This is a genomic window from Oryzicola mucosus (assembly GCF_014534685.1).
Taxonomy (GTDB): domain Bacteria; phylum Pseudomonadota; class Alphaproteobacteria; order Rhizobiales; family Rhizobiaceae; genus Oryzicola; species Oryzicola mucosus.
Map to the genome: position 1 here is coordinate 172,133 of NZ_JACVVX010000003.1, position 57,671 is coordinate 229,803.

Annotated in this window: 49 protein-coding genes (2 of these 49 running past the window's edge); 29 read left to right on the forward strand and 20 right to left on the reverse strand. The window is 58.9% G+C overall.

From position 1 onward, the window contains the following. On the reverse strand, nucleotides 1-209 hold the 5' portion of the coding sequence (locus ICI42_RS11100; protein WP_188164642.1) for a polysaccharide pyruvyl transferase family protein. Its footprint begins 1,045 nt before the window's first position; 209 of the gene's 1,254 nt are visible here — the first part of the coding sequence; its start codon is at nucleotides 207-209; its stop codon lies off the left edge, out of view. A gap of 416 nt (nucleotides 210-625) precedes the next feature. Between ICI42_RS11100 and ICI42_RS11105 the strand changes: the two genes are divergently transcribed. From ICI42_RS11105 to ICI42_RS11120, 4 genes are all read left to right on the forward strand, one after another. Next, a complete protein-coding gene (locus tag ICI42_RS11105) occupies nucleotides 626-3,055 on the forward strand; it encodes a glycosyltransferase family A protein (RefSeq protein ID WP_188164643.1) in 2,430 nt (809 codons plus the stop codon). A gap of 49 nt (nucleotides 3,056-3,104) precedes the next feature. Further along, nucleotides 3,105-3,776, forward strand: coding sequence for a class I SAM-dependent methyltransferase (locus ICI42_RS11110; RefSeq protein WP_188164644.1), 672 nt, complete (start codon nucleotides 3,105-3,107; stop codon nucleotides 3,774-3,776). Nucleotides 3,777-3,784: 8 nt separating this feature from the next. After that, nucleotides 3,785-4,402 carry a class I SAM-dependent methyltransferase gene (locus ICI42_RS11115; RefSeq protein WP_188164645.1) on the forward strand — a complete coding sequence of 206 codons (618 nt, stop codon included), beginning with the start codon at nucleotides 3,785-3,787 and terminating at the stop codon, nucleotides 4,400-4,402. A gap of 113 nt (nucleotides 4,403-4,515) precedes the next feature. Beyond that, nucleotides 4,516-6,645, forward strand: a complete 2,130-nt coding sequence (locus ICI42_RS11120) for a tetratricopeptide repeat protein (protein ID WP_188164646.1) — start codon at nucleotides 4,516-4,518, stop codon at nucleotides 6,643-6,645. Between the two features lie 71 nt (nucleotides 6,646-6,716). Here ICI42_RS11120 and ICI42_RS11125 read toward each other — a convergent pair whose 3' ends face one another. The 3 genes from ICI42_RS11125 to ICI42_RS11135 form a co-directional block, all read right to left on the reverse strand. Beyond that, nucleotides 6,717-7,232 carry a DUF6622 family protein gene (locus ICI42_RS11125; protein WP_188164647.1) on the reverse strand — a complete coding sequence of 172 codons (516 nt, stop codon included), beginning with the start codon at nucleotides 7,230-7,232 and terminating at the stop codon, nucleotides 6,717-6,719. A gap of 127 nt (nucleotides 7,233-7,359) precedes the next feature. Next, nucleotides 7,360-8,451: a hybrid-cluster NAD(P)-dependent oxidoreductase gene (locus tag ICI42_RS11130; protein WP_230980279.1), complete on the reverse strand. Its 1,092-nt coding sequence runs from the start codon at nucleotides 8,449-8,451 to the stop codon at nucleotides 7,360-7,362. Further along, nucleotides 8,441-9,694: an aromatic ring-hydroxylating oxygenase subunit alpha gene (locus ICI42_RS11135; protein ID WP_188165049.1), complete on the reverse strand. Its 1,254-nt coding sequence runs from the start codon at nucleotides 9,692-9,694 to the stop codon at nucleotides 8,441-8,443. Before ICI42_RS11135 ends, ICI42_RS11130 begins: the two co-directional genes overlap by 11 nt. Nucleotides 9,695-9,884: 190 nt before the next feature. On the opposite strand from ICI42_RS11135, the gene ICI42_RS11140 reads away from it, so the two are divergent. The 7 genes from ICI42_RS11140 to ICI42_RS11160 all read left to right on the forward strand — a co-directional run bounded on the left by ICI42_RS11140 (nucleotide 9,885) and on the right by ICI42_RS11160 (nucleotide 20,259). Next, nucleotides 9,885-10,775 (forward strand): LysR substrate-binding domain-containing protein, encoded by an 891-nt coding sequence (locus ICI42_RS11140; protein WP_269140770.1) that lies wholly within the window; start codon nucleotides 9,885-9,887, stop codon nucleotides 10,773-10,775. A gap of 450 nt (nucleotides 10,776-11,225) precedes the next feature. Continuing rightward, a complete protein-coding gene (gene glf, locus ICI42_RS11145; RefSeq protein ID WP_407945150.1) occupies nucleotides 11,226-13,580 on the forward strand; it encodes a UDP-galactopyranose mutase in 2,355 nt (784 codons plus the stop codon). A 1-nt stretch (nucleotide 13,581) separates the two neighbouring features. Continuing rightward, nucleotides 13,582-14,691, forward strand: a complete 1,110-nt coding sequence (locus tag ICI42_RS23635; protein WP_269140766.1) for a glycosyltransferase family 4 protein — start codon at nucleotides 13,582-13,584, stop codon at nucleotides 14,689-14,691. Next, complete coding sequence (locus ICI42_RS23640; protein WP_230980281.1) at nucleotides 14,688-15,692, forward strand: Gfo/Idh/MocA family protein; 1,005 nt, start codon at nucleotides 14,688-14,690, stop codon at nucleotides 15,690-15,692. Before ICI42_RS23635 ends, ICI42_RS23640 begins: the two co-directional genes overlap by 4 nt. Then, nucleotides 15,685-16,782 carry a zinc-dependent alcohol dehydrogenase gene (locus tag ICI42_RS23645; RefSeq protein ID WP_230980282.1) on the forward strand — a complete coding sequence of 366 codons (1,098 nt, stop codon included), beginning with the start codon at nucleotides 15,685-15,687 and terminating at the stop codon, nucleotides 16,780-16,782. Before ICI42_RS23640 ends, ICI42_RS23645 begins: the two co-directional genes overlap by 8 nt. Further along, nucleotides 16,779-19,055 carry a glycosyltransferase family 4 protein gene (locus ICI42_RS11155; protein ID WP_188164650.1) on the forward strand — a complete coding sequence of 759 codons (2,277 nt, stop codon included), beginning with the start codon at nucleotides 16,779-16,781 and terminating at the stop codon, nucleotides 19,053-19,055. Before ICI42_RS23645 ends, ICI42_RS11155 begins: the two co-directional genes overlap by 4 nt. Then, entirely contained in the window at nucleotides 19,042-20,259 is a 1,218-nt protein-coding gene (locus tag ICI42_RS11160; RefSeq protein WP_330999151.1) for a glycosyltransferase, read from the forward strand. The genes ICI42_RS11155 and ICI42_RS11160 overlap by 14 nt, the downstream gene beginning before the upstream one ends. Nucleotides 20,260-20,516: 257 nt before the next feature. On the opposite strand, the gene ICI42_RS11165 is transcribed toward ICI42_RS11160, so the two are convergent. Both ICI42_RS11165 and ICI42_RS11170 read right to left on the reverse strand, forming a co-directional pair. Next, nucleotides 20,517-20,837: a DUF6894 family protein gene (locus tag ICI42_RS11165; RefSeq protein ID WP_188164652.1), complete on the reverse strand. Its 321-nt coding sequence runs from the start codon at nucleotides 20,835-20,837 to the stop codon at nucleotides 20,517-20,519. Between the two features lie 63 nt (nucleotides 20,838-20,900). Beyond that, a complete protein-coding gene (locus tag ICI42_RS11170) occupies nucleotides 20,901-21,407 on the reverse strand; it encodes a YciE/YciF ferroxidase family protein (protein WP_188164653.1) in 507 nt (168 codons plus the stop codon). Nucleotides 21,408-21,562: 155 nt separating this feature from the next. Between ICI42_RS11170 and ICI42_RS11175 the strand changes: the two genes are divergently transcribed. Next, a complete protein-coding gene (locus ICI42_RS11175) occupies nucleotides 21,563-22,291 on the forward strand; it encodes a Crp/Fnr family transcriptional regulator (protein ID WP_188164654.1) in 729 nt (242 codons plus the stop codon). Between the two features lie 39 nt (nucleotides 22,292-22,330). Here the strand turns inward: ICI42_RS11175 and ICI42_RS11180 are convergent, their stop codons facing one another. From ICI42_RS11180 to ICI42_RS11205, 6 genes are read right to left on the reverse strand one after another with little or no spacing between them, the layout of a single operon-like run. Then, complete coding sequence (locus ICI42_RS11180; protein WP_188164655.1) at nucleotides 22,331-22,753, reverse strand: GlcG/HbpS family heme-binding protein; 423 nt, start codon at nucleotides 22,751-22,753, stop codon at nucleotides 22,331-22,333. Nucleotides 22,754-22,773: 20 nt separating this feature from the next. Continuing rightward, nucleotides 22,774-23,550, reverse strand: a complete 777-nt coding sequence (locus ICI42_RS11185) for a hydroxypyruvate isomerase family protein (protein WP_188164656.1) — start codon at nucleotides 23,548-23,550, stop codon at nucleotides 22,774-22,776. Nucleotides 23,551-23,554: 4 nt separating this feature from the next. Next, nucleotides 23,555-24,190, reverse strand: a complete 636-nt coding sequence (gene otnC / locus ICI42_RS11190) for a 3-oxo-tetronate 4-phosphate decarboxylase (RefSeq protein WP_188164657.1) — start codon at nucleotides 24,188-24,190, stop codon at nucleotides 23,555-23,557. Further along, nucleotides 24,187-25,437, reverse strand: coding sequence for a 3-oxo-tetronate kinase (gene otnK, locus ICI42_RS11195; RefSeq protein WP_188164658.1), 1,251 nt, complete (start codon nucleotides 25,435-25,437; stop codon nucleotides 24,187-24,189). The genes otnC and otnK overlap by 4 nt, the downstream gene beginning before the upstream one ends. 1 nt (nucleotide 25,438) lies before the next feature. Then, nucleotides 25,439-26,431, reverse strand: coding sequence for a D-erythronate dehydrogenase (gene denD / locus ICI42_RS11200; protein WP_188164659.1), 993 nt, complete (start codon nucleotides 26,429-26,431; stop codon nucleotides 25,439-25,441). 1 nt (nucleotide 26,432) lies between these two features. Further along, nucleotides 26,433-27,224: a FadR/GntR family transcriptional regulator gene (locus ICI42_RS11205; protein ID WP_188164660.1), complete on the reverse strand. Its 792-nt coding sequence runs from the start codon at nucleotides 27,222-27,224 to the stop codon at nucleotides 26,433-26,435. Nucleotides 27,225-27,701: 477 nt separating this feature from the next. Between ICI42_RS11205 and ICI42_RS11210 the strand changes: the two genes are divergently transcribed. The 6 genes from ICI42_RS11210 to ICI42_RS11235 all read left to right on the forward strand — a co-directional run bounded on the left by ICI42_RS11210 (nucleotide 27,702) and on the right by ICI42_RS11235 (nucleotide 37,669). After that, on the forward strand, nucleotides 27,702-29,213 hold the full coding sequence (locus tag ICI42_RS11210) for a sugar ABC transporter ATP-binding protein (protein WP_188164661.1): 1,512 nt from the start codon (nucleotides 27,702-27,704) through the stop codon (nucleotides 29,211-29,213). 92 nt (nucleotides 29,214-29,305) lie between these two features. Then, nucleotides 29,306-30,352 (forward strand): ABC transporter permease, encoded by a 1,047-nt coding sequence (locus ICI42_RS11215; RefSeq protein WP_188164662.1) that lies wholly within the window; start codon nucleotides 29,306-29,308, stop codon nucleotides 30,350-30,352. Between the two features lie 205 nt (nucleotides 30,353-30,557). Further along, nucleotides 30,558-31,550, forward strand: coding sequence for a sugar ABC transporter substrate-binding protein (locus ICI42_RS11220; protein ID WP_188164663.1), 993 nt, complete (start codon nucleotides 30,558-30,560; stop codon nucleotides 31,548-31,550). 89 nt (nucleotides 31,551-31,639) lie between these two features. Next, nucleotides 31,640-32,887: an LVIVD repeat-containing protein gene (locus tag ICI42_RS11225; protein ID WP_230980283.1), complete on the forward strand. Its 1,248-nt coding sequence runs from the start codon at nucleotides 31,640-31,642 to the stop codon at nucleotides 32,885-32,887. 24 nt (nucleotides 32,888-32,911) lie between these two features. Beyond that, complete coding sequence (locus tag ICI42_RS11230; RefSeq protein WP_230980284.1) at nucleotides 32,912-34,309, forward strand: FAD-dependent oxidoreductase; 1,398 nt, start codon at nucleotides 32,912-32,914, stop codon at nucleotides 34,307-34,309. Between the two features lie 489 nt (nucleotides 34,310-34,798). After that, complete coding sequence (locus tag ICI42_RS11235) at nucleotides 34,799-37,669, forward strand: calcium-binding protein (RefSeq protein ID WP_188164664.1); 2,871 nt, start codon at nucleotides 34,799-34,801, stop codon at nucleotides 37,667-37,669. Between the two features lie 176 nt (nucleotides 37,670-37,845). On the opposite strand, the gene ICI42_RS24255 is transcribed toward ICI42_RS11235, so the two are convergent. Next, the gene (locus ICI42_RS24255) at nucleotides 37,846-37,932 is read right to left on the reverse strand and encodes a hypothetical protein (RefSeq protein ID WP_407945157.1); all 87 of its coding nucleotides are present in this window, start codon (nucleotides 37,930-37,932) and stop codon (nucleotides 37,846-37,848) included. Between ICI42_RS24255 and ICI42_RS11245 the strand changes: the two genes are divergently transcribed. Beyond that, nucleotides 37,931-38,155 (forward strand): hypothetical protein, encoded by a 225-nt coding sequence (locus ICI42_RS11245; RefSeq protein ID WP_188165090.1) that lies wholly within the window; start codon nucleotides 37,931-37,933, stop codon nucleotides 38,153-38,155. The two genes, ICI42_RS24255 and ICI42_RS11245, sit on opposite strands and share 2 nt — an antisense overlap. Here ICI42_RS11245 and ICI42_RS11250 read toward each other — a convergent pair. Then, on the reverse strand, nucleotides 38,152-39,219 hold the full coding sequence (locus ICI42_RS11250) for a LacI family DNA-binding transcriptional regulator (protein ID WP_188165053.1): 1,068 nt from the start codon (nucleotides 39,217-39,219) through the stop codon (nucleotides 38,152-38,154). The two genes, ICI42_RS11245 and ICI42_RS11250, sit on opposite strands and share 4 nt — an antisense overlap. Before the next feature lie 202 nt (nucleotides 39,220-39,421). Here ICI42_RS11250 and ICI42_RS11255 point away from each other — a divergent pair, with 202 nt between their 5' ends. The 5 genes from ICI42_RS11255 to ICI42_RS11275 all read left to right on the forward strand — a co-directional run bounded on the left by ICI42_RS11255 (nucleotide 39,422) and on the right by ICI42_RS11275 (nucleotide 43,733). Further along, the gene (locus ICI42_RS11255; protein ID WP_407945158.1) at nucleotides 39,422-40,570 is read left to right on the forward strand and encodes an NAD(P)/FAD-dependent oxidoreductase; all 1,149 of its coding nucleotides are present in this window, start codon (nucleotides 39,422-39,424) and stop codon (nucleotides 40,568-40,570) included. Between the two features lie 27 nt (nucleotides 40,571-40,597). After that, nucleotides 40,598-41,341, forward strand: a complete 744-nt coding sequence (locus ICI42_RS11260; RefSeq protein WP_188164667.1) for an amino acid ABC transporter ATP-binding protein — start codon at nucleotides 40,598-40,600, stop codon at nucleotides 41,339-41,341. Between the two features lie 95 nt (nucleotides 41,342-41,436). Continuing rightward, nucleotides 41,437-42,273 carry a transporter substrate-binding domain-containing protein gene (locus tag ICI42_RS11265; RefSeq protein ID WP_188164668.1) on the forward strand — a complete coding sequence of 279 codons (837 nt, stop codon included), beginning with the start codon at nucleotides 41,437-41,439 and terminating at the stop codon, nucleotides 42,271-42,273. A gap of 74 nt (nucleotides 42,274-42,347) precedes the next feature. After that, on the forward strand, nucleotides 42,348-43,007 hold the full coding sequence (locus ICI42_RS11270; RefSeq protein ID WP_210317151.1) for an amino acid ABC transporter permease: 660 nt from the start codon (nucleotides 42,348-42,350) through the stop codon (nucleotides 43,005-43,007). A gap of 3 nt (nucleotides 43,008-43,010) precedes the next feature. Further along, nucleotides 43,011-43,733, forward strand: a complete 723-nt coding sequence (locus ICI42_RS11275) for an amino acid ABC transporter permease (protein ID WP_188164670.1) — start codon at nucleotides 43,011-43,013, stop codon at nucleotides 43,731-43,733. Between the two features lie 488 nt (nucleotides 43,734-44,221). Here ICI42_RS11275 and ICI42_RS11280 read toward each other — a convergent pair whose 3' ends face one another. From ICI42_RS11280 to ICI42_RS11305, 6 genes are all read right to left on the reverse strand, one after another. Next, nucleotides 44,222-45,004, reverse strand: coding sequence for an ABC transporter permease (locus ICI42_RS11280; protein WP_188164671.1), 783 nt, complete (start codon nucleotides 45,002-45,004; stop codon nucleotides 44,222-44,224). A 2-nt stretch (nucleotides 45,005-45,006) separates the two neighbouring features. Next, nucleotides 45,007-46,185, reverse strand: coding sequence for an ABC transporter permease (locus ICI42_RS11285; RefSeq protein ID WP_188164672.1), 1,179 nt, complete (start codon nucleotides 46,183-46,185; stop codon nucleotides 45,007-45,009). Next, nucleotides 46,182-47,249 carry an ABC transporter ATP-binding protein gene (locus ICI42_RS11290; protein WP_188164673.1) on the reverse strand — a complete coding sequence of 356 codons (1,068 nt, stop codon included), beginning with the start codon at nucleotides 47,247-47,249 and terminating at the stop codon, nucleotides 46,182-46,184. Before ICI42_RS11290 ends, ICI42_RS11285 begins: the two co-directional genes overlap by 4 nt. 103 nt (nucleotides 47,250-47,352) lie before the next feature. After that, a complete protein-coding gene (locus ICI42_RS11295; protein ID WP_188164674.1) occupies nucleotides 47,353-48,405 on the reverse strand; it encodes an ABC transporter substrate-binding protein in 1,053 nt (350 codons plus the stop codon). Between the two features lie 200 nt (nucleotides 48,406-48,605). Continuing rightward, a complete protein-coding gene (locus tag ICI42_RS11300) occupies nucleotides 48,606-49,346 on the reverse strand; it encodes an SDR family NAD(P)-dependent oxidoreductase (RefSeq protein WP_188164675.1) in 741 nt (246 codons plus the stop codon). A 69-nt stretch (nucleotides 49,347-49,415) separates the two neighbouring features. After that, entirely contained in the window at nucleotides 49,416-50,096 is a 681-nt protein-coding gene (locus tag ICI42_RS11305; RefSeq protein WP_188164676.1) for a GntR family transcriptional regulator, read from the reverse strand. Nucleotides 50,097-50,253: 157 nt separating this feature from the next. Here ICI42_RS11305 and ICI42_RS11310 point away from each other — a divergent pair, with 157 nt between their 5' ends. The 5 genes from ICI42_RS11310 to ICI42_RS11330 form a co-directional block, all read left to right on the forward strand. After that, nucleotides 50,254-51,303: a phosphotransferase gene (locus ICI42_RS11310; RefSeq protein ID WP_188164677.1), complete on the forward strand. Its 1,050-nt coding sequence runs from the start codon at nucleotides 50,254-50,256 to the stop codon at nucleotides 51,301-51,303. A 2-nt stretch (nucleotides 51,304-51,305) separates the two neighbouring features. Next, nucleotides 51,306-52,616, forward strand: a complete 1,311-nt coding sequence (locus ICI42_RS11315; protein ID WP_188164678.1) for an aspartate aminotransferase family protein — start codon at nucleotides 51,306-51,308, stop codon at nucleotides 52,614-52,616. A 136-nt stretch (nucleotides 52,617-52,752) separates the two neighbouring features. Further along, nucleotides 52,753-54,174 (forward strand): amidase, encoded by a 1,422-nt coding sequence (locus ICI42_RS11320; protein ID WP_188164679.1) that lies wholly within the window; start codon nucleotides 52,753-52,755, stop codon nucleotides 54,172-54,174. A 189-nt stretch (nucleotides 54,175-54,363) separates the two neighbouring features. Beyond that, entirely contained in the window at nucleotides 54,364-57,504 is a 3,141-nt protein-coding gene (locus ICI42_RS11325; RefSeq protein WP_188164680.1) for a CHAT domain-containing tetratricopeptide repeat protein, read from the forward strand. A gap of 118 nt (nucleotides 57,505-57,622) precedes the next feature. Beyond that, nucleotides 57,623-57,671, forward strand: partial view of an aldehyde dehydrogenase gene (locus tag ICI42_RS11330; RefSeq protein WP_188164681.1) — the 5' end (the start) only. The gene runs 1,394 nt beyond the window's last position; only the first 49 of its 1,443 coding nucleotides appear in the window; it begins with the start codon at nucleotides 57,623-57,625; the stop codon falls past the right edge of the window.

Sequence of the window (57,671 nt, forward strand, 5' to 3'; positions counted from 1 at the left end):
GCTTCGTCTGTCGTCATAAGCCAGGTAAGATCATGCGGCTGCACGGCATCCGAGCGCAAGGTGTGTTGGGAAACAGGAGATATCGCCACAACCTCGATCCCGTACTTTGCAAGGCGGTAGGCTGCCACGAGCGGAAATAGCTGATCGCCATAATTGGCGATATCGAAAACTCCGGCAATTGCAACGCGGGAACTGAGTGGATTCGTCATGTGCCGGATGTCTAATGTATACTTGTCACTTCGCCGCCGCGACCATGCGGCGGAGTCTGTCGTCCCTCTCGAAAGCCGTGAAACCCATGACTAGCCCATCTTCTCCCCGTTCGGACAGTCCTCGACCGGGGACACCTCCGCCTTGCCCAGTGCACCACTGTAGACGCCACCGCATTGATTCTACAACCGTCTGCACTTGAAAATGCGGTCTGGATAATTCGGCACATGACTTGTCGTGGCCGGTTGCCTGGTTAAGATTGACCATAGGAATGCCTGGAGGCTTGACGGTTAAGCGCGAAGATCTGCCTCAGAAAATCTAAATTTCCATCTGTTGGTGTCGACATGGGAAAGAAAAACGTTGATGGATTCTATCCAGAATCTTGTATGTCCAGGTTGCGAAAAATAGAGACTTGTTGATGAACTTGCTATCTCGATCCTTCAGCGTTTCGTACCCTTTGGATGATGATTCCAGCTCTGAAGATCATGAAGCGCAGGATCGCGGATCGCTAAGGCTTTCCAACTCGCTGAGGGTTGTCGCGAAGAACTGGAAGGACCTTTCGGCGATCCGCGTGGCTCCGAGCGCTGCTCCATCTCAAGGCTCCTCGTTGCAATGGCGGGGACTGGCAAGCTATGTGCGGCTCTATCTCGATATCTCCTCGCTGGGAAAATTGTCCGGTTGCAACTACACACTCGCCTGTGAGTTGGTGCTGTCCCTCGTGCCGTCGGGCGAGCCCGTCCAATGCGACTGGATCGCCCTCCTTCGTCGCGACGCCAGTGGCGCGTTTCTGTTCCATCGCAAGATAGAGGATAGGGTCCGCTTCGCGCCAGGAGATACCCAAAGACGCTGGGCAGTGCAGTTGACGAGCGAGGAGATGCAGAAGGCCGGCAGTCTGTTCATTGCCATTCATTGCTCTGCTGCCGAAGCTCAGTTCAGTCTTGAGCATTTCGGGATACGCGCGCAATCGCTTGAAACACAGCAAGCCGCGTTCACGACATGGGTTAGCGGCATTGTCGAAGGATGGACGCGGTCCGACGAAGCGACATTGTACTTCTCACCGGCCACAGGCGGCGTGGACCCGGATGTCAGCCCACCCCTCAACTTCGGCAGATTCAGTCGGATGTCACCCGCTGTCCCTGATGTGCAGGGCGCGGTGGCCGCCTATGTCGTTTCTCGTGGTGATCTCGTTGCCTATCTCGATCTCACCTGTCTGCCCGCAGGACTGCGCCCGCCTGAGGCGATTGCGCTTGCGGACCCGCAAGGAAGCGTCTCGCCGCTGATGGCTGAGTGGCTCCATGAGCGAGGCAAGGTCGAGCTTTTGTGGATGCTGGGCGACGGCGTCGGCGGGCCTCAGCTCTCGGAACCTGCACGGCACGCCTTCGCGCTCTATGGGGCGAGGGCGCTTCTCGATATAAACGCTGTCGAAAGCGCCTATCAGGGCCTTCTTGAGACGACGGGCGACAATATTCATTTCCAGGCAATGCCTCCCGCTGTTCGGCGCAAGATGCGCCTCAGCTTCGTTCGGGCCTGTGTGCGCAGCGGTCGGCCACGGGAAGCCGAGCAGATCCTGCGAGAGATGCTGCTTGCCGATCCCCTCGATTGGGAATGCTACTTCCAACTTGCGACCATTGCAGTCGACGTCGGTTCCGCGTCGCGGCAGACGAATTTGCAGATTGCCGACGCCCTCAATCAGAAACTGTCTACTGCCATGTTGGTGGTGATCCTCGAAGATCTGCTCGCGCGTGGCCGCTTCGATGAAGCCTGGGTTCGCGCACTGCGCGAGCTCAAGCTCCGTGGCGAACGCGGGCGAGAACTATGGCTTACGCTCGGCAATATCCATCTCGCGCGCGGAGATCTGCGAAGCTGGAGTGCCAGCGTCCGCCGCCTGTTCGCCGAGATGGAACTGGCCGAGCCGGAATTCCACATCTTCCGCGATCCGGCTGAAGACGTCTTCCACCGCCTCGAGGTGTCTGCGAATCTGCCGGAGCCGGTGCAAACGCAGGATGACCTGATCAGCGTCGTGATGACGACGTATAATGCCGAACATACCGTCAAACGAGCTGTTCGATCGGTCTTGGCGCAGAGTTACAAGAATCTCCGGCTGATCATCGTCGACGATTGCAGCACGGACGACACCATGGCCCTCCTTCGGCATCTGCAGACACAGGACAGCCGGATCGAAATCCTCCAGACGCCCTTCAATGTTGGCACGTACTGCGCAAAGAACATGGCGCTCGAACGGTTCGAATCCGACTACTTCACCTTCCATGATTCCGACGACTGGATGCACCCCGAGCGTCTCGCCATCCACCATCGGTACATGAAGGAGGCGCCGCATGTGCTGTGCACCACTTCGCGCTGGTACAGGATGGACACGCGCGGCATCGCGATACCGCGGCAGGGCGGCGGCTATCTGCACGACAACCCCGGGTCTGCCTTCTTTCACAAGTCGGTCATAGAGCGTATTGGATACTTCGATTCCGTGCGCGTCGGTGCGGATACCGAATTGGCCGGTCGAATTCGCCGCTGCTTTGGGTCTGCCAGCGTGCAGATCATTGCCAAGCCGCTTGCGATCGGCTTGCACCATTCCGCGTCTCTCACCAGATCGGGAGCCACCGCTTTCGACGAGTATCGATATTCGGCGCTTCGTGTCGCCTACTGGGAATCGTGGATAGAATGGCAGCGTCGCACGGCGTCGAAGGGTGGGGGAGCAGATGACTTCTATATTCCTTTCCCGCACCATATTCGGTCGTTTCCGGCGCCTGCGGGTATCGTTCCGGAAAGGGTTGCAGAGCTCGAGCCGGCAGGAAAACCTAAAGAAATAGGTCGCTTACGCGCGGTCAGCTGAACCCGCACCAAGAACGGGGATGGCTGGCGTATCAATAATGGAGAATTCGATGACCGAGCTGGAGCAAACAGAGGCTCAACTGAAAAAGAAGGCTGCAATCGACGCCTTGATGGCCGAGGTTGAGGTATGGTTCCGCGACAAGGAATTCACCACGGACTGGATGTCGAAAAAGGTGCCTCGTTGGCATCGCTTCCTGCAATCGCTTCGTGAAAAACCCGTCGACGTGCTTGAAGTTGGATCGTTTGAAGGCCGCAGCGCCGTTTTCCTGCTCAACTACCTGCCGTTGGCCCAAGTCACATGCATCGATTTTTTCAAGGGGGTGTTGGAAGCACGGTTCGATGCAAACGTGGCTCCGTTCGGCTCGCGCCTGACGAAGCTCAAGGGCAGCGCGATCTCCCATATCGATGCCCTGGTGCAGAACGGGGCCAAGTTCGACCTTATCTACCTCGATGCAGGCAAACATCGCGACCACGTTCTAGCGCTGTCGCTGCTGTCGTGGCCCTTGCTGAAGAGGCGCGGCATTCTGATTTGGGACGATTACGACTGGGGTCTGGACCGGCCGGTGGCGGAGCGGCCCCACGACGGCATCGATATCTTCCTGAAGCTTCATGAGGGGGAATACAAGATGATGTGGCAGCAAGGGCAAGTGTTTGTCCAGAAGACTGGACTGCCAACGCCCCCTCCCGGTGTCAGCCCGCTGAACCCGAATCTGTCGTACTGAGGCTCAGGATGGAACAACCGCCGGAAGTCGAACAGGACAAGTGGGTAGACTACTGGGATGACCGGTTCGATCTCCTCTACTATCAGGCTGTTGACTACATCGTCAGGACGGTCGGCACGGACGCGCGGTCGATCGTTGACGTTGGCACAGGCGGGTGCCCCTATCTTGAGTGGTTTCCTTGGATCGAGCGGCGCTTGTCGATCGATATCGACAAGCCTTATTCGTCGCCGACTGTCCAGGCATTGAACGCCAACATTCTGCACGATAAAGTTCCCGATGGCTTTGACTTGTGTACCTGCCTGCAGGTGCTGGAGCATGTGCCGGAAGCTGGCCGTTTCGCACGGCGGCTGACGGAGTTGGCGCGCACCGTCATCGTTTCCGTTCCCTATAAGTGGCCAGACGGCAAGACGCAGGGCCACCTTCACGATCCTGTGGATATGGAGAAGCTGACGAATTGGTTCGGCCGTGCGCCAAACTATCACGTCATTGTCGAAGAACCTCTTCGAAGGATCAAGAACAAGCGCCTCATCGCCATATTCGATGAGGACCCCAAGCGGATTTTCGGTGCGACGATGCTTCGCGAGCGTCGACGGAAAGGCTCTTTAATGTCGCGCAAATCCGCTTAGTCGGCTACCGCGCGGTTGGAGGGCGTGTCTTAATTGACCACGCATCCGATCATATCGCGCAAGCGTTTATAAAAACCGGCGTTGCAACGAAGCTTCCTCGAAGGAGATTGGACATGAGCGCGAAGACAGAGCACGCTCCAGGCTATCTGTCCGGCGGCTTCGATGACCGTATTGGGAGACTTCGTGCTCTCGAAGCCTCGGATAAGCGAGAATCCTTGCGCGCAGAATTGAAAGCAGCGTTGGACCAATTCCCCGAAAGCCCGGACATTGCCCTGATAGCATTCCGCGTCGCTGTCGAGGACGATGAGCTCGATGTGGCCGCCGATCTGCTTTGCGATGTGCTTTGGCCTTCCCTTCCCGACGCCAGTATACGCCGGCGGTGCCTGGACGAATTGCTGGCATCTTCTGTCGATGACGAATTTTCTCAACAGACGCTGCTTCGACTGCTGAAGGTGGAGCCCGGCAGTGCGGAGATCCTGATCTATCTCGCCGCGTTTGCTGTAGAGCGCGAAAACTATGCGGGGGCTCTCGAATGGCTTGAGCAGGCCGAGGCCCTCGCGTCGCTTCCGAGCGCGGCAAATGCCCTGCGCATCAAGGCGCTGCTTAATGCGGTGGAATGGGACGATGTGTTCGGCCGTGCCCTCGAAAGGGCTCTGAGCGCGGCCCCGGAAGTGCGCCGCCTCTATGCGCTGAAGCATGATTTTCACGAAAAGCGCGGGGAGCGGGAGTTGGCGCGCGCCATCCTCGACCTGGCGCGGGACCAGTTTCCCGATGATCCATGGTTTGCTCTGCGCGCGTTCCGTTTTCGTTTGTCCGACAGGGATATCCAAGGCGCCGCGCTGCTGTTCCGCGAACAAATATGGCACTCCTCTCTCCCGGAAGCGACCCGGCGGGGGGCGCTCGCTACCATGGTGAGGGAGTGGAAAGATCCAGAGGAGCTTAAACCGTTTCTCCTAGGACTTTTGCAGGACAAGCCGGATGACCGCTTCGTGTTGGTCAAGCTTGCCACCCTGGTGACGCGCCAAAGACAACATGTCGAAGCCGCGAGATATCTCGAGAAGGCGCTGGAGCATGGCTCCTTGCCGCCCGAAGCCGAGTCGATGCAGGTCAACATGCTGATCCTCGGTGGCGATGCGAAGGGCTCGCTGGCGCTGGCCAAGCGTCAACTCGCGGCGAATCCCGACCGGAAGGATCTTGTTCGCCGCGCAAACATCGTCGCGTCAATCTGCGGCAATCAGGACGATGTAACGGAGACGATGCGGCAAGCAATCCTGCAGTGGCCCACCGATGCCACGATCGTTCAACGCTACAATCGGGCGGTCATTCCCGAAGCCGAGGATCAGAGCCTGTTCGACCACCTCACTGGCTTCACGCGTGCAAACTCGGTCGACGGACGATGGCACTATCAGTTCGCGTTGGCTTGCCTGCGCCGGAACGATACCCCGCGTGCGCGGGCTACGCTGCGCAACCTTCACGACGACCCGCTGGTGGGTTTCGAGGCGCAGCGACTTTTAGGCGTGCTCGAAGCGATGCCGGCCGAGGAATGGGACGCCCGGGCACGTTTCTCTAACGATCCCACCAGGGATGTCCACGTCATCGAGACGCCTTCGGCCAAGGCGACCGTGGTCGTGATGGCCGGGCTGCATGGTGGCCTTGGCAATATTCCCTTGACCCATCTCGACGTGCTGCTTCAGGAACATCCGATCAATGTCGTCTATCTGCGGGACAACCGGTGGAGCGCCTTCACCGCCGGGGTGCCTAGCCTTGGGCCTGACGAGGCGTCCACCATATCCGCGCTGACGGCTTTGTGCTCGGGTCTAGGCCCTATGCCGATGATAACCTTTGGCGGGTCGCTCGGGGGCTGGTCAGCGATGCGCTACGGAGCGTTGGCCGGTGCGCGAATGGCCGTCTCGCTCTCTGGTCCAACCAGACTGGCGGTGCAAGGCGACCAAGCCAAGCGTTTCACTCAATACTATCTTTCCCGTATGTTGCCGGAAGAAACAAGTGATCTACTCGATCTGCTAAGCAGGAGCGCTTCCCTTCGTATTATGCACGTATACGGTGCGGAAAATGCAAAGGATCGTGCGAATGCGGCGCGACTGCGGCAGTTCGCCAGCGTCACCCTGGTGCCAGTCGACGGGTGTGAGGATCATTTCGTGGCTGCCCATCTGGTGGCACGCGGCGCCTTTCATCCGCTCATCGAGCAGGCCATCGCAGCCGCCCAGACAGCGGCAACTTCTTAAAGCGTTGGTCGAGGCCTGAAAATAGGCCTCGGACGCATTGGTTGAAGCCGACCTCGCAGGTCGGACGCAGATTAGCGTGAACCTGGCACGGGCGAGGCGAGCTTATAGCGCTGATAGAGGCCGGCAAAGCGACCAATGAAAATGCCGATGGCCACGCCGGTCACCCCGGCATCGATAAGCAAAAACTCGAATGTCTGGTTGGCCCCGGGGACAGTAGCAATCCAATAGCCGAGGGCGTATTTCAAGACGAAGAGTGTCAATACGACGATCAGCGTAATGGGATTTCCCGATATTTCAACTTGGCCTGCCCCAACCGGCCGGAGTTCGCCAGTGCGTGAAATGAACCATCCCACGCCAAAACCCGCCAAAACCGCAACTGCAAATATGACCATCCACAGCGGTTCTAGTCCGAAATAGTGGAACAAGGTGTAGATGCCCCAGATAGCGAAAATAGTGGGTGCAATAGCCAGTTGATAGAACGCCACGACGCGCGTTCTAAGCGTTTTGATGCCAATTGTAACGATGTAGACAAGGATCACAAACACCCACCAAGGCGTGTGTTCCAACGTTGCCCGAACAGTTTCCATAGTGTTCACCCCAATCTGCCTTCCTCATCGAATATTGGCTCATTCGAGGAAACGATTGGTAAATGTCCGACGAGACGTTGTCAGGAGGATGGACCCAGTCCTCCAGGGGGCACTCATCGAACGTCTTCTAACGGTCGATGACAAGATCGCTGATCGGCTTTGAGCAACAGGGAAGGAAGAAACCCGCGTCGATTTCCCGTTGCCGGATTCCTCCGTTGTGCTTCATGTCGACCGCGCCGGACACCAGTTTGGATTTGCAGGTGCCGCAAACGCCATTTGCGCAGGATGATGGAATCCTGATGCCTGCTTTTTTGGCTGACGACAACACCGTCTGCTCGCTCGATACGTCGATCCTGCGCGCTTGTTTTGCAAACTCAATTGCGAATACCGTCGTCTTCGCAGCCTCCGCTTCAACCTTCGGAGCAATGTCCAGTATCGCTGCTTCGAAGCTCTCCTCGATATAATGCGAAGGCGGAACCCCGGCGTCGGCTGCTATTGTGCGGGCGGCCGACATGAAAGGCATCGGCCCGCAGCACATGACGATGCGCTCGCTCAAGTCTGGCACCGCCAGCTTGAAAAACTCAGGTGAGATCCTTCCAGCCAAGCCGGGCCACGCCGGCTCTCCTGTTATGTGCTCCGGCAAAAAATGGAGGCGCAGATGCTTGAGCCTGCCCGCCAGGCTGGCAAGTTCGTCCCGAAAGATCAGGTCCTTTGGCGTGCGCGCGGCATGGACAAAGATCACATCGGCCTGTTCGCAAGTGTCCGCCAACTCCCTGACCATGGACATGACAGGCGTGATCCCAGAGCCGCCCGAAAGCAGCAGGAATTTTTTGTTACCGGCAGTCGGACGGATGAAAGTGCCCAGAGGGCCCTGCGCCTTGATCTGAGAGCCTTGCACAAAATTGTCGTGCATCCAGTTCGAGATACGGCCACCGGCGACGCGCTTGACCGTTATCGAGAAAGTGGTGTTGCGCTGGGGTGACGAGGAGATGCTGTAGCACCGGCTTTCCTCTTCAAAGCCAAAGTTGAAATCGAACAGAAAGTACTGTCCGGCTTTGAAATTGAACAGCTTGCCATCGGCCGATGCAAAGGTGAACGTTTTTACGTCGTGGGTCTCCTGGTGGACATCCAGGCACACCAAAGTATCGTCACGTTCTGAGTCCCAGAAGCGCGTTGCCCATACGTCTTCGAGTGTCGGCGACAGTGTTCTAGTATCCATTCGCCCGCATCCGATCGACATACCATGTCGCAAACTTTTCGAGGTTCGTTTCGGAGAAGGGAGAGTATGGACCCGGCACATATGCCGGATCGGCAACGCCAGCCTGTGATCGTGAGACCAGATCAGCGTCCTGTTCGGTTGTCGCCAGCCAAACGCTCGTCAGCTTGTCCAGATCGTAGTCGATGCCTTCCACGGCATCCTTGTGAACCAGCCACTTTGTCCGCACCAGCGTCTTTCCGGCGGACAGCGGAATGACGATCGACACAACTGCATGGTCGCCCATGAAGTGTTTCCAACTGTTGTGCCCCCACAAATGGGTGTCGCCGAGATCTTTCCGGGTCATGGTTCCAAGCAGCTTCGAGCACGCCGCTGTGGCGTCGGGAGTCTGAGACTCTCCAGCGCCTGAAATAATCAGGCGCTGCGTGCGGAAGTTTGTGGCACAATCCACCAACTGTTCGACGGCCTCGGACGGATATCCCTCTCTCTCCCATGAGGCGGTTCGCTCGGCATAAAGAGCGAGATGCTCTTCCGCCTGTGCCTTGTCTTCCGGACTCAGGCTCTCCGGGTCGAACCCGAAATCGAGATCGACGAACGACACGCAGAGTTCCGGATGGTTTGCCGAGCAATGGTAGCATTCACGGTTGTTTTCCAGCGTGAGTTTCCAGTTGCCGTGTTCGATGACGTCGCATTGATGGGCAACTTTTGCGTTGCCGACCTCATAGGGCGCCAAGCGCTTCGACATGACCTCCTCAAGCCGGTTTATGTCCGCTGGCGGTTCGTCTGACAAACAGACATAGATAAGTCCGCCAATCGACCGGAACGCGATCTGCTTGAGCGAACGGCATTCCTTGTCGAAGTCGAGCCCCATATGCGGCGCGTAAACGAGTTCTCCCGAAAGTTCGTAAGTCCACTGATGATAGGGGCAAACAAGCCTGGACACGATTGTCGTACCTGCGTCGAGCAGCCGCGAGCCGCGATGACGGCAGACATTGTGCATGACCCGAATTGCCCCGTCGTCGTCGCGCAGCAGAATCAAACTGCTGGCGCCGATGTCTATGACCGTCGCATCACCGGGTTCCGGAACGTCGCACTCAAGTCCGACGCAAATCCAGTGTTTGCGGAAGAACACATCGATATCCGCCTCGAAGACATCTTCGCGCGTGTAGAGCCCGGCGGGCAGCGAGTGCCCTTGTAAACGAGCGTTGAGAAGCGAGGTGATAGTTGGCGACACTCTGTCCAGCATGACATTCCCTGAGGTCATTTCAAGATCATGCTTACATCAGAGACTGTAGGGCTCAACGGCATAAATGAGCCTGTTTCGCATAAAGAAAAGTAATGTTAAGAAGCGAAATCCCGTAGTGCGAGCGGCTGCGATTGGCGTCGATATCCTGGAGCTTTGAACGATGGCTGCACTGAAGACGCGACTTCCTCCAATGACCGGGCTTACCGTCTTCGAGGCGGCGGCGCGTCTTGCAAGCTTCACCAAGGCAGCGGCGGAATTGGGTGTCACTCAGGCGGCTGTCAGTCGGCAGATTCATCTGCTGGAAGGGTCGCTGGGATTTCCGTTGTTCCACAGGCTTCACCGCCGGATAGAGCTTACCGAGAAAGGCCTTTTGCTGTCGTCTTCCACAACGAATGCGCTCAATGCTATTGCCGAAACAATTTCCAGCCTGACCAGAGACTCTGACGAAGAGCTCGCCATATCGGCGACAGTGTCGTTTTCGCAATTCTGGCTTTTGCCAAAAGTATCCGGCTTCTCGCGGCAGTATCCCGAGGTCAGAATGAGGATCATATCGCAGGATAAAACCCCGGGCATGGAAGGCGATGTCGATATCGCCATTCGCTATGGCAACGGCATGTGGCCCGATGGAAAGGCCGATTTCCTGTTCGACGATGAAATATTTCCAGTATGCAGTCCGGAATACGCAGATCGGCTGGGCGAGTACGTGGATTTGACTGATCTGGTGCGTCACCCCCTCATTTCCTACGACACGAACGATCCTAGCTGGACCGGCTGGAACGAATGGCTCGCAGCGTTCTCGGTTCAAGCTCCGAAGCGCTCATCGGGAATGCGCTGCAGCTTCTATGCCGAAACCATTCATGCTGCGTTGAATGGGCAAGGTATTGCCCTTGGTTGGCGGCGGCTTGTTCAGGATTTGCTGGACCAGAACAGACTTGTCCGCATAACGTCTCACGCCATGGCAACCCGCAACGGCTATTTCATCGTCGTTCCAGCGCGCCGGGAAAGGACCGAACCGGTCAAGAAATTCGCGGAATGGCTAAAGCTCGAGGCAGCACTCTCTGCGCTCGGCGGTAGGCCATAAAACCCACCGATTTGCATCGGGAATCCTATTTTCGCCTTGCGCGACCTCTCTCTGCGGTTTCTGTCTGGCCACTTCTCCTATGTCAAATCTTATAGGGAACAGGGCTCTTATTCGAGCGTTCCTCTCTCACAATCCCCATCTGGTGCGAGACGAGGCAGTCATGGTCGAAAATATACACGAATATGTTTTGCGCCCCACACTCACAAACTTGGATTTTTATCCAAGTCTCGCTTCTTCATAACCTGTCGGGCTGTGCCCGCTGGTAGGGTTGAGAGACGAATGGTTTAGGCCCGCTCTGCGGCATGCTGAGACAATCTTAGCCGCCGCAACTACAGCGGTTTGATCGACAACATTCCAATACAGCCGGTACGTGCAATTCGCGGCTCTTGGGTTCATCTCCCTGGAGCGGTCGTGGTTTCGTGCTTTCCAAAACAGCGTGGTGGGCCCGAGATGACTTTGAAGGAATCTGTTTTGAACGCCGCTACATCCTCAAGCCTCGAGACGTCGACCCCTCCCATCATCTGCTTTTCCCATCTGCGGTGGGACTTCGTTCTTCAGCGTCCACAGCATTTGATGCGGCGCTTTGGCAAATCCGGGCGCGTATTCTTTTTCGAGGAGTACATTCCCACCAACCATCATCTGCCCTATCTCGAATTCCACGCGTTCGATGACACGTCCGTGATCGCAGTCAGGCCACGCGTCCCGCAGGATTGGCATGGCGAGCGCCTGCAGAAGGCAATGTCCGGCTTGCTCGACCAACTTCTCGCGCTTCAGGGCGCGAGGAAACCGATTCTGTGGTTCTACACGCCAATGATGTTCCCCTTCGCAGCGCATGTCGATGCGGCGGCAGTCGTCTACGATTGCATGGACGAGCTTTCCAATTTTCGCTACGCGCCGCCGGAACTGCGCCAGAACGAGCAACAATTGATGCGCCGCGCCGATGTCGTCTTCACGGGCGGCTATAGCATCTATGAGGCTAAGCGGGCCCAGCACGACAATATCCACCCCTTCCCCTCGAGTGTAGATGTGGCGCACTTCGCCGCAGCACGCACTTCAAGCATCAAGCCAGATGACCAGCGTAAGATCGGTGGTCCGATACTTGGCTATTACGGCGTTATCGACGAGCGGATCGACTTGAGTTTGCTCGCTGAAGTTGCCGCGGCCCGGCCCCACTGGTCGCTTGTCATGGTAGGGCCTCTGGCAAAGATCGACGAGACTCAGTTGCCTCGTGCAGCCAATATCTATTACCTCGGCCGTAAGGACTATGCCGAGCTTCCGGCTTATGTGGCGGGATGGGACATTGCGCTCATGCCCTTCGCCCTTAATGAGGCGACACGCTTTATCAGCCCCACCAAAACCCCGGAATATCTGGCTGCTGGTCGACCGGTCGTCTCGACTGCTATAACCGATGTCATCCGGCACTACGGCGACCTCGGCAGCGTACTTATCGCGGGCGACAACAGGCAGTTTATTCAAGCTTGTGAAGAGGCGCTCGCTTTGGCGAAGCAGCCAGCGCAATGGCTGGGCGCGGCGGATGAAAAGCTCGCGACCATATCTTGGGACGATACATTCCTGCAAATGTCGGCGCTGGTCGAAGAAGCCCTGCATCGCCGGGCCGGTAAGCCTATCAGCATTCAAGCTCCCGTCATCAAACGTTCCGCCGGCGCAAATCCATATGATTTTCTGATCGTTGGCGCGGGTTTTGCTGGTTCGGTGCTTGCGGAGCGTCTTGCCTCTTCGGGCAAGCGGGTGCTGATCTGCGACCGCCGCCCACATATCGGGGGGAATGCCTATGACTGCCAAGACGCCGCGGGCGTGCTTGTTCATAAATATGGCCCGCACATCTTCCACACGAACAGTGAGGAAATCTTCGCTTACCTCTCTCGCTTCACCGCCTGGCGTCCTTATGAGCACCGTGTGCTCGCAAGCGTGGCGGACAAGCTCCTGCCCATGCCGATCAATCGCACGACCCTGAAGGGTCTCTACGGCATCGATCTGGCGGATGAGCAGGCAGCGGCCGAGTATCTCAAGACCAAAGCGGAGCCGACACCTGAGATTCGGACCTCACGCGATGTTGTGATCTCGCAGGTCGGGAGTCATCTCTATCGAACGTTCTTTGAAGGCTATACGCGAAAGCAGTGGGGGCTTGATCCGTCCGAGTTGGACAAGTCGGTGACGGCTCGCGTTCCAACGCGGACTTCGACAGACGACCGATATTTTCTGGATACCTACCAGGCGATGCCCGCCGATGGCTTTACACGCATGTTCGAAAATATGCTCGACCATCCGAACATTCAAATCGAGGCGGGGGTCGACTACAATGAACTTGATCGCAAGAACCTCGCACCGCGCACAATCTTCACCGGTCCGATCGATGCCTATTTCGATCACCGGTTTGGTCCGCTGCCTTACCGTAGCTTGGAATTCAAGCACGAGACTCATGATCGCGAGCAGTTCCAGCCGGTGGCAGTCGTCAACTATCCGTCGCTAGATGTGCCTTACACACGGATTACCGAATACAAGCACCTGACCGGGCAGCAGCATCGCCAAACCAGCATTTCCTATGAATTCGCCCGCGCCGAAGGCGATCCGTACTACCCTATTCCCCGGCCGGAAAATCAGGCTCTCTACAAGCAGTATGAGGCGCTGGCCCGCGAACAGAACGACGTCATCTTCGTGGGTAGGCTGGGTACCTATAAATACTACAATATGGACCAGGTAGTTGGGCAGGCCCTGGCAACCTTCCGCCGGTTTTCAGCTACTGAGCAAAAATTGAACGGCGCATTTTCGACGGCGGCCGAGTAGCATGGACGCGCATACCAGCCCTACTATCGTGTTGGCGACCGATAGCTTGGCTCCTTCGGGCGTCGGCGAGCACATGCTTACCCTCGCCGATACACTTAAGGACCATTATCGAATCGTGCTAGCTTTTCCCGATGCCGATAGCACAAAAAGTTTCATGGCGCGGGCAAGAAATGCTGGATGTGAGACGCTCCCATTGGCCGATGACGGTCCGCCGATAGCATCTTTGCTACATGAGGTGTCGGCGGCGGTGTTGCATGTTCATGCCGGCGTGGCGTGGGAAGGGCATGCGCTGGTGGCCGCCGGCCGGCAGGCCGGCGTACCCACGATCCGGACCGAGCATCTTCCCTATGTATTGACCGACGAGGAACAGAAGGCAGCACACCTGCTCGGCATCGAACAGGCCGATCAGACGATCTTCGTATCCGAAGCGACGCATGAGACCTACCGCAGCGCAGGCGCGGCGGGGCGACGGTCGGTGACGATCCGCAACGGTATAGCGAGGCCTCGGCCGTTGCGGGCCCGCTCCGAGACGCGATCGACGCTCGGAATTCCGCGCGAGGCGCCCGTCGTCGCCACAATCGCGCGCTTCACCGCACAAAAGGGCTACAAGCATCTGCTCTCCGCCGCCGTTCATGTGCTGGCGGAGGTCCCCGAAGCGCAATTCGTTTTGATCGGCGACGGTTCGGAAAGACCTGCGATGGAGATGGCTGCAGCGGAACTTGGCATCGCCAATTCAGTCCGTTTTCTTGGCACACGCGACGATGCCCCGGACCTGTTGGCGGCAGCCGATGTTTTCGTCCTTGCCTCGCTGTTCGAAGGGCTGCCGCTGGTTGTCCTTGAGGCGATGGCTCTTGACCTGCCAGTGGTGGCGACCCGCATCGGGGGCACTTTGGAGGCGTTGGGTGCCGACTATCCGTGGCTCGTTCAGCCAAGCGAACCGGTCGCCTTGGCTGAGACGATCAGCACCGCATTGCGCGATGGCGCAATGCGGGAGCTGCTCGGCCACCGCAACAGACGCCGATACGAAAATGAATTCACTGCCATGAGGATGGCATCGGAGACGGCAGCACTTTATCGCGCCGTCTTCGCAGAGGGAGCGTACAGCGCATGAGTGTGGATGGAGCGCCGACGCGTGTCGGCTTCGTAGGTGCGGGCGGCATTGCCGACCGGCATATCGGCACACTTCAGCACATGCCGGACGTCGAAATCGTTGGCTTCGCCGATCCGGATTTTACCCGGGCCCAGGCCTTGGCTTCGAAGGTCGGTGCGCGGGCCTACACAACCTACCAAGACCTTATGGATCGGGAAAAATTGGATGCGGTCTATATTTGCGTGCCACCTTTTGCGCATGGCGATCCTGAAAAGGCGGCAATCGAAGCCGGGCTGCCCTTCTTCGTGGAAAAGCCGCTGTCGTTGATGATCGACACCGCAGAGGAGATTGCTCGCGCTGTCGAAGAGAGCGGCCTGATCACCGCTGCTGGCTATCATTGGCGCTATCTCGATACGGTCGAAGAGGCACGCGATCTGCTGCGTCATAACCCGCCCCAGCTTGTCACCGGCTATTGGCTCGACCAGACACCCCCACCGCAATGGTGGTGGCGCGAGAATAAATCCGGGGGGCAAATCGTCGAGCAAGCCACGCATGTCATCGATGTGGCGCGCTTCCTCGTCGGCGAAATCGACGAGGTCTACGCCGCAGCCTCGCACGCCCAGCCGCGCGAGGATTTCCCCGGCTTGGATGTCGCCACCGGAATGGCCGTCAGCCTGAAATTTGCAAACGGTACCGTCGGAACGCTCGCGGCGACCTGTATGTTGCGGTGGAACCATCGGGTTGGCCTGCATATTTTTGGAAACGGCATGGCGATCGAGCTTTCCGATCATGAGATCATGGTCGACGTCGGGCAGGGAAGGCCCACGCGCCGCGCCGGCGAGGACCCCGTTCATCGTGAAGATCGCGATTTCATTGATGCCGTTCGCGGCCTGCCGAACCGAATCCGCAGTCCATATTCCGAAGCGCTGATGTCCCATCGCGTCGCCCTCGCTATCGCCCACTCGGCGCGCACCGGGCTTCCGGTCCGCATTCAGCACGAACCCAAGGCTGCCAATGTCTGAACACCGCTCCATCCGTTCTCTTGGCGTGGAATCGCCGCGCAACGCTTACATCACCAGCTATGAGGAAGGACCTCCTTCAGAAGGGCAGGTGAGGCTCGATGCGCTCTACAGCGGCTTTTCCGCCGGAACCGAGCTAACCTTCTTCAAGGACACCAACCCTTATCTCAGGTCGCGGTGGGATGAGGGCCGCGGCCTCTTCATCGAAGGTGAGCCCAGCGCTCGTTTTCCGGTGCCTTTCCTCGGCTACATGGAAGTCGCGCGCGTCTCGGAAAGTCGCAACGCGGCCTTTTCTACAGGCGAGGTCGTCTGCAGCACTTACGGACACAAATCCGGACACACGGCCGACCCCTTCCATGAATCGCTGATCCCTTTGCCAGATGGCATCGATCCCATCCTCGGCATCTTCGTCGCGCAGATGGGCCCGATTGCGGCCAACGGTATTCTGCACGCCGATGCAGAAATGCTGGGCAGGGATGTCCGCAACCTTGGCGAGGGCATTGCAGGACGGGCGGTGGTTGTCGTCGGCGGCGGCACTGTCGGCATGCTGACGGCGCTGTTTGCGAAGCAGGCTGGTGCAACCGTGATACTTGCCGATCCGTCCGCCTTTCGCCGCGAGAAGGCCGAGGCACTTGGCATAACGGCGCTCGACGAAGAGCAGGCGTGGCAGCACGCGAAAGCGGTTTGGCGTCATAGCCCTACAGAACGCGGGGCGGATATCGTGTTCCAGACCCGTGCTCATTCCGGTAGCTTGCATAATGCTCTACGCGCATTGCGCCCGCAAGGCACGGTCATCGATCTGGCCTTTTACCAGGGCGGTGCGGAACACACGCGACTTGGTGAAGAATTTCACCACAATGGGCTTAGCATTCGCTGCGCACAAATCGGTCGGGTCCCACGCGGCCTTAACCATCTCTGGGACCGTCGGCGGCTTTCCGCCGAGACGATTAGCTTGCTGTCACGTCACGGCGACGCGATCCGCCAGGAGATGATCACCCACGTCGTGCCCATTGATGACGCGCCGCGCTTTCTTCAAACGCTTGTCAGCGAGCGCCCAGACTTCCTCCAGATCGTGTTCAGTTTCGACCAATGACCTCAGATAAATCGGACCAGATTCGCGTCCTGTTCGTCTTCGCGTGGCTGGTCGTCGGCGGCGAGGAAACGGAAGTGCGCCTGTTGGCACGGACGCTGGACCCGAAAAAGTTTCGGATCGACGTGGTCGCCTGCTTCAGCAAGCCAGGCATGCCGGATCAGACCCATCGGCAATTGGAGGCATTGGGCATCAATGTCGACACTGCGCCCTACCAATTGTCATTCGAGGACACGGTCGACTATTTGTCGAGCAAACTCGCGTCTTACGACGTGATCGTGTCATGCCAGAACGTTGCCGACATCTATCCCGCGCTTGAGCGGCTGCAATGGCGACCTCCTCTCATCGAGCATGGCGGGCTGGTGTCGGAAGCGCTCGCCGGGCCTAAGCACTTCACAAGTCGCTATGTTGGCGTTTGCCAGTCGATCCGGGATGCAGCCGCGTCGAAAATGCCAGGACGCGAGGCTCACGCGCTCGAAATCCCGTCAATGGTCGATCTGTCGGAGTTTCATGAGGATCGCCGCTCCCTCAAACGCGCCGAGTTGGGGATTGCCAGCACTTCGATCCTTGTGGGTTGGGTAGGCCGGCTCGACCCTAAAAAGCGCGTCGAGGACTTCATAGAAGCAGCTGCCCTGGTCCATGCGGACCTGCCGGATGTGCGCTTCGTCATCGTTGGCGGGCCGGATGCGTTCATGCCTGACTATGCGGAGACGCTAAAGCGTCAGGCGGAGCAAGCGGGCCTTTCCGATGTGCTGACATTCCTAGGCGATCGGACAGATGTGCCAGCGCTTTTGCAAGCGATGGACATCTTCGTCTGGCTGTCGCGAGGCGAGGGCATGCCGCACGTCATCTCCGAAGCGGGGGCCGCAAGTTTGCCGGTCATCGCTACCGCCGACAACGGCTCAATGCAGCAAATCGAAGACGGAGTCTCCGGCCTGTTCGTGCCGCATGAAGCCCCGAAAGCGGTAGCGGCTGCGATCAGGCTGCTTGCGCGGGATGCCGGGTTGCGGACCCAACTGGGCAGCGCGTTGTGGCATAAGGTGCGAAACAGCTACAGCGCGGCGGTCGTCGTTCCGAAATGGGAAGATTTGTTCCGCACGGTACTGGCGGAGCGCAGGAGTGCCCCTGAACCATCGCTGTTTTCGAGCTTCGTCCAAGGCGGTTTCGAGTGTTCCACGCATAAGCTGCGAAATGGGAGGAGGCTCGATTTGCTAGCGGCAACCCATCACGCCTCCCACACGGCAGCGGACTATGGCCAGTTGAGTGGCCACAACATCCGAACTGTACGAGACGGCCTTCGATGGCACCTGATCGAGACGGCGCCTGGGCGGTACGACTGGTCCAGCTTCCTGCCAATGCTCCGCGCGGCGCAGAGCACGAGAACGCAGGTCGTCTGGGATCTTATGCACTATGGTTGGCCGGACGATCTCGACATTTGGTCGCCAGCTTTCGTGGATCGCTTCGCCGCTTACGCAGCGGCTGCTGCGCAGGTGGTCAAATCCGCCTCAGACGAAGTGCCCTTCTATTGTCCAATCAACGAAATCTCGTTTCATTCCTGGGGCGGTGGCGACGGCAACTATCTCAATCCGTTTTCGCGGCATCGCGGTTTTGAGCTGAAGGTCCAGCTTGCGCGCGCCTCTATTGCCGCGATGCGCGCGATCCTTGCCGTCGATCCGCGTGCGCGCTTCGTCCATTGCGAGCCCCTCATCAGCATCGTTGCCGACCCGCACCGGCCATATGACCGGCTACATGCGGAAGGCGCTCGACTTGCCCAGTTTCAAGCGTGCGATATGATCGCCGGGCGGATGTGGCCGCAGATTGGCGGTTCTCCCGAACTGCTGGATATCGTTGGCGTCAATTATTACTTCGACAACCAATGGGTTCACGGCGGCCCACCGATGACGCCGGACCATCCGCTTCACAAGCCGTTCCGTGTCCTTTTGGCAGAGACCTATGCGCGCTACGGTCGGCCCATCCTGATTGCCGAAACCGGCACCGAAGGAAACGGACGCGCCGCCTGGTTCGACGCGGTGTCTTCGGATGCCATGGCTGCGCGCCGAGCCGGAATCCCCGTCGAAGGCCTTTGCCTCTATCCGATCATCGACCATGTCGGATGGGACGACGAACGGGATTGTCCGAGTGGGCTTATGGAAAACCGGGTGTTTGGAGGCGCGCGCCCTGTGCATCGTCCTCTGGCCAATGCAATCGACCGGTTCTGCCGCATCCACGGCTTGGCGACCTCGACCGGTGAGGAGAGCATTCGTGCCGCAGAATGAGGATGTGTCTGGCCGCATCAAACGGATTGTCGTCATCAGTGACTTCTGCTTTGGTCATTCGCCGCTGAGCGACGATTATTCGACCGACGAATACAAGCAAGCCTGGCTTTCCGGCGCACGCGGCCCCGAACCCACTCGCGTTCTCGAACGGCCGGCGGTCGTTGGTGGCTATCTGGAGCGGCTTCCCCTATCGATTGCCAACCAGGGTTTCTGCGACGCCTGCGAGATCTGGTCATTTTATGCCGGCGACGAACCGCCGCAAATACCTCACCCGCAGGCCGGGCTTATCCGGCGATCGTTCAAGACGGATACGCGCCTGCGGCCCTTTGCTTCCAACGATATGCTTGGCCACATCGCGGCTTTTGGTGCGCCCGATATCCTGTGCGTCTGGGGCCTCGGTGTCGATGAAGAGATCCTGCATGCGTGCGAAAGCAGCGTCAAAATCTACAACTCGATCGATGCCCCGGCCCTACGTATTCCGACGGAGGTCAGCCGTCATTTCGATCTGGTTCTGACCGGGGCCGAATGGCAGTCGCTCGTGGTCAAATCGCGTCATCCGGATATGGCGACTGCCGTGATGCCGATTGGGCCTGAATTTGCATCACCAGAGACGTTCTATCCGCTTGGACTGGAAAAGATCTACGATGTCGTCTACGTGGCCGCGGCGCAAGCCTACAAACGGCATGACATCCTGTTCGAGGCGCTGGCTAGACTGCCGCGCTCGACCCGCGCACTCTGCGTCTGCGGCTATGGCGAGCTCGGCCACGCGTTACGGTCCGAGGCCGCCAATCTCGGGATTTCCGTCGACTTTGTTGGACCTCCCGGCGTCGATTTCGTCGAGGTCAACAGGTTGATGAATCTGGCGAAGATCGGCGTGGTGTGCGGCGTCGATGACGGCGCGCCCGCGATCCTGACCGAGTATATGCTGGCCGGCCTGCCGGTGCTCGCCAATGAGGCGCTGACATGTGGTCTGCAATATATAACGCCAGTGACAGGCAGAACCTCGTCTGCCGCAAATTTCCATCTGGCTCTGTCCGACATGCTTTGCGAGTTGCATACCTTTCGCCCGCGGGATGAGGCCGTCGCGCGCTGGAGTTGGCAAACGACAGTTGCCCGGTTCATTCAGTTGGTTGAAGGCGCGAAAAGCGGCAAAAATTCACCCGCATCTCATGGTGATGCGGGCTTGTCTATTGAAGTAGCCTGAGCGGACAACCGAAAGATAGCAGTGCTCGCTATATCAACAACCCGCCGGTTGGAGCTACCGTCGCGTCTTAAGACAGTTTGACCAAGCGCTCCACATGACCCTCACGGTGCTTCCGTCGCGTGCCAGATGTTGAGACCGAAAAAAATGATGACGGCGATGACGAGAATGAGAACGGCTATGGTGCCCAGACCTTTTCGTACCCGCCTTGGAGGAGGTTGTTCTTCTGACATGTACATCTCACGTGAGTTTTGATGACTCTAATCCTTAGGCATATCGTCCATGCTGGTGATTCGGGAAGCAGAAAGCTGAAAGGCTTCACCAAAACTGACCGACGCGAGAACATGTCCAGCCGCATCGACCGCCCGGACCACCCAGTCGTCGGTATCCGCAGTCGTCCGAAACGTTTCGACCATATGGATGGCCGACCGCTCCGTCTCGTCTCGCACCGCTGACACGTTAGGAAATATAGCCTGGTCGGTACTCAGAACCCGATCCCCCTCTCTGTATTCCAGCACGCAAGCCAACGCCTCGGACTGGCGATCCATTTTGTCGACCGTTTCCGGCGGGTCATTGATCATGTCGCGTCCTATCAATTGGAGACAGGGCTGCCGACGTGACGAGCGTCACGCCGGCCGAAAGCATCATGCTGCCTTGCTGGCTTTCGCCCTGTCGTTAGCCGAAGTCTCGGCCAGTTTCGTAAGGTCACCGTCGGTCTTCGTCTCTTCCTGAAGCGTCGCGTCGAGCAACGCCGCGGCGTCCGCCAGACCAAGTTCCTCGGCCCAACGCTTGAGGGTTCCGTAACGTGTCATCTCATAATGTTCGACGGCCTGTGCCGCCGAAATCAAGCCGGCATCAAGCGCGGCAGTTCCTTTATAGTCATCCATGATCTCCTCGCCTTCGGAAACGATACCCTCTATGGCGTCGCAGGTCTTCCCACGCGGCTGCTTCCCGAGAATCTCAAAAACCTGTTGCAAGCGCTCGACATGGCCTTCAGTTTCGTCCCTGTGCTTTTGAAACGCGGCCTTCAGTTCATCGGATTGGGCGGCACGCTCCATCTTTGGGAGGGCTTTCAAGATTTTGCGTTCGGCATAGTAAATGTCCTTGAGCGTGTCATGGAACAGATCTTCCAAAGTCTTTTCTTTGGCCATATTTTCTCTCCTCGTAGCTGAATTTGATTGTTAGGGAGTACCTGACTACGAACTCGAAATAGGCGTACGCCGTTCCATTAACATTTGATACAGTTCCTCCCTCTTGGCGAAGGCTAGGCCGACACGCTATCGGTATCGCAATTTGGAACCAAGACATGTCGACTGCCATCCATCTCCTCTGCCAGTATCTCTCACATCGCGACGTCATCACTGGCGAGGAGCGTGATATATTGCTGTCGCTCCCGCAACGAACTGTTCTTTTCCAAAAGGGAGCAGAGATCGTGGCCGAAGGTTCGCGCCCGGATAATAGCTGCTTCATTTACTCTGGCTGGACGGCGCGTGCGGTTCACGGGAGAAATGGCGCCCGGCAGCTGACAGCACTGCACGTTGCCGGCGATTTCGTCGATCTGCATGCTTTGGTGCTCAAGCAGATGGATCACAGCGTCGTTGCGTTGAGCGAGTGCGTGGCGGTATTCATACCGCATGAAAGCCTGCGCGCAATAACCGAACAGGCACCGCATCTGACACGTCTGCTTTGGATGTCGACGACGATTGACGCCGCCATTCAGCGGAAGATGACGGCCCTGATTGGGAGGCACACTCCAGCCGAGCGATTGGCCCATCTGATGTGCGAAGTGTACTTACGGCTCGAGGCCATAGGACACATCAAAAACAGAACCTTCCGCTTTCCTCTGACGCAATCCGAGATTGCAGATCTTCTCGGTCTCTCCCTTGTGCATACGAACAGAACCATCCGCGATCTTCGTGCGACGAACTGGATTATTTGGGAGCAGTTCGACGTCACCATTCCCGATTTTGCAAAGCTTGCGAAATTCGCAGGCTTCGATTCCAATTATCTCAATCTGCGGGTCGAGAGCCGGTAGAGCTTTCGGCGCCTCAGCGTTCCCAGGAAGACCTCTTCTTCAGTTGGCAAGCCCGCTCTGCAAAATGGCGGCTCCAACACGGCCGATATCGCCGTCGTCTTCATCGCTGGCTCCGCTCACCCCGACGGCGCCGATGATGTCGTCGCCATGCTTCAGCAGGACGCCGCCATCGAGCGGGATGCCGTTTGGGATGCACAGGAGAGCGAGGCGTCCTTCTCCTTCCACAACGTCTTGAAAGGCCTTCGTATCACGGCGGAAGAGCACCGCGGTTCGCGCTTTGAGAGTAGCAATTTCGACACTCCCAACCTGTGAACCGTCGTCGCGGTGTAAGAGCACGAGGTGACCGCCGTCGTCGACGATGGCGATCACGACGCGCAACCCCTTGGCTTTTGCATCGGCTTCGCATGCGGTTGCTATGGCTTTGGCAGCCTCTATGGTCAGTGCCGTCTTGATCGCAAGCATAAAATCCTCCCTCTCGTCGTCTAAAGCGAGACGCCGAGCGTCTCTATCCAGCGCAAACCCGCGTCGGTGTCGGCGCGGGGCTTGTATTCGCAGCCGATCCAGCCTTCATAGCCAAGCCGGTCGAGTTGCTTGAAAATCTCGGAGTAGGCAATCTCGCCCTCATCCGGCTCCGCCCGGCTCGGCACGGCGGCGATCTGGACATGGCCGATGTCAGGAAGATGTCTCTTCAACCGGGTGAAAACATCGCCTTGGCTGACGCCGACATGATAGACATCGAACATGATCTTGAGGTTCGGCGCCCCGATCTCGGCGATCAGGGATGCCGCTTCTTCAATGGTCGAGTAGAAATATCCCGGTTTGTCGCGCTGGTTGATCGGCTCGAGCAGCAGGGTCAGATCGGGAGCCTTTTCCGCCGCCAAGGCGAGATTCTCCGCAAGGATGCTTCGCGCCTTGGCCTTCTCATCGGTTGCGACGACCCCGGCCATGACATGGATGGACGTGGCGCCCGCAATGCGCCCATAGGCGGTTGCCTGGTCGAGCGAGCGGATAAAGTCGCCCTGCCGTCCTGCAAGTGCTGCCAAGCCGAACTCGCCCTTCGTGGCATGGCCGACCGCTGTGTTGAGGCCTAGCAGTACAACGTGGTTGGACGCGCATCGGGCCTTCACCTCCTCGGCTGAGGTGTCGTAGGGCCAGTGCAGTTCGACAGCTTTAAAGCCTGCGCGGGCGGCCGCGTCGATGCGGTCGAGCAGGGGGCGGTCGCTCCAAAGAAAACCCAGATTGGCGGAGAATTTTTGCATTTGTCTATTTCAGCTTGAAGGTCTGGTTCAGATCGGCAATCGCCTCGGTGTTGAGCAACCTCACAGGCATCCAGCGCGTCAGAAGCACCAGTTTGGCGGTCTCCTCGAGCTCTTCCATGGCAAAGACCGCGGCTTCCAGCGAGGTGCCTGTGACGATCGGGCCGTGGTTTTGCATCAACGCCGCTGCGTGATCGACCGCGATGCTTTCGATCAAAGGCCGGATATCGGCCGATCCCGGGCGGGTATAGCTGATGACCGGCACGCGACCGACGCGCATGACGACGTAGGGCGTGATCGGCGGGATGGCATCGGCTGGATCGACATCGGCGAGGCAGGAGAGGGCGGTTGCATAAGTCGAATGCAGGTGTACCACCGCTCGCGCCTGTGGGCGCTGGTCGTAGAAGGCGAAGTGCAGAGACAGTTCTTTGGTCGGCGCATCGCCGGAGACGTGGTTGCCGGTTGCGTCGAGGCGCGACAGGCGTTCGGCATCGAGGAAACCGAGGCACGAATTGGTCGGGGTCATCAGAAAACCGTCGTCCAGCCGCACGGAGATGTTGCCCGATGATCCGGCTGTCAGGCCACGTTCAAACAGGGAGCGCCCCCATTTGACGATGTCGTTACGGATTCGCTGCTCGCTCATGCCGTGCCGACCTGTTGCAACGCCTTTGCAAAGAAATCGACGGCGCCGAAATTGCCGCTCTTCAGCGCCAGCCCCAGTAGGCCGTTCCGCTCGGTCGCCAATGCCGGCACGCCCGGATCGATCTCCGCGCCGATCCGCAAGCTTCGAACCGATAAGGCTTCTACAACGGCACCGGATGTTTCTCCGCCGCCAACCACAAGCCGCCGTACCCCGCTGTCCACCAAAGCTAGCGCGAGCTCGCCGAAGAAACGCTCGATCGTCGTGGCAACGCTGTCTCGACCGAACGCAGCTTGGGCACTGGACACAGTTCCAGGGTCGGCGGTCGAGTATACGAGGGGGTTGGCGTGGCTGTTCTGAAGCACCCAGTCGGTCACCTCCGATACGGTGAGTTTGCCGGCCATGAGGGCGCCGGTGTCCAGCGCATAATGGGGATTGTCGCGGCTATAGTCGGCCACTTGCTTCTGGGACATCGAAGAGCATGATCCGCACAGGACGGCGCCGCGTCCGGTCGGGACGGGCAGGGGCCGCACTTTGTTTCCGAGCAGGTTTTTGTCACGAAAATTTCGCGGAAGGCCGATGGCGATGCCCGAGCCGCCAGTGATGAGCCGATGGTCGGTGGCGACCTTGCCGATACGGCGCAAATCATCATCGTCGATCGCGTCGGTGACCACCAATCGGTGACCTGCTTGGCGCTCCGCAGCGAATGCACTGCTCAGCGCTTCAGGACCGCTGCGTACCGTGTCGAGATGGATCGCGCCCACCTCACCCTTGGTTTGCAGCCGCAGGAAGCGTCGCAAATCCGGATCCGTCATCGGCGTCAACGGGTGGTTCTGCATGCCGGACTCGTTGAGAAGCCGGTCGCCGACAAACAGATGCCCCATGAAGATGCGCCGGCCTGTCGCCGGAAATGCCGGGCAGACGATGGCGATGTCGGTCCCTAGCAAATCGAGTAGAGCCTCCGTGACCGGTCCGATATTGCCGTGCGGCGTCGAATCGAAGGTCGAGCAGTATTTGAAGAGGAATTGGCGGCAGCCTTGGTCCATCAGCCAGCGAGCAGCGTAAAGCGACTGGGCAACGGCGTCCGCCGCTGGTATCGAACGCGTTTTCAAGGCAACGACGCCCGCTTCGCAATCGCCTGCTTTGCCGCCGGCACCCACGAACAGTGTCGTTGCCATGCCTTCCTTGGCAAGCGTATTGGCAAGATCGCTTGCGCCGGTGAAATCGTCGGCAATCGCCCCCAAAAGCATATTACACTCGCTCTGGCACGGCGTTTTCGAGTTCATCTTCGATATGAACCCGGATGATATCGTCAAACGAGCTTTCGGCCTTGAACCCTAGCGCCTCGCCACGTTGAGCACTGAAACTGCGCGGCCAACCGTCGATGATTTCCGCGACTGCTGCATTGGGTTCGCGCCGGATCAATTTGACCGCCGCATCGCCTGCGACGCGCCGGAGCGCTGCAATCTGATCGCCGACCGTCGCCGACAAGCCCGGCATGGTGATGGAGCGTTGCTGACCAAGCGGTGATGTGTCGATTTCGGCGGCATGCAGCAAAAAGCTTATGGCTGCGCGCGGACTGGCAAACCAGTGGCGCACGCTTTCGCTAACCGGCAACACGGCCTCCTCGCCGATCAGCGGTTCGCGCAGAATGCTTGAGAAGAAGCTTGAAGCGGCCTTGTTGGGCTTGCCTGGACGAATGGAGATAGTCGGAAGGCGGATGCCGATCCCGTCGAGAAAGCCTTTTCGCGAGTAGTCGGCAAGCAACAACTCGCTGATAGCCTTCTGCGTGCCATAGCTGGTGAGCGGTGTGAGGCATTGAGTGTCGCCGATGACGTCGGGCAGCGGAGAGCCGAACACGGCAAGCGAGGAGGTGAAGACGAGGCGGGGTGTGTAGGGCTGTTCCAGCCCGGCTTTGCGGATAGCCTCAAACAGTGAAAGCGTACCGTCCAGATTGACGCGATACCCTTTCTCAAAGTTAGCCTCGGCTTCTCCCGAAACGATAGCTGCCAGATGGAAGATGAGGTCGGGTCTTGAACTGATCAGCCGTTCTGCGATGTCTGGCTGGGAAAGGTCGGCTTCCAACGTCTCGACCGCGCCGGGAAAATCCGGCGCGGGTGGCTGCATGATATCAGCAAGCACCATGCGTTCGACGGGCTTCCCGTTAATTTCGCCCTTTTCGATCAGCGCGCGCGTCAGTTTGCGGCCAATCATGCCGGCCGCACCGATGATGAGTATGTTCATGTCAGGCCGACTCCTTCTTGCCGCCGGCAATGAACGGTATGGGGTGCGCGCCCTTTGCCGGATCGGGCCGTTTGCTGTTGTCGACAGCCAGCGTTGTGTCGTGAATTCGCAGAATATGCTCGGAAAATGCCGCTGAAACCGCTTCCGGATTGCGCATCTTGAGCGCACGCACGATGAACCGGTGGTCTTCAAGGCTCTTCTCGATTGCCCCCGGTTGCGCCATGGCGATGCGGCGATGGTCGAGCAGATAAGTATAAAGATCGACCACGAAATCGGCGAGCAGCCGATTGGACGAGGCATAATAGATGGTCAGATGAAATTCGCGGTCGCAGATCAGGAAGCGCACCGGATCGTTGAAAGCCTGTTCCTGGGCGACGATGGAATCTTCGAGGCGTTTTATGTCGTCGTCGCTGAGATGCCGGGCAGCGTCCGCCACCACGGATGTTTCGACCAAAAGGCGGGCGGCGTGTACGGCGTCCAGGCTATATCCGTTGATCGAGGTTGGGTTCGTCACGCCGATTCGCTGGGTTCCGACATCGACATCCACCCGCGCCACTCGTGTGCGCGCGCCCTGCGACACCTGCACGACCCCTTCTCCGGCTAGGCGCTGGATCGCGCCGCGAACGGTCTCGCGACTGACCGTCAGCATGGTCGCCAGTTCCCGCTCGCTCGGCAGTTCGTCTCCGATCTGGAGGATGCCTGATGCGATCATGGAGATGATCTTGTCTCGGATCATTTCCTTGGCCGTTTGCTTGTGGAGGGTTTCGTTGAGAAGCGAAATCGGGCTTACCATGGGCTCACCAAAACTGGACTGCTACCTAGTCCAGTTAAACCATCATGAGCTGCATGTCACTCCCTGTGCGTAAAATTTCTCGCAACTGGTTGGACCGGAATTTGTCGTGTTGGAAGACGTGTATACCGCGCGCGTAATGGGTGGAAACTGGAGCGTAACAGCTGTTAATGTCCCGTCTTGCACTCAAGAACTATGAAAAATGTCATAGGCGTAGCCTTGGTTTGAGTCTTCGGAGTGCTCTGCTGCAGCGACTAAGAGCAGCCATCATCAGGCTCACAGGCCTTCTTAAAAAATCAACTGGTCCGCTGTATCTACCAGTTGACAAGTTCATTCGAGCCACATAGCGTTGTCCGTATTGGCGGCGATGGCCTCAGGCTGGCGCTTTGCTTCGGCCTTGAGGAACAGGTCGTCCGGGAGGATCGTATTCATGCTGCTGTATCGCGGCGCAGTTCGTCTGCGCATGATCAAGGCTGTGTCATGAGCGTCGCTGAAGTCATTTCAGTGGCTGAAGATCTGCGGCCCGTGCTGATTGCCAAGGGCATCACCAAGTCTTTTCCTGGCGTGCTGGCACTCGACAACGTCGATTTCGACGTTCGCGCTGGCGAAGTCACCGCTCTTCTTGGAGAGAATGGTGCGGGCAAGTCGACGCTGATCAAGATGATGGCGGGCTTTTACGCACCTGACCGCGGCGAGATCACGGTCGATGGCGTTGCGCTCAGTCCCGATCCGTCCTCGGCGCACCGTGTGGGTGTAGCGACGATCCATCAGGACGCCCACCTGGTGCCCGCCATGTCGGTGGCGGAAAACATCATGCTCGGCCGCTGGCCGACACGGTATGGCTGGCTCAACAAGCGACTTCAGAAGGAGCGGGCGGCTCGCGCATTGGCCCGCGTTGCACCGCATCTCAATCCATCGACTCCCGCTGGTCGCCTGTCTTCCGCGGATCAGCAACTTGTCGAGATCGCACGGGCAATTTCGGAGGATTCCAAAGTCTTGATCATGGACGAGCCGACGACATCCTTGTCGCCGCCTGAGATCGACCGGCTCTTCAATGTCGTTGAGGACCTCAAAAGCAAGGGCATGAGCATCGTCTTCGTGTCGCATTGGCTCGAAGAGGTATTTCGTATCGCCGACCGCGTTACGGTGTTGCGCGACGGTCGTCTTATCGGCACCCGCCCAATCTCGGAACTAGACCACGATAAGGTCATCCGCATGATGGTAGGACGCGAGGTGCGCGATACCATACTGACCAAGCGTCCTGTTGGTGATGTCGTCCTGAAAGTCAGCAAGCTGACGCGCGAAAACGTCTTGGAAAACATCTCCTTCGAGGTCCGCGCCGGTGAGATCGTCGGCATGGCCGGCCTTGTCGGTGCCGGACGCAGTGAACTCGCTGCCGCCATCTTCGGCATCGACCCCTATGACAGTGGCTCGGTCGAGATCGGCGGCATTGCCATTCCGCCGAATGACCCGAAGGCGGCTATCGAAGCCGGCGTCGGGCTCGTGCCGGAAGACCGGCGCCAGCAGGCGCTTGTTGGGCTGATGAGCGTGAAAAGCAACGTAACGCTGAGCTTGCTCGACCGGATTTCCAGATTCGGTTTCCTGTCGATGGCCAAGGAACAGGCGATTGCGGATCGTGAAATTCGCGCACTCGCGGTCAAGACGCCGTCCTCGAAAACCCGTGTGTCAACGCTTTCCGGCGGCAACCAGCAGAAGGTCGTGCTCGCTCGCTGGCTGGCGCGCAAGCCAAAGCTGCTCATCCTCGATGAGCCGACCAAGGGTATCGATGTTGGGGCGAAGTCGGAAATCAGCGAACTGATCCTGCGGTTGGCCGAGGGCGGCATGGCCATCTTGCTGATCAGTTCCGAGCTGCCTGAAATCCTGACCCTGACAGACCGCGTGCTCGTCATGCGATCCGGCCGCATATCCGCGTCACTGCCAAAGGAACGGGCGACAGCGGAGACGATCATGAGTTTTGCCACGACAGGCTGAAGCAACCCGAAGCAAGAACACAGTGCCCGTTCCAAACTCGAACGCGCGGCGCCGAAGTCGGAGAACGCAATATGGTTATGGAGAACGCACCAATGGCCGATCGAGTGCCGCAATCCAGTGGTCTTTCGGCCTTGCGTGGGCGCATTTCGTTCATCGACCTGATGCAGAGCCTGGGCCTGATGGTCATCATCCTGCTGGGCAGCCTGATCATGACGGCGATGAGTCCGGTCTTCGCTACCGTGCGCAATATTGAAAACGTCTTGCAATCGGCAACGATCATTGCCGTGGTCGCGATTGGGCAGACTTTCGTCATTCTTGTCGCCGGCATCGATCTCTCCGTTGCATCCGTGCTGGTGTTGTCCTCGGTGCTCGCGGTCGGCCTCGTGCAGTTCCAGGGCCTTTCACCGGAGATCGCCATCATTCTGGCGCTGTGCGCGGGTCTCGGGATTGGCCTCGTCAACGGACTGGCGGTAACAAAGCTGCGCATTCCGCCGCTGATCGCGACTTTGGCGACCATGACCATCGGCCGCGGTATGGCGTATATTTACTCCGGCGGCACCAACATTGCCCCGGTTCCGAGAATCTTCATCGATCTGCAAGCGAGCCGCTTTCTGGGCGTTCCGGGCGTCATCGTGCTGACGCTCGTACTTGCCGCCTTGGCACAGATCGTTCTCTCACGCACCCAGTTCGGCCGGTCGGTCTACGCCACCGGCGGCAATCCGCTCGCAGCGCGCCTCGCCGGTATCAAAACCGAGCGCGTCGTCATCGCCGCCTTCATGATATCGGGCCTGATGTCGGCAATCGCCGGCCTGCTGATCACTGCGCGCTTCGAAGCGGGCGCGGCGACCGCTGCGCAAGGACTTGAACTGGCAGTGATTGCGGCCGTTGTCATCGGCGGGGTCAGTCTGTTCGGCGGAGAGGGAAATATCGGCAGCATGCTGCTCGGCGTCCTTTTACTCGGCCTGGTCCAGAATGCGGTCAATCTTTTGAACGTCCCGCCAAATTGGGACTCGGTGGTCAGCGGACTGGTTATCGCCGCTGCAGCTGCCCTCGACGTCTACCGCCGCAGCTATCTTGAGGCAGGAATGCGCAAGAAGGTGATCGCGAAAGCTGCGAAATCCACACCGAAAACGTCCTGACGGCAACGGAGGCGTTCAGAGCTTGCGGTCGTAAAGTCGGACCGCATGAGACGACGGACAGGGTGAACCAAAGCAGTGCTTAGGCCGACCTGTCTGGAAGCGAAATTTTACGACGGCAATGACAGCAGCGCACACCGTCAGGGTTCTGCGAAGGGCTGACCGTTGCCGCACTTCGGAAGACGGTCCAACTGGGAGGAGAAAGACCATGGACAAGACAAGCCTGATGAAAACGACACGACGCACATTTCTGGGACTGGCCGCGGGTGCTGCGATGCTGGCCAGCGGAACATCGGCCTTCGCACAGGACAGCGTGCTGAAGGGCAAGAACCTCGCTTACATCGCCTTCGGCCTGCAGTACGAATATCAGGTGACGCTGGTCGATCACGTCAAGAAGCTTGCCGCGGAAAAGGGGATGAACATCTCCGTCTATGACGGCAAGGGTGACGCCAGCACGCAGACGACGCAGTTGCTAGACGTAGTCAGCAAGCAGCCCGACATCATCCTTTTGAACCCGGTGGATGCCACCTTGCTTCAGGGTGGCGTGCGCAAGGCCAATGAATCCGGCATTCCATTGTTCATGCTGGAGAACCTTCCGCCCGAAGGCGAGTGGATCGCCTACAACACCTTCGATGACGTTGCCGGCGGTGCGGCGGCAGCCGACGCTGTGGCCAAGGTCACCGGCGGCAAGGGCCTGGTGCTCGAGGTGCGCGGCGCGATTGGTTCCGGCCAGTCGGAGAAGCGCTACAAGGGCTTCCACGATCAGATGGACGCGAAGTATCCAGACATTAAGATCGAAACGCTGAAGGCCGAGTGGACCGCCGACAACGCCCAGACGCTCACGGTCGATGCGTTCACTCGCGATCCCAATGTTGCGGCGATCTGGGCACATAATGACGAAATGATCCGCGGTGTTGTCTCCGCCCTGCGGCAGATCGATCGCCTGAAGAAGCCGGGTGAAGAAGGTCATATCCCGGTCATCGGCTTCGACGGCACACCGCTCGGCCTGCAGCGGATCCGCGAGGGGACGCAGGATGCCGACGTCGGGCAGAATCCGTTCTCGATGGGCACGTCCATCGTTGGCGAGATGGAGAACCACTTCGCCGGCAAGCCGGTCCAGAAGGAGACGCTGATCCAGCCAGTGATGATCTGGAAGGAGAACGTCGACAGCAAAGACAACTGGGGCAACATGGTGAAGTAAAGCTTCGTCGCAAGACTGCGGGGCGTGGCCTGGACCGCCGCGCCCCGCGCGTTGACTGATATGCCGTAGGACTATTTGGAGCAGACGAGATGAACGACCTGATGACACCGGACCATGCCCGAAACATGCGGCTCATCGGCCACTCCGATCAGGGCGGCAAGGCCGACGGCATCCAGGTCATGGTGCATGAAGGGTTTGCCTATATTGGACATCTGTTCAGCCAGGGATTTTCCATCGTTGACGTGCGCGATCCGAAAAACCCGAAGCCGGCCGGTTATGTCGCGGCTCCACCAAATACATGGAATGTGCATCTCCAGGTCGCCGACGAACTGCTGCTGGTTATTCACGGTAAGGATGTCTTTGCCGATGCGGCCTTCGCCGATGAAGCCAACTATTACAAGGCCGCTGCGGGCGCAGCGCTTGGAACGGCGGCACCGAACACGGCGCGCAATTGGGACGCCGGCCTCGCCGTCTATGATCTATCGACGCCAGGCCAGCCGCGTCGCATTGGCTTCATGGCGGTCTCAGGCGGCATTCACCGCATCTGGTGGACGGGCGGCCAGTGGGCCTATGTCTCGGCGCTGCTGGATGGCTATACCGATTTCATCTTCATGACCGTCGATATGTCCGATCCGACCAATCCGCGCGAGGCAGGGCGCTACGCCTTGCCGGGCATGCATCAGGCAGCCGGCGAGACGCCGAGCTGGGCAGCCAATCGTAAGTTCGGCCTGCACCACGCTCTCGTCAGCGGTGACATCGCCTGGGGCGCTTGGCGGGATGCCGGCCTGGTCGTCATGGACGTCGCCGACCGCGCCAATCCAAAGCTGATCAAGCATGTCAACTGGTCGCCGCCGTTCCAAGGGGGCACGCACAATTGCCTGCCGCTCACCGACCGCGACCTGCTCGTCGTGCTGGACGAAGCTGTACTCGACGATTTCGAGGATGGGCTGAAGAACATCTGGATCTTCGACGTCAAGGATCCAGCCAATCCGATCCCGCTGTCGACCATGCCGCCACCTTCCGATGCCAGCTACGCCCGCAAGGGCGCGCACTATGGCCCGCACAACATCCACGAAAACCGCCCGGACACGTTCCAGAGTTCGTCGCTGATCTTCTCGACCTGGCAGAACGCCGGCGTTCGAATCTTCGACATCTCCGACGAGTGCCTGCCAAAGGAAGTCGGCGCCCTCGTCCCGCCGCCGCCGCGTTCGATGATGGACCAGCGGCCTGGCAAAAAACCGATCATCCAGTCCTGCGACATCTTCGTCGACAAGGCCGGACTCATCTATGTGACCGACTACAATGCCGGTCTCTACATCATGGAATACACCGGCTGAGCCTAATGGGCTCACGAACGGATAATGAAAGGACTGACCATGAACCTCTTCGGCTATTACGATGTGGTTGTCACCGGCGCGGGCTCTTCCGGCATCGTCGCCGCGATCCGCGCGGCGCGGGAGGGGGCGAGCGTGTTGCTGCTCGAAGGCACGGGCTTTCTCGGCGGCCTGATCACTGGCGGCCGGTTGACCAAGCCGACCGGGCTGATCAACTCGACGATCTTCCATGAGATGCTGGACCGCTGCGTCGGCTACAAGGGCGCGGACGGGCGGGTTCGCGAATCCTACTGGGGTAAATATACCGGTACGTTCGACGCCGAGGTGATGCAGCGTGTGATCATCGAAATGGTCGAGGAGGCGGGCGTGGAAGTGTTGCTGCGCGCAAATGTGACCCAGGCCGTGATGAAGGGCAATGCGGTGCATGGGCTGCTGATCCGCACCAAATCGGGCGAAAGCCTGGTGCTCGCCAAGGCCTTCGTCGACGCGTCGGGCGACGGCGACGTGGCCGCGCTCGCCGGTGCCGATTTCATGCTGGGTCGCGAGAGCGACGGGCTGACCCAGCCGATCACATCCTATTTCCGGGTTCTCAACGTCAACGTTCCGGCCTTGATCGCCGATTGCGAGGCCAACCGCGCCGACATGTGGGAAGTCGTCTATCCGAAGGAAGCCGGCGACCGCAACGAAGACTATGCCATGGCGGTCCTGCTGACCGGGTTTCAGCAGCGCATCAAGGACAAGGTGGCGGAAGGCTTCGACTGGATCATCCCGAAGGATCACATTACCATGAAGACCGGTTTGATCCCCGGCGAAATCAGCGTCAATGTAACCCGCTTCCAAGGCAACGGCCTCGACGACCGGGATCTCAGCCGGGCCGAAATCGAAATCCGCAAGCAGGCCTATTGTGCCTTCGATTTCCTGCAGCGTTACGTGAAAGGGTTTGAGGACGCGATTTTCCTTGAGGTCGCACCGAAACTCGGCGTTCGCGAAACACGCCGCATCACCGGTCATTACATCATCACTGAAGCAGATGTGCGCGGTAATCGCCGCTTCGACGATGCCATAGGGCTCTGCAATTCGCCAGTTGACGTGCATGAACCGGGTGGCAGCAGGGCGATCATGGATCATGTTGGCATTGGCTTTGGCATTCCATATCGCACGATGGTGCCGATGAAGATCGACAATCTCATCGTCGCGGGCCGCTGTATCTCCGCTGACGCGATTGCCTTCGGCTCGACGCGTAACGTTCCGGCCTGCACGATGACAGGCGAAGCGGCGGCCATTGCTGCCACCCTTTCTGCTACAAGGGGAGTGCCGACATCTTCAATAGGTGTATCAGAAATTCAGGACCGGCTTCGCGAACTTGGGGTTTGGCTGGGCACGCCCGGTGAAGACGTCCCTGACGTGTTGAAGCAGGCAAGCTGAAAGTAATTCGCTTAAGTCGTTGAATGCGATCACATCAAATAAGGTGATCGCAATGTTATGCAGAGATGTCAGGGCCAAATTTGAAGATGAAGTGCCGTCCAAAGCATCACGCATAAGACTGGAAACAGGACCACTGCGCCTGTGGCGATTGTACCTTCCGATCCACGTCGTCTGAAAATCTTCATGCTTTTCCTCCGGCGAAATCTCCTATGACGAAATAAAGAAAGTAGATCGGCATTTGTTCCCGCATGCCGAAGCGCGGGCTCTTCCGGCATCGCCGCGGCGGCCCGCGCTGCGGCAATATTGTTTTTTTGTAGATCCAGCATGTCAGGCGAAGCGCGTGGCACTTTCCGAATGTGCTGCCGCTACGAAACAATCGCACCAAAGCGAATGCTAGTCGACATCGTTGCGAAACACAAATGATCGAGAAGCGCATCCGAACGTCGATGCCGTACCGTCAACACGCCGGCAACAACAGGGATGAAGCGTATGATCAACGGAACGTCTGCAAGCGAGACACTGCAGGGCACAGCCGGCAAGGACGAGATTAATTTTAGTCAGGGCGGCAGCGATATCGTCAAGGGATTGGGTGACGACGACATTCTGTTCGGCGGCGGCAAGTTCGACGCGACCGACCGCGTCGACGGTGGCGACGGATACGACCTGCTCGACCTGACCGGCGACTATTCCGCCGGCCTGACTATGGAACTCAACACGTTGCGCAACGTCGAGGAAATCCGCTTCAACGCCGGGCACAGCTACGCGATCAAGACCCATGACGGCATGGTCAAGGCCGGCCAGGTGTTCAAAATCGACGGGCAAGCCATGTCGTCGGGTGAAACCCTTATGGTTGATGGCTCGGCCGAAACCACCGGCAGCTTCCTGATGTATGACAGCTACAAGAGCAACGATACTTTCAAGGGCGGAACGGGTAGCGATACGTTCTTTCTCACCGGTGGCAACGACAGCGTTTACGGGGGGAAGGGCGATGACGTCATCAATTTCGGCAACTCGTTGAACCAGAATGATTTCGTCGATGGCGGCGACGGCGGCGACGTCCTGTATCTGCGCGGCGACTACTCCAGCCAACTTGCGCTCAACAATACGTTCATCAAGAATATAGAGACCATCAGCGTCGACGACAATTTCACTTACAGCCTGGTGACAGAAGACTCCCTCGTCGCCTCCGGGAAGAATCTCTACATCACCGCTGAAGGCATCACCGGTGCCGGCAAGCTCATCTTCAACGGCTCGGCCGAAACGGATGGCACTTTCATCATCCTCGACAGCAGCGGAAACGACTTCGTGCAGGGTGGGCAGGGAGACGACCGCTTTGAGACATCTCACGGCGGCAGCGATTTTTTCGCCGGCCAGGACGGCGACGATACCTTCTATATGGGTGCTTCGCTGGACGGTGGCGACATTGTCTCAGGCGGCGCCGGTAATGACCTGCTTAGCCTGAAAGGCGATTATTCCGCCGGCTTGACGATGAACGCTGCGACTTTCAACAGCATGGAATATCTCTCCTTTGAGGGGGCCTTCGACTACAAGATCAAGCTGCATGATGGCAACGTCGCAGCCGGCGAGACACTGATAATCCAAGGTGGAGGGGTTGCGGCCGGCCACAAGCTGGAAGTCGACGGCTCGGCGGAAACCGACGGAAACCTGTGGTTCTTGGATGGTAAAAGCAACGATACCTTCAAGGGCGGCGCCAAGGTCGACTATTTTACCGGAACTCAGGGCGGCACCGACAAATTCTATGGCGGCGCAGATGACGATGTCGCTGAGTTCGGCGACAAATTTTCTTCCAATGACTTTTTCGATGGCGGTTCTGGGTTCGACGCTGTCCACCTTTATGGAGATTATGGCAGCCTGACGCTGGGCAGTTCGCGCTTGCTAAATGTCGAGAGCATCAATTTCGCAGGCGACTTCAGCTACGACATCACCAGCCAGGACTCACTTGTGGCGTCGGGTAAGTCAGCGTCTGTCAGCGCTTATTGGATAGAGCCGGGCCGAAGCTTTAAGTTTGACGGCTCGGCAGAGACCAACGGCTCTTTCGAGCTTACGGGAAGCCGAGGCAACGACACGCTCATCGGCGGCGCCAAATCGGACGATTTCTTTCTCGTCAGGGAAGGCAATGATGTCATGAAAGGCAATGGCGGCTCCGACATCTTCTATGTCGACGCGAATTTCACAGGCGCTGACCGAATCGACGGTGGTGCTGACATCGATGCGCTTCGCTTTATCAGCAGCGACGTACAGCAAGTCGTCATGGCGAGTGACACCTTGAAGAACATCGAGGTGATCGATTTCTATTCCGGCTATGACTACAACTTGAAACTCGCGGACGGCAACCTGGCCGCCGGCAAGGTTATGACGGTCAACGGATGGGGTCTTACATCAGGCGATATACTGATGTTGGACGCTTCGGCGGAAACCAATGGACACTATAATGTCACGGGCGGAGCCGGCGATGACACAATCAGGACTGGCGCTGGCGATGACACGATCGATGGCGGCCTAGGTGCCGATATCATGTCCGGCGGCAAGGGTAACGACCTCTATTTCGTACACAATGCCGGAGACAAGGTGATTGAAGTGGACGGCCAGGGGATCGATACGGTCCAGAGCTCGGTGAGCTTCTCCTTGGCCGGCCAATATATCGAAAACCTCACTCTTATAACCGCGGGCAATTTCAACGGCACCGGCAACAAGCTGGACAACATCATCACCGGCAACGACGACAACAACAGGCTCGACGGTGGTGGAGGTGCTGACACCCTCAAAGGTGGCGGCGGCAACGACACTTACATCGTTGACAACGTCGGAGACGTCGCGGTCGAGATCAATGGAGGCGGCTATGACAATGTCGAGGCGTCGGTCAGCTACTCGCTGAAAGGCCAATATGTCGAAAACCTCAAGCTGGTCGGTAACGCCAACATCGACGCCACCGGCAACAAGCAGTTTAACACCATCGTCGGCAATGCGGGTAACAACGTCATCAACGGCATGGACGGAAGCGACTTCCTGACCGGCGGCGGCGGCGCGGATCGCTTCGTCTTCAACACCGCCCTGGGTGCCAACAATGTGGACATCATTACCGACTTCGATGCCTCCACCGATAGCATACGGCTCGACAACGCCGTTTTCCTCGGCCTTGCAGACGGCACTTTCGACGCGACTGTCTTCAAGGACCTTGCCACTGGAAATGTCGATGGGTCGGACCGCATTCTTTATAACTCCGATACCGGCGAATTGTTCTTCGACCGGGACGGATCGGGTTCGACCTACGACGCGGTCCTGTTCGCCACGCTCTCCAATCATGAGACGATCAGCTACAACGATTTCCTCGTGATCTGAGGTTTTGTTTGCGGACCCTGCCGAACTCCGGCGGGGTCCGTTTGCTGCAGCGCCTTATGCTCTGCTCGAATCGACCCGCTGGATGCGGCATTTGACAGAGCCGCTTAGAATCCTTCCAGCATGTATCCAAAGCCGCGCACGTTACGCAGCAGCTTCTCGTCGAACGGCGTATCAAGCTATTTGGGGAGATAGGCGATATAGATCTCGACAATGTTGGTGTTCGGGTCGAAATTCTTGTCCCAAACCTCAGACAGCAACTCCATGCGGCTGATCGCGTGCCTGGGCGTTCCGCGAAGCACTGAGAAATGCGAATTCGGTCGGCGTCAGGTCGAGGTTCTGGCTGTTCCGCTGGGCTGTCTTGCGCTTGAGATCAGCGTCAACGCACCAAATATCTCTTCTTTTCAGAGTCTTGATGAAGAACCTGACCCTGGAACGTTTCATGACTGGATTGAAACAGAACAGTTCAACCAATCAGGAAAGCTCTAGAGCTTGGGCGGCGCCGCTACGGATTGGCGCGTGATGAGCTTTGTCGCAAGCACGCGGCGGCTTGCAACGTCACCGGTTCCAGTGATGCGCCGAATCAGGATCTGTGCACTCTCGAAACCGAGATCGTAGGCAGGTTGTGCGATCACGGTAATCGGTGGGCTGGTTACACTCGTCCAGTCGGCGTCGTGAAACGCGATGAGCGACAGGTCCCCGGGAATCGACATCCCGAGCCGGCGCAGCGTCTTGAACACCTCGAGAGCCACGACATTGTCGGACGCCAGGATAGCGGTTGGTCGTTGAGTTTGTTGAAGCAAATCCGCGATGATCTTGTCGCCCATTCCCCCGCGACCGGCGCCGAGTCGGATATAGCGCTCGGGCTGCTCGATACCAGCCGCGCGTCCTGCCGCCATCACCCCCTCAATTCGCTCCATCACGGTGCTCAGACTGATCTGGTGCGGCCCGCGATAGATGGGATCTTCCGATTCCGTGGCTGTTATGTAGGAGATCCGGCGATGCCCGGCGTCGATCAGGGTCTTCGTCGCCGCTTCCGCCGCATGCCGGTCGTCGGTCACGACCGCATCAACATCAAGACCGGGGACGGTCCGGTCCAGAAGCACCAAAGGTCGCCCTGAGCGCTGGATGTCGTGAAGGTGCTGGGTCTCGAATACTGAAGCCGGTGTGACAATCAAACCGTCGACCCGCTTGCCCAAGAGGACGCGCACGGCGGTCTTTTCTTTGGCGGCGTTCTCCCCGGAATTGGCCAGGATGACATCGAACCCCGCAGCCCGAGCCGCATCGCTGATCCCCCTAACGGCCTGTCCGAAATATTGATTTTCGATATCTCCGACGACCACCCCGATGGTTTTCGATCTCCCAGTCGTCATGCTGCGCGCAAGTTCATTGGCCTGATAACCAAGCTTTTTCGCAGCGTCGCGAACCTTCTCTTTTGCGTCGGGGCTGGCTGTGCCGTAGCTGCCGAGAACGCGCGCTGCGGTTGCCTTGGAAACGCCGGCGCTCTGCGCGACGTCGGAAATCGTCACAAGCCGCTTTGAAGCTTTCTTCATCATGGCTTCATCCCATAGGTGGAGAGAAAATTGCCGTCAAGAAAATCACGCATTGACATATGAGACCGGTCTCAAATACGTTTGATACCGGTCTCATTGCAAGATAAATCGCCTGCCTTGCGTCATTCATCATTCTGGAAGGTGCCATGGCTATGCGAAAAAGACTTAAGCGAACACCGGCTCTGGATGGAGGAAGATGCAGTTGACACCCTCATACGCTCACCAACGCGTCACCGTTATCGGTGGCGGCATTTTCGGTGTTTCCTCGGCTGTGCATCTGGCGCGTCTGGGTGCGCACGTTACCCTTGTCACGGAAGGCGCGTTCGCCAGCGAAGCGTCTGGCCGGTCTTTGGCCTGGCTCAACTCTGCACGGTTTCGTTCGGAAGAATATCATCGCCTTCGCGTGATCGGCATCGACCGGTGGCGGACACTCGCCAGCCGCAATGAAGGCGCGGCATGGCTTCGTTTCGAAGGCGGCCTGACATGGGACGCTGACGATGCTTCGAATCGCATTGCCGAAGCCTTTGCTCATGAGCAGGCGATCGGTTACGACTCCATGCTTCTTGCTGCCGGCGACGTGGCCAAGGTTACGCCAGGCATCAACGCGGCCGCGATTTCGCGTCAGGGCGCAATCTTCAATCCCGGTGAGGGCTGGGTGGATCTTCCGACGCTGATCGACATTCTGGTGCGGGAATTGACATCGCTGGGCGGTCAGGTCCTCACCCAGACCGGCAAGGCATCCGTCGATATCAAAGGTGGCCGCGCAACGGGCGTCTCCTGCGCCAACGGAACGCGTGTTGAGGCGGATGCGGTTCTGGTTGCCACCGGCGCAGCCGTGCCGGCCATGGCACAACAAGCCGGCCATGTCATCGCCGATGGAACGCCCGTCGCGCTGCTCGTCAAATCGAAGCCGTTCAAATCGGCGCTGCGAGCGGTTCTCAATACACCCAATGTAGCCCTGCGCCCGACGCCGGATGGTGCGATCGTCTGCGACTCAGCTTGGTCGGAGGAGGAGCTCAACCGCGGTTCGAATGGCTCTTACGACGTCAGGCCGGCAACGGTTGAACGTCTACTTTCGGAGGCGTCGAACGTACTCGAAGGCAATCCGAAGCTGGAACTGGAAAGCTATCATTGCGGGCCAAAACCGGTGCCTGGCGATGGCGAGTCGGTCATCGGCCCTCTCGACGGCATCCCGGGGTACTTCGTCGCCTTCAGCCACAGCGGTGCGACTTTGGGTTTGATCACCGGTGAACTCATTGCCCACGAGATCGTCACGGGTGAGGCGAGCCCTCTGCTTGCCAAATTCCGCCCGGCTCGGTTTTCGCGGCATGTCGAAGCTCTGGCGTCCTAGGTAGAGGCCGATGGGAGGAGCTCAGGAATGACCGATACGGAAATTGCCGTTGAATTGTCCGGTGTCGACAAGTGGTTTTCGATCCTGCAGGTGCTGCACGATGTCAACCTGACCGTCAGGCGCGGAGAAAAAGTAGTCGTCTGCGGGCCTTCGGGGTCGGGCAAATCGACCATGATCCGGTGCATCAACTATCTGGAGAAGCATCAAAAGGGTCGTATCGTCGTCAACGGTACCGAATTGACGGATAACAGGAAGAGTATCGACCTTGTCCGGCAGAACGTCGGGATGGTATTCCAAAACTTCAATCTCTATCCGCATCTGACGGTGCTTGAAAACTGCACGCTTGCGCCCCGCTGGGTCAAGAAGGTCTCCCGGAAGGATGCGGAGGCGGTCGCACTTGCGTATCTCGAGCGGGTGCGAATTCCGGACAAGGCGCATTTTTATCCAAGCCAGCTGTCCGGCGGACAGCAGCAGCGCGCGGCCATTGCCCGCTCCCTCTGCATGAACCCAAAGATCATGCTGTTCGACGAGCCGACATCTGCCCTCGATCCGGAACTCGTCCGCGAGGTTCTCGACACGATGGCGCAACTGGCGACGGACGGCATGACGATGGTGTGCGTGACGCATGAAATGGGTTTTGCCCGCCAGGTCGCCGACAGGGTTGTTTTCATGGATGCCGGACGGATCGTTGAAACGGCGCCCCCGGAAGAGTTCTTCAGCAATCCCCAGGAGGGGCGGACACGGGCTTTTCTCAACCAGATTCTGCATTAGCGGGATTGAGCCTCCGCAGGCAGAGAGTTTGCGGCAAAAAGCAGAAGAACGGGCAACGTTCGGCGCACAAATAGTGAAACAAGGGAACGACAGCCATGTATAAATCCATAAGCATGCTCCGCCTGACGGTGGCAGCTTTTGCCGCTTTCACGCTCCAGGCCCTGCCTGCCTCGGCCCAGGCGCTGCCTCAGGCTATCAAGGACGCAGGCGTCATTCGGATCGGTGTGAAATGCGATTCTCCGCCATTTGGCGCATCCGGCACCGACGGCAAGCCGGCCGGCATCGAAATCGAACTGGCAAAGCAGATCGGCATTGCCGCTTTTGGCGCTGCCGAGAAGGCCGAACTGAGCTGCGTGGCGACAGATGCCCGTATTCCGTCGCTTACAGGTGGAAAGATCGACCTCATCGTCGCAACGCTCGGCAAGACGCCGACACGCGAAGAGGTAATCGACTATTCCGATATCTACTACTGGGGCAGCAGCCGCGTGATTGTGCCAAAGGACAGCACGGTTCAGAAGCTGGCCGACTTGGATGGCAAGTCGATGCTTATCATCAAGGGCGGGTCGCAGTTGAAGTGGCTGAAGGAGCGAATTCCTAGCTTGGAGTTCATTCAGCTCAACACCAACGCTGACAATCTGCAGGCCCTGCAGCAGGGACGCGCTGACGGATATGTCGGCGATGCGATCACGATTGCGACGCTCGCCGCCAATTATCCTGAATTCCGCACGCTGGAAGAGCCGGTCGATCTTGGCTTCAATGGCGTTGGCATCCGCAAGGGCGAGGACGAACTGAAGTCCTTCGTCAACGGCGTCCTCAAAAAGCTGAAAGACGAGAAGTTCTACTCGAAGACCGTGCCGACCTTCGTCAAAGATCCCATCGTCGCGGCGGAAATGGTGAAGTCCTTCGAAACGGACCCGCCAGCCGCGCAATAAAGCGATAATCCGTCCTGGCGGCATTGTCCGCCAGGGCCCGATTCTCTTTACTACGACCGAGCAGGATGCCGGCCATGAATTTCACCTACATTCTTGAGGCCCTGCCAGACCTTTTGTCCGGCCTCAAAATGACGTTGATCGTCAGCTTTCTTGCGATTTTGTTGTCCTGCTTGATAGGAGTTTTGGGCGCGATTCTCCGCACGAGTGGCATCAAGCCGTTGCAATATGCCGTGACGGCCTATGTCGAGTTCATCCGTGGCACGCCCTATCTCGTCCAGATATTCTTCATCTTCTACGGCCTTCCCAGCCTTGGGCTGCGCTTCAGCATCTTCTGGTCCGGTGTCATTGCGCTGACGGCCTGGGCAAGTGCCTTCCAGATCGAGAATTTCCGGGCAGGGCTCGCGGCTGTCGGCAGCGGAATGCACGATGCGTCCGCCTCGCTGGGCCTCAAACGCTGGCAGCATTCGGTGTTCGTCGTCCTGCCTCTTGCCGCTCGGGCCGCCCTGCCATCTTCGATGAACACGATCGTGGCGACCGTGAAAAATTCGGCCTATCTGCAGGCTATCGGACTTGTGGAGCTTACCTTTGTTGCCGTCGACCGGATTGCCTACGATTTTCGAGCGATCGAGATGTTTGCATCGATCTGCGTGATTTATCTGATCTGCGTCTTCAGCATCTCTGGCCTCGGCTACATGGTTGAAAGACGTCTCAGCCGACCATTCGGTGGGAGGTAGACGATGCTGCTTCTGGAATTCAGATCCTTCCTGCTGGAAGGCCTTTTGAACACTTTGTTTCTCTCGTCGGTCATGATTGCAGGCGGCACGCTTTTCGCCGTGATCTTCGCTGCCGGTCTTTCGGCCACATCGCCTTGGTTGCGCAGACCCGTCTACGGCCTCGTCGAATGCCTTCGCGACATTCCGTTGATGGTCACGGTGCTGATGGTCTATTTCGTGCTGCCGCATGCCGGCCTGTCGCTGAACCCGTTCTGGTCGAGTGCGCTGAGCGTGTCGGTCTGGGGCGGGGCAAACGGCGCGCATATCATTCGCGCAGGCTTGCTCGCCGTGCCGCTCGGCCAGCGGGAGGCTGCCATGTCATCCGGATTGCGCGGCTGGAAAGCGTTGTTGCTGGTCATCGTGCCGCAGGCGATGCCGATTATCCTGCCACCCTATGTGAGCCTCGTCACCAGTCTTCTGCAGGCAAGTTCTCTTGGAGCGGTACTGGGTGTCAACGAACTCTTGCGCTCGGCGCAAATCCTGATCGAGCAGACGACGATCGCCCGTGGCGGAAGTCCCGCCTACCTGGTTTATGGCTCCATCCTTGTTGTCTATTTTGCGCTGTGCTGGACCATCTCTGCCTTTGGCGCAAAGCTTGAACGCCATTTCGCAAAGCCATACCAGAGGGGAAAGGCAACTGTGCCACACTCCGAAACCGTGCCGGCGGTCTTGCAACCGTCGACCTAGAGCGTTTTAGATTGAAGCCGTTCTGTTTCGCCGATGGCGAAGCGATCCGCCAGGAAGACGGCGCAGTCCCGATGTGGTTCATCGGGCAAGCCGGCTGACACAGCGGGCGCCCGCCAGCGGGAAACCTCCCCGTTGATTTGCATAGCAAATCAACAAGTGTCTAAAGCGCCGGTGGTCCGGGTTAACTCGGGTCAAATCCTTCGGGGCTCGTCTCGTCCGTGCCACCAGCCCGACCATCGTCGATCCCCTTGACCTTGTCCCGAATTCCCACCGGCAGAACGATTCAATCTAAGCAGGAAACGCTCTAGACGACGCGTCTATTGCACCGGCTGAATCAAAGTCGGCTCTGATGCTTCATGCCTGAGTAGGCGCACACATATGATGCTAAAGCAGGTCGCGATCTTCAGTTTCGCCTGACACGCTTTAGCATTATGTTTTTATGCATAACTTTATCCCGAAGCCGATACCCACTTTTCGAGAGACATGCACTAGCGACGTCTTGCCCGCATGACATTCGACAGAATGACGATGAGGCCGATGACGACCGTCACCGTGATGAACAGAAACGCGGCAGCCGCGATTGCGGGGCTGATATTTTCCCTGATGCTGGAGAACATTTGACGGGCCAGCGTGCGTTGATTTGGGCCGGCGACGAAGAGCGTCAGCACCACCTCGTCGAGCGAGGTTGCGAAGGCTAGAACCGCACCGGAAAGGACGCCGGGCATGGCAAGCGGCAAGGTTACACGACGGAAGACGGTTATGGGTGACGCGCCTAGGCTTTCAGCCGCCAGTTCCACCCGCCTATCGATCCCCGCCAACGCGCCGCTGACGCTGACCACGACGAAAGGCACGGCGACGACAGTGTGGGCTATGATCACGCCGGCATAGCTGTTCGTCAGGCCGAAGCCTCCAAGCAGCACCTGCATGCCGACGCCGAGCACGACCGCCGGCACGACCATCGGCAGCAGGAACAGCGTGCGTATCGTGCCGCGAAAGAAGATGAGCCGGTTGCGCAAACCAAGAGAGGCCGCCGTGCCAAGCACGGTCGCGAGCAGTGTCGTGCCCGTACCGATGATGAAGCTGTTGACGATCGCCCGCCGCCAGGCGTCCGCCGTGAACAGTTCTTCGAACCAGCGCAGCGACCATGAGGGGATCGGGTAGGTGAGGATAACACTTGAGGTAAAGGCAAGCGGCAGGATGGCGATGAGCGGTGCTACCAGAAACAGAATCGTCAGTGACGCGAAGGCGAATTTGGTGAACTTCATCGGCATCGCTAATACCTCTCAGCTTCTTCGGCCGAGAGCCGCGCGTAGACACTGTACAGAAGCAATGTCGCTATGAGCAGCACAACTCCCAATGCACCAGCCATGCCCCAATTCGCCGAACCGATGGCGTAGAAGGCGATGATCGAGGAGATCATCTGGTCGCCGGGGCCGCCGATCAGCGCCGGTGTGATGTAATAGCCAATGGCTGAAATAAACACGAGCAGACTTCCGGAGGCGACACCGCGCAGGCTGAGCGGCAAGAGCACGCGCAGGAACGCGCGGATCGGATGCGCGCCGAGAGAGGCCGCTGCCGGCATCAGGTTCTTTGGGATAGTGATCAGCACCGAATAGATCGGCAGCACCATGAAGGGCAGGAGCACATGGGTCATGGCAATGATGACGCCGGTGCGGTTGAAGATCAGCGGCAACGGCCCGTCAATCAAGCCAAGCGTTTGCAGCGCATCGTTGATAAGCCCTTGTTCCTGCAACAAGATGAACCAGGCGGCGGTACGGACAAGAAGAGAAGTCCAGAGCGGCAGCAAGACGGCGCCCAGCATCACGTCGCGCTTCCATCCCGAGAGAGACGCGGCGATGATCGCGTAGGGATAACCGATACATGCGCAGGCGATGGTAACGAGGCCGGCAATCCAGAAGGTCCGGAGAAGGATGACGCCGTTGACGGATTGCTCTGCTGGAAGATGCTCGATATCGCCGGAGGCGTTACGGCCGAGATCGACGGCTGCGAGCAGGTTGCGGTCGGTCAGCGGCGAGAGCGCATCGGCGATCGCTAGCCAGAACTCCGGCCTTCCCCATCGATCGTCGATTGACACGAGATCGACCGGCGGATTTGCCGTGTCATCGAGCGCGCTCGTCGTCTTGGACATTAGCGTCCGGAAGCCCGAACGGGCGCTGTTCAGGCGGCGAACCATGTCGCCAAGCGCCTGGTCGTCATCGACCGCTTTCAGATCCTCCATCAGCGCGGCCTGCATGGCAGGGGTCGGCGGCGATGCCCGATCCCAATCGGGCAGGACTTCGGCGCTGCGCGGTAGAAGGCGCAGCACTGCGGTGTCGGATACCGATTGCGACATCATGCTGAACAGTGGCCAGACGAAGAAGCCGACGAGGAAGATCAGCAGCGGCGCCAGGAGAAGCAGCGAGCGGCCGGTTCGGGACGGTCCGGCACTCATGGCGCGATGACCCGGCAATCCCCGGACGAAAAGGCCGCGAACACTTTCGTGCCGGGCGAAAATTCCCGTGAGCGGCGGCCAAGTTTCGCAATCAGCGGATGGGACGGGTTGTGCAACTGCACTCGCAGGTGATCGCCCTGATAGACGGAGTCGGTGACCTCAGCCTCAAGGCAATTGAGCTGATCTCCGCGTATCTCCGTCAGATCGACTCGCTCGGGGCGGATAGAAACATAGACCGATTGGCCGGCTGAAACCGTGGCAGACACCGCCGAGACAATCTGCGCGCCGGAGGGGAGACGCACGGTCGCCTCCTGTCCCTGCAGCGATTCGACGACACCTTCGACCAGATTGGTCTCGCCGATGAATTCTGCGACGAAGCGCGTCGCGGGCTCGTCATAAACCTGTCGCGGCGTGCCGATCTGCTCGATCTTGCCCTTGTTGAAGACGGCGACGCGGTCGGACATCGTCAGCGCTTCGGACTGGTCGTGTGTGACGAAGACAATGGTCAGGCCAAGGCGTCGATGCAGGTCGCGGATGTCGAGTTGCATCTGCTCGCGAAGTTGCTTGTCAAGCGCGCCGAGAGGCTCGTCCATCAGAACGACGCGGGGCTCGAAGACCAAGGCGCGGGAGAGTGCTACGCGCTGCTGCTGGCCTCCCGAGAGTTGCGAGGGGCGGCGCTCGGCATACGCCGACAATTGCACCATATCCAAAGCCTTGGCGACACGCTCTGCAATCTCGGTCTTGCCCATGCCGCGCATCTGGAGCGGAAAAGCGACGTTTTCGCCGACCGACATATGCGGAAACAACGCATAGCTCTGGAAGACGATGCCCATATCGCGCTTGTATGTAGGCACGTCGTTGATAGCTGTGCCGTCCAGCAGAATCGTGCCGGAAGTGGTTCGCTCGAAGCCGGCGAGCATCATGAGCAGCGTCGTCTTGCCCGACCCGGAGGGGCCGAGCAAACTGACGAACTCTCCCTTAGCTATGCCGAGATCGAGATTTTCGACCACGCAAAGCGGGCCATAAAATTTATTTATGCGGTCAAATCGAATGAAATCGGTCACCGAAGGCTCCATCGCTTGAGGCTAAGGATGCGCCGCAGACCCACGAAGCGCACCAAGGCCAGACAGGAAGGGCGCCTTTCGGGCGCCCTTCACAACGGAGGTCTTACTGAGCAAGCCAGGCGTTGAAGCGCTGCGTCAGCGTTTCGGCATTGTCGATCCAGAAATCGACGTCGAGCGAAATCGAGTCGGTCATGTTCGCAGGATCAGTCGGAAGGTCCTTGGCGAGGTCGGCCGCAACCTTTGCGGCGGCTTCCTTGTTCGGCAGGCCGTAGGCCACGAATTCCGGCAGCTTGGCCTGGTTCTCGGGCAGGCTCGCGAAGGCGATGAAGTCCTGTGCGGCATCCTTGTTTTCCGCGTCCTTCAGCACGACCCAACTGTCGACGGCATAGATGCTGCCGGGGAAGACGACCTTGAAGTTCTTGCCTTCAGTCCGACTGATGCCGGTGATGCGGCCGTTATAGGCGGACGCCATCGCTACTTCGCCGGAAGCGAGGAACTGCAGTGGCTGGGCGCCTGATTCCCACCAGACGATGTTCGGCTTCAGTTCGTCGAGCTTCTTGAAGGCGCGCTCCACGCCCTCGTCGGTGGAGAGAACGTCATAGAGCTCATCCTTTGAAACGCCGTCGGCGAGTAGCGCAAATTCGAGCGTGTATTTCGGGCCTTTGCGCAGTGAGCGCTTGCCGGGGAACTTCTGGACGTCCCAGAAATCCGCCCATGAAGCCGGACCTTCCTTCAGCTTGTCGCCGTCATAAGCGATTGCCGTCGACCAGACGATGGCGCCGACGCCGCAGTCGTTGACGGCGCTGTCGAGGAATTTGTCCTTGCCGCCCATCTTGTCCCAGTCGATCTTTTCGTAGAGGCCGTCGGCGCAGCCAAGCGCCAGTTCTTCAGCTTCCACCTGCACGGCATCCCAGTTCGGCGCGCCGGCCTTGACCTTGGACTGGATAACGCCGATGCCGCCATCCCAGGCTTCATCGAGCACGGGCTTGCCGGTCTTCTCGGAGAAAGGCTTGAAGTAAATGTTGCGTTGCGCATCCTGATAGTTCCCGCCCCAGGAAACGACGGTCAGGTCGCGCGCGAAAACCGGCGCGACGAGGCTTGCGGATAGCGCGATGGCGGCAACCGCCAGAATTCCGGATTTCATGACAGACTTCATTGCATTCCCCTTTTCTTCGTTGTGAAAGAACCGGATGGCCCGGCTCCGTTGACGATCTCATGCAAACCGCCGGATGCCACCTTCGCCTATTGACGTATCGGCTGTCTGCAGATTCCGATCGCGCCCTTCTCCCAAGGCGCTTGCGACCGGTGGATGGTTTTGAGGCATGGCCGGCCATCAGGGTTTCCCATGGGCCGGTATCAGACGTGCTGCCCTCCATTGATGTGAATTTCCGCGCCATTGATATAAGACGATGGCTCAGTGCAAAGAAAATAGATTGTTTCCGCGACTTCTCTCGGTTCGCCCAATCTCTGCATCGGAACCTCGGCTGCCACCAGCGCATCCGTTCCCGGCGATAGGATCGACGTCTCGATTTCACCTGGAGCAATGGCATTTGCCCTGACCCCGCGACGGCCGAACTCATGGGCCATTTCCCGCGTCAACGAGCCGAGAGCCGCCTTCGACGCTGCGTAGGCGACACCGGCAAAGGGGTGGACGCGTGTCCCGGCAATCGAGGTAACGTTGACGATCGATCCCTTCGCGGCCTCGAGCTCAGGCATGAGCGCGCGGGCAATCAATGCCGTCGAGACGACATTGACATTCAGTACCTGTGTCCAGGCAGCCGCGTCCGTGCTCATGACGCCAAGACGAGTGTTTTCCGGCCCTTTGGGTGAAATGCCGGCATTGTTGACCAGTGCATGCAGCCGGCCGTTCGGCAGACGCTCACGCACAGTTGCGGCAAGTCGGTCGATCTGTGTCAGATCGGCAAGGTCTGCCTGGATGTGGCTTTCGCGGGCGGATGGCCATGCACAGTCTTCGGAGAACGCCTGCCGTGATACAGTAAGAATGCGCCAACCTTTCGATTGGAACAGTTTGACCGTTGCATGCCCGATGCCGCGGCTTGCACCTGTCAACAACATATAGCGGCGTTCATCAGTCATAGGGTGCTCGTTTTGATGCTTGATACATCATAATCAGCGTTTTACGATTTGCAAGTCCCTCCTTGGCCCTTAGGCTCTCCGCGCCTGCGTGTCCGGACCACCCTCGATACGGTCGAGGATCGGTTTGCCGCCCAGCAGGATATCGTCGACAATCGCCATGGATGCGGCGGGAGAGTCGTGCCGCTTCAATGCCTCCACTACGGGATAGTGGTGGTCGATCATCGCCCGTCCGCCTGCTAGGTAGGCGTCGGAAATATGCGGCCCCATTTGCAGCCAGAGCCGGCGCAGGATGCCGGTGAGCACCGGAAGTCCGGCGATCTGCGGCAACCTGAAGTGGAAGGCTTGGTTAAGCTGCGTACCCTTCAGCCTGTCGCCGTCGGCAATGGCCTGTTCGTTCTCCCGCAATATCTGCTCCAATGCCTGGATATCGGCTGTTGTCGCCACTTGCGCGGCTGTTTCCGCAGCAAGGCCCTCGAGGCGGACGCGGATCGACCGAATCTCACGGTAGCGGTGCTGGTCGATATTGGGGATTCGAATATCGCGCGGCGAGCGGAAGATGATCGCTTCGTCATTGGCGAGGCGTAGAATCGCATCGCGGATTGGTGTGACGCTGGTGCCAAACTGTTCGGCGAGATCGCGGATCTTCAGCCTGTCGCCAGGCTGGAACCGCCCCTGCATCAGTGCATCGCACAGCGAATTGTAAACCACGCTGTTGAGGTTCTCATATTCCAGGGCAGGAAAGTCCGGCATGAAGTCATCCAAAAAAATGCATGATAAGATACTTGATGCATCTTTTCTAACATGGTTCAAGTGCGAGGCTTCCGCAACCCGGTGGCCTGACCGCCATCCACGGATTTGAGGACAGTGTTGGGCCGACTTTATGGGCCCAACGCAGAATGGAGCAAGCATGACGGAGCCAGTATCCGCAGCGAACAAACCGGACGCCATGTCGGCAACATGGAGCGAGACGACACTTGCGGATGCGAAGGCTGCCGTCGCTGATGCCTACGGGCTTGACGGCGCGGTCAAACGTCTTTCCAGCGAACGCGACGAGACGTTCCTGTTTACGCGCGCCGATGGCGTGGATTTCATCCTCAAGATCGCCAACGCAGCCGAAGACCCGGCAGCGCTTCAGTTTCAGGACGGCGCTCTGCTGCATCTGGAAGCCGTCGCGCCTGCTGTTCCCGTGCCGCGCTTGGTGCCAACCCTCTCTGCCGAGCCAAGCCATACCCTCTTCACGACCGACGGCCCGCGCATCATGCGCCTGCTCACCTTTCTTGGCGGCGAGTTGCAGTACCGCACGCCGGTCTCGGAAGCGCAGAGCCGCAATGTCGGGCGGGCGCTTGCCGGACTGGGGCTCGGTCTCGAGAAATACGATGGCCGCCCGCCCGAGGGAAAGCTGATGTGGGATATCTCCCACATGCTGGACCTTGCTGCTGTTACGGACGAAGTCGCCGCTGAACACCGCGCTCAGGTTGAGGCCGTTCTCGACGAATTCGAGCGGTCGCGTCCGGCGATTGCCGCGCTCGAACGTCGGCAGATCATCCACAACGATTTCAACCCGCACAACATCCTGCTCGATCCGGAAGAGCCGACCAGGGTCGTCGGCATCATCGATTTCGGCGATATGGTGCATGCGCCTGTTATCAACGATCTTGCCGTCGCGCTCTCCTATCATCTCGCCACGGAAAACTGGGGGGCACGGATCGGGGCGTTCCTGGAAGGCTTCCTGTCCGCCCGAGCACTGGAGCCGGCTGAGGTCGAACTCCTGCCGCTACTCACGCGGTCGCGGCTGGCGATGTCGATCATCATCGCCGAATGGCGCTCCGCACGGTTTCCGGAAAACCGTGACTACATCATGCGCAATCACGCCGCTGCCTGGCGCGGTCTGCAGAACATTGCCGATCTCACACCTGCCGGGCTGAAACGGCTCGTGCCCAACCTTATCGAGGCTTGATCATGTCGATGGTGAACGCTTTTTCGCGAGACGATTTCGAACGGCTGGATGAGACCGAGCGGGCGCTAATCGCGCGCCGTGAAAAGGTGCTCGGCCCAGCCTACCGCCTGTTCTACGAGAAGCCGCTGCATCTTGTGCGCGGCGAAGGCGTCTTCCTCTATGATGCGGCCGGCGACAAATACCTCGACGCCTACAACAACGTCGCCTCGCTCGGTCATTGCCATCCGCGCGTGGTGGAGGCGATCACCAAGCAGACGGCAGTTCTCAACACACACACGCGGTATCTTCACGAAGGCATCGTCGATTATGCAGAGGCGCTGACGGCGACCTTCCCAGAGGCGCTGAGCCAGGCGATGTTCACCTGCACCGGCAGCGAGGCCAACGATCTGGCCGTGCGCATCGCCCGTCATGTCACTGGCGGAACCGGCATCATCGCAACCGATCTTGCCTATCATGGCCTGACGAGCGCGGTCGCCGAATTCTCGCCATCGCTTGGCGAATCGGTGACGCTCGGAGCACATGTCCGCACCATTCCCGCACCCGACAGCTACCGTCAGTCGCCGGCCGAGGTGATGGAAAAGTTCGGTCGCGACGTCAGCGCCGCCATTGCCGATCTCAGGCGCCACGGCATCAAGCCGGCCATGCTGATCACCGACACGATCTTCTCCAGCGACGGTATTTTCGCAGGGCCGAAGGGTTTCCTGAAGCCGGCGGTGGATGCGATCCATGCGGCCGGCGGCCTCTTTGTGGCCGACGAGGTGCAGCCCGGCTTCGGCCGTACCGGTGAAGCGATGTGGGGTTTCGAACGCCACGGAGTAGCGCCGGACATGGTGACGATCGGCAAGCCGATGGGCAACGGCTATCCGATGGCCGGCATCGTGCTGCGCCCCGAGGTCATAGCCGAGTTCGGCCCGCGGGCGCGCTATTTCAACACCTTTGGGGGCAATCCGGTCGCAGCCGCTGCCGGCAAAGCAGTGCTCGAAACGATCCGCATCGAAGGCCTGCAGCAGAATGCGCTTGAGGTTGGCCGCTACCTGATGGACGGCTTGAGAAGCTTGTCGCACCCGGAGATCGGCGATGTGCGCGGTTCAGGCCTGTTCATCGGCGTCGAGATCGTCGCGGACCCGACCGCCAAAACCCCTGACGCGGCGCTGACGACCCGGATCGTCAATGGCTTGCGCGAACGGCGTGTTCTCATCAGCGCGTCCGGTCCCAATGCGAATATTCTTAAAATCCGTCCCCCACTCGTCTTCTCGCGGGAGAACGCGGATATGCTGCTGGATGTCATGGGGGATGTCCTGAAAACCGTCTGATCTTGAGGCGTGTCAGCCTGCTCAGACCAGCTTGCCGGTCCGGTATCGGCTTTCGCTGCTATGACATTGACACTGAGCCATTCCACTGTTGCCCTCTGTAGGGTGGGTTGCACCGCTGAGATTCCAGGAGACTGATTTGACGGGCGATATTACGCGGCTTTCAGCCCTGCATCTTTCAAAAGCCATCCATTCGAAACAGGTTTCCTGCATCGCCGTCATGGAAGCCTATCTGGACCGGATCGAAAGACTCAATCCCAATATCAACGCCATCATATTCCTGCGTCCCCGCGCGGAATTACTGGCTGAGGCTAGGTTGGCGGATGAGGAACTGGCAAACGGCGCGTCGCGCGGCTGGATGCATGGCTTTCCGCAAGCGGTGAAAGATCTCTCAGAGGTGAGGGATCTACCGACAAGCTGGGGTTCGCCGATTTACCGCGACCACGTCTCGACGGAAGATTCTATTCATGTCGAGCGGATCAGAAAGGCCGGCGCGATCTTCATCGGAAAGACCAATGCGCCTGAATTCGGGCTTGGGTCGCATACCACCAACCCGGTGCATGGACCCACAAAAAACCCCTACGATCCGACAAAAAGCGCGGGCGGCTCCAGCGGCGGCGCTGCTGCTGCGCTGGCGGCGCGGCTTTTGCCCGTGGCGGATGGCAGCGACATGATGGGTTCGTTGCGCAACCCGGCCGCATTCAACAATGTCGTCGGGTTCCGCCCGAGCGCCGGCCGCGTGCCGAGCGACGGTACGGAACTGTTCATCGGGCAACTGAGCACCGCAGGGCCGATGGGCAGGACGGTCACCGATGTGGCGGCACTGCTTGTGACTCAGGCTGGGTACGACCCCCGCGATCCGCTGTCGCTGTCCGCCGAGGACCTGACACTGCGCGGTCCGGCGGAAACGAAAGGGCTGAACATTGCCTGGTTCGGTGATTTCGACGGATATCTTTCGTTTGAGCCCGGCGTCCTTGACCTCGGACGCAAGGCGCTCGACGTGCTCGTCTCCATCGGCTGTCAGATCGAGACCGTTCGGCCGGAGTTCGACCTGCAAACGCTCTGGGACGCGTGGTTGACCCTGCGCAGCTTCGACGTTGCTCATGGCTTGCGCGAGCTATATGACAGGCCGGAAACGCGAGCACATCTGAACCCGCAGCTTCGCTACGAGTTCGAGCTGGCGCAGTCCCGCACTCCAGCCGACATTCACGCCGCCTCGACGGTGCGTACGAGCTGGTACAAATATATGCTGGCCGTGTTCAGCCGTTACGACTATCTGGTCATGCCCGCCGCGCAGATATTCCCTTTCGATGTCGATCTGCCGTGGCCACAGACCGTGGACGTCAAGGAAACCGATACGTATCATCGCTGGATGGAGGTGGTGATCGGCCCGACGATGGCCGGATTGCCCGTTGCAGCAATGCCCGCCGGCTTCAACGCCTACGGTATTCCGAACGGCATTCAGATTGTCGGTCCACCCCGCTCCGACCGCGCAACACTGGAATTTGCACTCGCCTATGAACAAGCGGCTGAGATTGAAACAGGCAATGCGTTCGACTGAGGGGGGCGTGCCACGCGGCCTGACGTTTTACTTCGGATCCGCCAGATCGCTTGCGTGGCGGAAGATCCATCCGCCATATTTGTGGACTTGAGGAGAGATATCGCGATCTTCACATGAATCGGTCGTTTTGACAAAATCGCAACCTGGCGGTGTCACTCAGTCTTTTTAGATTTGGACTACAAGAGTTTTATGCTGCACTTCTTACGATTCTTCCTTTCCATCCTGCCCGCCGTGGCCTTCTTCTTCATCGCAATACCCGCTTTCGCCCAAGCGCCATCCAAAGCCGCCATCGCCCAATCCGATTCCATCGCGCCAAAGATGAAGGCGCTGTCTGCCGGGGGAGACGCCGCGGGGGCGCGACGCATGGCGGAGGAAGCGAGCGCGAAGTTCAAGGCCGATGGAGAGGTCTGGCTCTCCGCCAGCTATCTTGTCTCAGCCGCGACCTATGCCATACAGATGGGCGACGCGGCCGGAGTGAGCGCTGATTACTATCCGCGCCTGCAGGAATTGCTCGCCCTTCTGGATGCGGTCGAAGAGACTCGCGGCAGCCAGCTCGTTGCAGTTCTGATGGAAGCCAAAGGCAAGCTCGGCGAGACCGACAAACAGGATGAACTTGCAGCTGTCTATGAGGAGCGCGCTGCCAGGGCCCACGGCAAGAACAGCGAAGAGCACATCGAAGCCCAGATCCGCACCGCTTATAACCAGCTCGAAAGCGGACGCACCGGCGACGGCTTCACCCGGCTCAGACAGGCATTGGCAGAGGCCGCAGCCACCAAGCTGCACGCGTTGACGCTGAGGCTATACACCGAGGCAGTGCGGGCCTTCATGCAGAACGGTCTCAACGACGGTGCTGCCATTCTGTTCGATCAGGCACTGCAAGCCGATGCCATCAACGCCGATGTCAAGGAACTGGCGGATTTCTATCTTGCTTATGCCGAATTTCGCACCTTGGTGCCCGATCCGCAGCAGCATTTCGTACCGCTCTATTCGATGGCTACCAATCTCTACGATAAGTATTATGGCAGGGAATCAGCCGAATTGATCCATGCCACCGACAAGCTTGCCTCGGCTCTGTCGGGCATCGGCCAATATGGAACGGCCTTCGACGTAGAGAAGCGCAACTACGAGGTGGCGCTGAAGACGCTGGGCGAAGACAATACCGTTACCTGGCGGATCGCCAACAATCTGGCGGATATGCTGCGTGGGCTGGGTTCGCCAAGGCGCGCCCTGGACTATGATCTCGCCATTCTCGAAAAGCGCAGGAACCACTACGGGCTAGATCACTTCAACACGCTCGTCAGCGTCAACAACACGGCGCTGAATTATCTCGATCTCGGCGATTATGGAGAAGCCCGACGCTATTTCGACCAGTGTCTGTCGATTGCCACGCAGATCGGCGACGAGGCGACGATTGGCAGCATGGAAGCCTGGGTCGACTATACCGATCTCGTTTCCGGCGTGAAGCCGCTGGACAGCGAAGCGATTGGCCGGATGGAGGCCCTCATCACCGATGGCAATTACCCCGCCATTCTCAGCATGAAGGCGGCCTATCTGCTTGCAGATTACGATGCCGGGAAGGGCGATGCCCAACGCCAGATCAAGCATTTGCAACAGGCATTCAGTATAGCCGCCGACGAAATGAGCATGGGCCACCCCCTGGCCTTCGCAGGTCGCATTGCTATCGCCAAGGCGAAGGCCAAAACCGATAGCGCCACTGCGGCCAAGGAGATGGCTGGCGTCGACCGCGACATGCTGAAATGGGTCAATCTGCAGGTTGCAGTGGTCGCAGGTCGCGATGTCGGCGATGCGATCCGCGCCATGGCCGATGGACTGCTCTACGACTACGCGCTTCTTGCCGAAAGCGACGCCGCGATGGTGCCAGGCTTCATCGATGCGGCGCGGCGCTGGCCGTCCCTGGCTACGGACGATGCCGACAATGTTTTGAGGCTGCAGCGCTTCATCGATCCAGCGGATACGGGCACCGCTCGACTGCTGGATCGCGTTCGAAGGCTTGGCCGCATTGCACAGGAAACCTTCGCTGCCGATGTGGAGCAGGACCTTGCCTATAAGTATCTTGAGGAAAGCAAGGTGCTGGAACGGCAACTTCACCAGCAAGTCGCCGGCCGCTATCAACTCGATCGCGAAACATTGATGAACCAGCCCTTGCCTACGCCGGCGGACCTTTTGGCAGGTGATCAGGCGCTGGTCCAGTATTTCACCACCCGCAAATGGCCGGTTGATCGCAGCGGTGACGATCCTATGGAGGACACCAGGCTTTACGCCATCGTCTGGCGCAAAGGGGAGGCGCCCACCCTGAAAATGCTCGGCGATCCCAACCGCCTGCTAAAGATCGATGGCGATATAGCTGAGGCGATGGATGCGCCGGCACGAGATGAAGATGAGGAAACTGGCCTTGGCGAGGGCGGCAGAAAAGCATTTGCCACGCTCCACGACCGACTGATCGCGCCGGTAGAGAAAGACCTTGCCGGTGCCGAAACGCTTTTCATCGTCCCGGACGGTCCGCTTTTCGCGCTGCCTTTCTCATTGCTGCAGGATTCCAGCGGCAAGCTCCTGGAAGAGCGTTACACGTTGCGGACGCTGACGGAGCCGGAAGCGCTGTATCGAGCCTTGGACGGCGGCAAACTGCCTATCGAGGGGCGCGTGGTGCTTGCCGGCGGTATCGACTATACGAATGGGAAGGAAGCCGGTGCAACACCGCTTCCCGGCACCCTGCGCGAGGTTAAGGAGATTGCTGGCGTGCTCGCCGAAGGGCAGCTCAAGATCGAGACCATAACCGGCGACGATGTGCTCGAGCCGGATCTGCGCAAGCGGCTTGAAGGCGCGTCCGTCGCGCATTTGGCCACCCACGGTGCTTATGGCAGCCCACAAAATGGCGGGGCGAGCAATGTCGATACGATGTGGCAGAGCGAGATTATCCTGGCCCGGTCGGGCGATACCCATGCCATGCGCCGCGACGAAAGCGACGGGCGCCTCTACGCCTTCGAACTGATGGGTTGGAACCTGGCGGGCCTTGACCTCCTGGTCCTGTCCGCCTGTGAAACCGGTCGTGGCGACGAAGCCTTCATTGGTGGCGTGCGGGGGCTTCCAATGGCAGCAAGCCTGGCTGGCGCGCGACGCGCGCTGCTCACCCTTTGGCCGGTCGCCGACGAGGGAACCGCCGATTTCATGACACGCTACTATGAACATCTCAAGGCGGGCGCGACCTATGCCGAGGCTTTGCGCATCACGCGAAGAGAAGCGATCGACGGAAAGATCGAAACGGCCAAGGACCCGCTTGTCTGGGCCGCGTTCGTTCTATTCGAAAACTGAACATACTGCCCCGCAAGCGGGCAACGTCAGCATTTTGGGCGAGGTTGACGACAATGTGTTCTCGCTGCGTCGAATGGTCGGTTTCAGTGCTGCGCAGAAATTCGTAGATTGAAAGAAAATGGAGGATTCCTTGCAGCAGACTGTATCCAACGCCGGCATCTCCGGCC

Bases quoted from the DNA above. Each gene is read 5' to 3' on its own strand.
- ICI42_RS23645 (WP_230980282.1), top strand. From the start codon at position 15,685: ATGTCTGAACACCGCTCCATCCGTTCTCTTGGCGTGGAATCGCCGCGC.
- ICI42_RS11285 (WP_188164672.1), bottom strand. From the start codon at position 46,185: ATGAGTGCCGGACCGTCCCGAACCGGCCGCTCGCTGCTTCTCCTGGCG.
- ICI42_RS11130 (WP_230980279.1), bottom strand. From the start codon at position 8,451: ATGGATACTAGAACACTGTCGCCGACACTCGAAGACGTATGGGCAACG.
- ICI42_RS11215 (WP_188164662.1), top strand. From the start codon at position 29,306: ATGGCCGATCGAGTGCCGCAATCCAGTGGTCTTTCGGCCTTGCGTGGG.
- ICI42_RS11275 (WP_188164670.1), top strand. From the start codon at position 43,011: ATGCTGCTTCTGGAATTCAGATCCTTCCTGCTGGAAGGCCTTTTGAAC.
- ICI42_RS11230 (WP_230980284.1), top strand. From the start codon at position 32,912: ATGAAAGGACTGACCATGAACCTCTTCGGCTATTACGATGTGGTTGTC.
- ICI42_RS11120 (WP_188164646.1), top strand. From the start codon at position 4,516: ATGAGCGCGAAGACAGAGCACGCTCCAGGCTATCTGTCCGGCGGCTTC.
- ICI42_RS11295 (WP_188164674.1), bottom strand. From the start codon at position 48,405: ATGAAGTCTGTCATGAAATCCGGAATTCTGGCGGTTGCCGCCATCGCG.
- glf (WP_407945150.1), top strand. From the start codon at position 11,226: ATGACTTTGAAGGAATCTGTTTTGAACGCCGCTACATCCTCAAGCCTC.
- ICI42_RS11115 (WP_188164645.1), top strand. From the start codon at position 3,785: ATGGAACAACCGCCGGAAGTCGAACAGGACAAGTGGGTAGACTACTGG.
- ICI42_RS11270 (WP_210317151.1), top strand. From the start codon at position 42,348: ATGAATTTCACCTACATTCTTGAGGCCCTGCCAGACCTTTTGTCCGGC.
- ICI42_RS11300 (WP_188164675.1), bottom strand. From the start codon at position 49,346: ATGACTGATGAACGCCGCTATATGTTGTTGACAGGTGCAAGCCGCGGC.
- ICI42_RS11280 (WP_188164671.1), bottom strand. From the start codon at position 45,004: ATGCCGATGAAGTTCACCAAATTCGCCTTCGCGTCACTGACGATTCTG.
- ICI42_RS11110 (WP_188164644.1), top strand. From the start codon at position 3,105: ATGACCGAGCTGGAGCAAACAGAGGCTCAACTGAAAAAGAAGGCTGCA.
- ICI42_RS11220 (WP_188164663.1), top strand. From the start codon at position 30,558: ATGGACAAGACAAGCCTGATGAAAACGACACGACGCACATTTCTGGGA.
- ICI42_RS11205 (WP_188164660.1), bottom strand. From the start codon at position 27,224: ATGGTAAGCCCGATTTCGCTTCTCAACGAAACCCTCCACAAGCAAACG.
- ICI42_RS11325 (WP_188164680.1), top strand. From the start codon at position 54,364: ATGCTGCACTTCTTACGATTCTTCCTTTCCATCCTGCCCGCCGTGGCC.
- ICI42_RS24255 (WP_407945157.1), bottom strand. From the start codon at position 37,932: ATGGAGTTGCTGTCTGAGGTTTGGGACAAGAATTTCGACCCGAACACC.
- ICI42_RS11315 (WP_188164678.1), top strand. From the start codon at position 51,306: ATGTCGATGGTGAACGCTTTTTCGCGAGACGATTTCGAACGGCTGGAT.
- ICI42_RS11250 (WP_188165053.1), bottom strand. From the start codon at position 39,219: ATGAAGAAAGCTTCAAAGCGGCTTGTGACGATTTCCGACGTCGCGCAG.
- ICI42_RS11310 (WP_188164677.1), top strand. From the start codon at position 50,254: ATGACGGAGCCAGTATCCGCAGCGAACAAACCGGACGCCATGTCGGCA.
- otnK (WP_188164658.1), bottom strand. From the start codon at position 25,437: ATGCTTTTGGGGGCGATTGCCGACGATTTCACCGGCGCAAGCGATCTT.
- ICI42_RS11170 (WP_188164653.1), bottom strand. From the start codon at position 21,407: ATGGCCAAAGAAAAGACTTTGGAAGATCTGTTCCATGACACGCTCAAG.
- ICI42_RS11125 (WP_188164647.1), bottom strand. From the start codon at position 7,232: ATGGAAACTGTTCGGGCAACGTTGGAACACACGCCTTGGTGGGTGTTT.
- ICI42_RS11260 (WP_188164667.1), top strand. From the start codon at position 40,598: ATGACCGATACGGAAATTGCCGTTGAATTGTCCGGTGTCGACAAGTGG.
- ICI42_RS23640 (WP_230980281.1), top strand. From the start codon at position 14,688: ATGAGTGTGGATGGAGCGCCGACGCGTGTCGGCTTCGTAGGTGCGGGC.
- otnC (WP_188164657.1), bottom strand. From the start codon at position 24,190: ATGAGCGAGCAGCGAATCCGTAACGACATCGTCAAATGGGGGCGCTCC.
- ICI42_RS11235 (WP_188164664.1), top strand. From the start codon at position 34,799: ATGATCAACGGAACGTCTGCAAGCGAGACACTGCAGGGCACAGCCGGC.
- ICI42_RS11305 (WP_188164676.1), bottom strand. From the start codon at position 50,096: ATGCCGGACTTTCCTGCCCTGGAATATGAGAACCTCAACAGCGTGGTT.
- ICI42_RS11185 (WP_188164656.1), bottom strand. From the start codon at position 23,550: ATGCAAAAATTCTCCGCCAATCTGGGTTTTCTTTGGAGCGACCGCCCC.
- ICI42_RS11135 (WP_188165049.1), bottom strand. From the start codon at position 9,694: ATGCTGGACAGAGTGTCGCCAACTATCACCTCGCTTCTCAACGCTCGT.
- ICI42_RS11165 (WP_188164652.1), bottom strand. From the start codon at position 20,837: ATGATCAATGACCCGCCGGAAACGGTCGACAAAATGGATCGCCAGTCC.
- ICI42_RS11180 (WP_188164655.1), bottom strand. From the start codon at position 22,753: ATGCTTGCGATCAAGACGGCACTGACCATAGAGGCTGCCAAAGCCATA.
- ICI42_RS11210 (WP_188164661.1), top strand. From the start codon at position 27,702: ATGAGCGTCGCTGAAGTCATTTCAGTGGCTGAAGATCTGCGGCCCGTG.
- ICI42_RS11105 (WP_188164643.1), top strand. From the start codon at position 626: ATGAACTTGCTATCTCGATCCTTCAGCGTTTCGTACCCTTTGGATGAT.
- denD (WP_188164659.1), bottom strand. From the start codon at position 26,431: ATGAACATACTCATCATCGGTGCGGCCGGCATGATTGGCCGCAAACTG.
- ICI42_RS11175 (WP_188164654.1), top strand. From the start codon at position 21,563: ATGTCGACTGCCATCCATCTCCTCTGCCAGTATCTCTCACATCGCGAC.
- ICI42_RS23635 (WP_269140766.1), top strand. From the start codon at position 13,582: ATGGACGCGCATACCAGCCCTACTATCGTGTTGGCGACCGATAGCTTG.
- ICI42_RS11140 (WP_269140770.1), top strand. From the start codon at position 9,885: ATGACCGGGCTTACCGTCTTCGAGGCGGCGGCGCGTCTTGCAAGCTTC.
- ICI42_RS11245 (WP_188165090.1), top strand. From the start codon at position 37,931: ATGCGGCTGATCGCGTGCCTGGGCGTTCCGCGAAGCACTGAGAAATGC.
- ICI42_RS11265 (WP_188164668.1), top strand. From the start codon at position 41,437: ATGTATAAATCCATAAGCATGCTCCGCCTGACGGTGGCAGCTTTTGCC.
- ICI42_RS11225 (WP_230980283.1), top strand. From the start codon at position 31,640: ATGAACGACCTGATGACACCGGACCATGCCCGAAACATGCGGCTCATC.
- ICI42_RS11155 (WP_188164650.1), top strand. From the start codon at position 16,779: ATGACCTCAGATAAATCGGACCAGATTCGCGTCCTGTTCGTCTTCGCG.